A 56,105-nucleotide genomic window follows, 5' to 3' on the forward strand; every position below is an offset into this window, starting at 1 on the left:
CTCAGCCAGAGCCGCTCGCCGCGCCGTAGACGCAGCGTGTGCCCCGGTTGGAGCCAGTAGTCTTCGGTATCGTCGCTGCGGGTCGCCCACACTGCCCCGCCGCTCACCGCCAGCCGGGTGCTGCGCGCCACCTTCATCGGAACCGTTTCTCCCGCCTTGATTTCAAACGTGATACTAGAGGAAATTTCTCGCATGACACCCTCGCAAAAAGCTGTTTCGTGACTACAATCCTAGGTGCAACAAGGGTTTACGCAAAACGATCAAATTTCACCTCTATGTGAGAAAAATTGCGATGGACCTCCGACAACTCCCTGGACTCAACGCCATCAAGGCATTCGAGGCCGCCTCCCGGCACGAGAGCTTTTCGCGTGCGGCGGACGAACTGTTCGTCACGCACGGCGCGGTCAGCCATCAGATCCGGGCACTTGAAGCGGAACTGGGCGTGACCCTGTTCGCCCGCGACGGCAAACGCGTGCGCCTGACCGAGGTGGGCCGCCGCTACGCGGGGCAGGTGCGCAGTGCCTTGACGGCCCTGGCCGACGCCACGCGCGAGATCCGCGCCGGCGAGCGCGAGCGGCGTCTGGTGGTGTCGATGCTGTCGTCGTTCGCGGCGCGCTGGGTGACGCCGCGCATCGGCAGCTTTATCGAGGCGCATCCGCAGTGGGATCTCGAGTTGCTGTCCACCAATTCGCTGGCGGATTTCGCCCGCGACGACATCGATGCGGCAATTCGTTTTGGCTTTGGCAAGTACCCGGGCTTGCACGCCGAGCTTCTGCTGGAGGAGATTTTCTTTCCGGCCTGCGCACCGAATTTCAACGGCGGCAACCTGCCGAAGGTGCCGTCGGACCTCGCCAAAGTTCCGCTGCTGCGCTCCGACGACGAGTTGTGGCGACCCTGGTTCGACGCCGCCGGTCTCACCGACTGGCCCGAGCCGAAGCGCGGCGTGCTGTACCAGGATTCGTCGAACCTGTTGCAGGCGGCGATCGACGGCCAGGGCGTCGCGCTCACGCGTCGTTCGCTCGCGATGCACGAAATCGCCGCTGGGCGGCTGGTGCGGCTCTTCGATGTGGATGGTCCGAGCCCGTGGCAGTACTACTTCATCTGTCCGCCGCAGATGATGCAGGCGGAGCGGGTGCAGGCGTTTCGGGATTGGGTGTTCGAGGAGGTAGGACGGTTCAAGCTGCTCTTCGAGCGGGCTTGCGCGGCAGGGCCGCAGAACGGGGCGGGCGCGTTGCACGTCGCACCCTAGGCACAGGCGCCGCAGCAGGCGAGACGCGAAACGTCCCGCCGGCTCACTGACTCACAGCACCACTTTCACCATCGGATGCCCGGTGAGCGCGCGATAGATATCGTCGAGATGGGCGCGGCTGGTTGCCCGCACCGTCACCGTCAGGCCGGTGTAGTTGCCGCCGCTCGACGGGCGTGTCTCGACGCGCGACGCGTCGACCGCTTCGTCAAACTGCTTCACCACCGTCACGATCGCCTCGGCAAACTCGGGATGCGACTTGCCCATCACCTTGATCGGGAAATCGCAGGGAAACTCAAACAGCGAATCGTTATCGGCTTGCATCTTCTTTCACTCCTCGACGACGGCTCCGGCAGCCTCGCCGCCGGAGCCGTTACCACGCAACCGCACGCACGAGCGTGCGCCTGCGCTTACTTCTTCTTGTTGAACATCAGCATCAGCGAATCCCACACGCGGCCCACCACGCCGGCTTGCGGCACGGCCTGCAACGCCACGATCGGGAACTGCGAAATCACCTTGCCGTCCGACACCAGCTTCACCGTGCCGACCTGCTGGCCATCGGCGATCGGCGCGATCAGCGGGTCGATATGCTCGACCTGCGGCTTGGCCTTGTCGGCGAGACCCTTCGGCACCGTGATGTACTGGTCGGCCTTCACGCCGATCTTGACCGTGTCTTCCGCGCCCTTATAGACGCGCGGCGTCTCGATCACCTGGCCGGCCTTGTACAGGCGCACCGTATCGTACGCGCTATAGCCGTAGTTCAGCATCTTCATGCTGTCCTCGACGCGGTCGTGCTCTTTCACCTCACCCATCATCACCGACACCAGACGGCGCGATGCATCCGACGCGCCCGGCAGCGGACGCTTGGCGCTCGCGATCAGGCAATAGCCGGCCGCCTCGGTGTGACCGGTCTTCAGGCCGTCGACGGTCGGGTCGATCCACAGCAGACGGTTGCGGTTCGGCTGCTTGATCTTGTTGTAGGTGAATTCCTTGACCGAGAAAATGTTGTAGTAGTCAGGGTAGTCGCGAATCAGGCGTGCCGACAGGATCGCGAGGTCGCCCGCGCTCGTGTAGTGCTGCGGGTCGGGCATGCCGTTCACGTCGGCGAAATGCGTATGCGTCATGCCGAGGCGCTGCGCTTCGGTGTTCATCATGTTGACGAACTGCGACTCGCTGCCGCCGACCAGTTCGGCCAGCGCGATGGCCGCGTCGTTGCCCGACTGGATGATCATGCCGTAGACGAGGTCGTGCACGGAGACCGGCTTGTTCGCTTCGATGAACATGCGCGATTCGTCCGTTTTCACGCGGCGCACGGCTTCGCTCGGCGTGACGATCTGCTCCATCGAAATCTTCTTCGTCTGCAGCGCTTCGAAGACCAGATAGGCGGTCATCAGCTTGGTCAGCGACGCCGGCTCGACGCGCTCGTCGGCATTGCCGGAGGCGAGCACCTGGTTGCTGGTCGCGTCGACGAGCACCCACGAGCGCGCGTTCACCGCCGGCGGCGGAACTTGCGCGAAGGCCGCCGTGCTCGCCAGCAGCGAGGCCGGCAGCAACACGCCGAGCGTCACCGCACGGCTGATGGTATGGGGAACGAAAGACGAGAGTGACGAAAAACCGGAGGTGGAAAAACGCATAGGATCGATTCGGGCAGAAATATGCATCGCGCCCGGGGGCGCGCAGTTTGGAAGAGCCGGTCGGCGAGCGCTGGCCGCGAAAAAACGGCGCGGCGCCCGTTGGACTTCCGGCCACACGATCGGTTCGCGCAACGCGCCCCACCACCCGGCGCTGCAATCACGCAACGGCGCGCAACCATGCGCCTTCGCCGGATGGGCCGCGCTGCGCCCAAAAAAGAGCGCTCATTATACGCGCGCCGGGGAGGCAACTTTGCGCCTCGCGTGCCGATAAATTTTCATTTGGCGCGTACCTGTACCCCGGAAAACGCGCGCAGCCCCGCTGACTAGCGCCAGGCGTCGACGATGATGCGCTTCAGGATGTGCAGTTTGCGGTGCAGAAAATGCTCGGCGCCGGGAATCACGACCACCGGCAATTCCTGCGGCCGCGCCCAGTCGAACACCGATTGAATGGGGACCGTTTCGTCGGTTTCGCCGTGAATCACGAGTGTGTTTTCCGGCACGGGCGCAACATCCCAGCGGCTCGCCGCAGTGCCGACAAAGACGATCCGCTCGATCGCCTGCCCTTCTTCGACGAGCCGCGCCGCCACATGCGACAACACGACAGTGCCGAACGAAAAGCCCGCCAGCACGAGGGGCAGATCGGCCTGTCCCGGCCGCGCGCGCATGTGATCGAGTACCGCGCGCAGATCGTCACGCTCGCCGATGCCGGCGTCGTGCTCACCCTCGGTCTGGCCGACGCCGCGAAAGTTCGAGCGATAGGTCACGTAGTTCAGTTGCACCAGCGTGCGGGCCAGCGTCTGTGCGACCTTGTTGTCCATCGTGCCGGCGAACAGCGGATGCGGATGCGCGACGAGCGCAATGCCGCGCGGCGCGGCGCCGTTTTCGCGCGTCTCGTCGGGCAGATCGAGCGCGACCTCGATCTTGCCGACCGGACCATCGATCAGATACTTTTTCGTATTGACGTTCATGGCGCCGCTTACCGATCGATTTTCAGACGCTCGACGACCTTGCCGTTCGCAAGATGCGATTCGACGATCTCGTCGATGTCGCTCTCGTCGACATACGTGTACCACGTGCCTTCCGGATAGATCACGACGGCCGGCCCTTCCTCGCAACGGTCGAGACACCCCGCCTTGTTGATGCGCACCTGGCCCGGGCCCGCGAGACCCAGTTGCTTCACGCGTTTTTTTGCATGCTCCTGCATGGCCTGCGCATTGCAGTTCGCGCAGCTCGGGCGCTCTGCGCCAGGGTCGCGCTGGTTGAGACAGAAGAAGACGTGGTACTTGTAGAAAGAGTCCATGGTGTCCGGGGCGAGACTGAAAGTGGTGGAGGCTCGATGACCGCCGGCATGGGCAAGCCACGTGGCGCTCCTGTAGTGGGTCGATTATAGCGACGGGGGCAGGCAGGCGCTCGGGCGAGCCGCCGCTCAAGCCGCATGCCGGCGCCTGAGCCAGGCGCGCTCCGCCGACAACGCCAGCCAGCCCAGCGCCGCATACGGCCATGTCCATGCGAGCCAGTGCGCGAGGCCGTTGAAGTGCAGATAGCGTCCCTGGCGCCAGTCCGCGAGCGTCACATCGAAATAGGGATTGACCGGCAGCAGGTTGACGAGCAGCAACGCAATCACCAGCGTCCCCGCTGCGAACGCTGCCCGCCAGCGGCGCGGCACGCGCAGGGCCAGCAGCATCGCCAGGGTGCCGCCCGCGAGACCAGCAAGTGCGCCGGGCGTCGCCCAGTCGAACACCAGCCCCGCCTCCGATTGCAGAAAGGTCGCGCCGATCTTGATGCACACCGTCATCGCGACGAGCACCAGCAGCAGCCGTGCGCGCGGCGCCGGCGGGCGCATCGGCAGCGAAGCGAGTGCGCCGGCGGCAAACAGGGTGAGCGTCGCGATCAGCGCCTCCCAGCCGTCGTCCGGCAGGGCCGCGCCGAGGCGTCCAGGCCACGCCGCGACGTGCCAGCTGGCGGGCGCCCACGCGAGCAACGCGTCCTGCATGGTCGGATCGGCGCGCAGCCATAGCGCGCGCGGCCAGTCGCCGAGGCCGAACAGACGCGGCGAAGGAAACATCGTCGCAAACGGCCACAACGCGGCAAGGCAGACAAGCGCCGCGCTATCGCGCCTGAACCACAGGAGACGCAAGCGGCGCAACAGACCGCGATCGAGCAAGGCGCCGGTAGCCGGCGCAATCAACGCCGCGCCCAGCAGCGCGCCGAACGCATTGGCAGCCAGATCGAGATTGGACGCCACACGGGTGGGCAACCAGGTCTGCACCGCTTCCATCGTGCCCGACAGCACGACACCCAGCCCGAAGGCGAGCGCCACGGCCAGCGTGCCGCGCCGGCGCGGATAGAGCGCCAGCACCACCAGCGCGCCGAACGGCATGTAACCGAGGACGTTGGTGAGCACATCGAAGGCCGTCAGATACTGCGGCAGCGGGTCGGTCAGATAAGCGAACGGGCTGAGGCCGAGCGAGCGCCAGCCCGAGAATGGATACCAGGAGCCATACACGATCAGGGCGGTGTACAAACCCAGCACCTGCTTCGCCAGCGCCGATGGCCGGCGCTGCGGCGGCTTGCCGCTCACGCTACGCTCCGCCGCGTGCGTGGCGTAGCGGTCATTGAGCGGCGACGAGCGCCTGCACGCCAAGCCATGCGGAGATCTGCGCGACGAGGTCGTCGCTGGCCGCGGCAAGCGCCTGGGCGGCGCCGGCCGCATCCGCCGAACTGGCCGGCGCGCGCGCAATGAAGGTGCGCTGCGCGAGGACCTTGCCGCCCTGCGTCAAGGTGGCGCGCGCGGTGACGGCGCCGTGGCTTTGCGACTGACTGTCGAAGATCTGCTCGAACTCGTTCAGATCCACCTTCAGCACCGGCGCGTTCACGCCGTCCGCACCGGTCAGCACCGTGCCGCGCTGCGAGAGTGCCGCGCGCAGGCGCTGCGTCAACAGCGCCGACGGCGCCATGCTCCAGTGGCTGTTCGCATACGCCGCCGTCTGCTGCGCGTCGGCATAGCTCAGGCGGTAGATCAGCTTGTCGGAGGCGAGCGTCTCGGGCGCGGTGACGTCCAGCACCTTGACGGCCGGCATCGGTCCCGAGGTGGCCGCCTGCGGCGCCGGGCCGAGGTCGTAGCGGATGTCGGCGAGCGCCGCCGGGTTGCCGGCACAACCGGTCAGCACGCCGAACGCCAGCGCGACAGCAAACGCGGCGCCAGCCTGGTACCTATGCGGAAACAAGCGGTAAAGGGAGCGGTTAAGCGAGGGTGCCATGACAATCTTCCTTTCAGATCATTTTGCCGGGTGGGCCGCGGGCCACGTAAAGCCGGGCTCGCCGGGACCGGGCGCCGCCGGCGGCGCGCCGAACAGCACACTGCGCGGGCTCGTGCTGAACGTGTCGGCAGCGCGATCCACCGAACGCACAGCGGAGCGTACATCGTCAGCCAGCGAATTGACGCGCGGCAAGGTGTCGTAACCGACCCGTGCCGAGAGGTCCTGCAACGACACATTCATCGCCGTCAGCGCATCGCCGGCCTGCTGCGCCGCCGTGCCGACCTTGTTCAGGTTGGCCTCAAACGGACCGTCCGGCCGGTTCAGGCCGGTGATCAACTGATTGGTCGACGCGAGCGTGCGATCCAGCTGGTCGAGCGTCTGCGGCAGCTTGCCGGCGGCCGGCGCCATCTGCTTCGTCAGGTCCGTGACGCCGTCGGCGGCGTGCTGCAGGCTGGCGGCCGTGCCCAGCAACTGATCGCGCATTTGCGGCGACAGCACGTCGTTCACGTCGTCCGCGATGCGTTCCAGCTTGCGCAGCAAGATGTCGCCGCGCTGCTGCAACTGATCGAGCAGGCCCGGGCGCATCGGCAATTGCGCCACCGCTTTCTCCGACGACGACAGCGGCGTCATATCGCGCCCCGTATCGTCGAGCTGGATGAATGCAATCCCCGTCACGCCCTGAAATCCAAGGCTGCCGTAGGTGGAATGCGTGATCGGCGCGTGCGTGTCGACGAGGATCCGAATCAGGATCTGCCCCGGATGCTCGCGGTCGAACTTGATCGACTGCACCTTGCCCACGTCGAGGCCGCGATAGCGCACTGCGGCATCCGTATAGAGCCCGGTGACGTTGGTGCGCGCAATCAGATCGTACGGCACGCGCACCGAACGGTCGACGTTGAACAAAAAGGCCGCCGCCGCAATCGCCACCAGCAGCACCACTGTGAAGAGCCCAGCCCAGAAGGCATGTGATTTGTTTTCCATTGTCAGGTTCCCTGGTTCACAGCGGCAGTTCGGACGACGCGGGTTCGAGCGCCGCGGGCGGCAGCTTGACGCGGCGCTCCGGCGGCAATGCCTGAAGCGCGCGGCGGCCGCGCAGGCCGAGGAAGTATTCGCGGATAAACGGATGATCGACGCCCGCGGCTTCCTCGACCGGGGCCGCGACCAGCACCTTGCGGTCGGCCAGCACGGCGACGCGGGTGGACAGCGCGACCATCGTGTCGAGATCGTGCGTCACCATCACGACGGTCAGGCCGAGCGCGCGATGCAGCGTGCTGACCAGTTCGACGAACTCGTCCGACGCTTGCGGATCGAGCCCGGCCGTCGGCTCGTCGAGAAACAGCAGCTCCGGTTCGAGTGCGATGGCACGGGCGATGCCGACCCGCTTGATCATCCCGCCCGAGAGCGCCGACGGCATCTTCGACGCATGCTTGCACGGCAGGCCGACCATCTCGAGCTTCAGCATGACGATGTCGCGCAGCAGGTCTTCGGGGATCTTGCCGAGCTCGCGCAGCGGCTGCGCGATGTTGTCGAACACCGACAGCGACGAGAACAGCGCGCCGCGCTGAAACAGCATGCCGGAGCGGCTGCGCATCAGCAGCGCGGTGTCCGGCGAGATGGTCGAGATGTCCTCGCCGAACAGCTTGATGGTGCCCGACGACGGCCGTTCGAGCCCGAGGATCTGCCGCACCAGCGTGGTCTTGCCGGAGCCCGAGCCGCCGACGATCGAGACGATCTCGCCGCGCCGCACCTCGAAGTTCAGATGCTGGTGCACGATGTTGCGGCCGTAGCGCTTGGTCAGGTCGCGCACCTCGATGACCGGCTCGGCGATCGAGGGCAGCGGCTGGCCGCGCACGGATTGAGTGAGTGGCGCGCTCATCCGAGCCCCACGTTCTGGAACAGGATGGCGAACACCGCGTCGGCGAGAATCACGATGGTGATCGAGCTCACCACCGAAGTGGTCGTGCCCTCACCGAGGCTTTGCGAATTCGCCTTGATACGGAACCCGAAATGACAGCCGACGATGGCGATCAGCATGCCGAACGCCACGCCCTTGCCAAGGCCGATCCACAGGTTCGCGACCGGCACCACGCTCGGCAGGGCCCGCGCGAAATAGCCCATGTCGATGCCCAGCACCACTTTCGCCGCGAGCGCGCCGCCGGTCAGCGCGACGATGTTGGTCCACATCACAAGCAGCGGCATCGCCACGCCGAGTGCGAGCACACGCGGCAGGATCAACCGCAGGCCATGCGGAATGCCCATTACGCGCATGGCATCGAGTTCCTCGGTGACGCGCATCACGCCGATCTGCGCGGTGATCGCCGAGCCCGAGCGGCCGGCCACCAGAATCGCCGAGAGCACCGGTCCGAGTTCGCGTATCACCGACAGCCCGAGGATGTTGACGATGTACTGGTTCGCGCCGAATAGCCGCAGTTGCTGCGCGGACAGATAGCTCAGCACGATGCCGATCAGGAACGCTACCAGCGCGGTGATGGGCAGCGCCTTGGTGCCCGCGTTGTAGACGTTCGCGGAGATCTCGGTCCACGGCGTGATCTTCGGATTGCGCACGATCGCGAGCAGATCGAGCACCACGCGCCCGAACATCGCGATGCCGCCGTACAGATGCTCGAAGAAGGAGAACAGCGCGAGGCCGAGGCGGGTGAACGGGTCGTTCCGCACCACCAGTTCGGGCGTATCGCGCAGGGTGTCGAGCAAGGCGATGCGCTCGAAAATGTCGCGCTGGGTGTCGTTCAGTTCAGTCAGTTGGGACGGCAGCTTGTGGCCCCACACGCGCCAGAGCGCCTGGCCGCCAACGTGGTCCATACGCTCAATGCGCGACAGGTCCCAGTGCATCCCGTCGACGCCGATGAGCGAACGCAGACGGGGCACGACCTTGCCGGTGGCGCGGTCGCGCGCGAGTGCAAGCGCCGTCCACTGGCCGGAGAGCCGGACGATCTTGCCTTGGCTGCCTGCCGCGACTTCAAGGCCGGGCGGAGTGTCGTAGTTCAAGGATCGCTGGATTCTGGTTATCGGATCAGGGGCCATTGTAACGAACGCGGCGCGCAGGAACCGTGCTTGTGCGCTGCGAGTGGGTCTTCGTTGCCCCCAATCGCTACAATATGCGACATGAACGCTTCCAAGTCCTCCCCCCCCGCCGGCCCGAGCGGCGACTGGCGCATCGACCGCGAGCGCGCCATTGCGCTGTTCGGTCCGCACGCGCACGACTGGCCAATCGAAATCGTCGAGGAAACCGGCTCCACCAATGCCGACCTGATGGCGCGCGTCAAGGCGCTGCCGCGCCGCTCGAACGCGCTGCCGCGGCCGATCGTGCGGGTCGCCTATCTGCAGACCGCCGGGCGCGGCCGGCGCGGCCGCACGTGGTATGCGGAACCGGGCAACGCGCTGCTGTTCTCGGTGGCCTGCGTGTTGCCGCGGCCTCTCGAAGGACTCGCCGGGCTGAGTCTCGCGGTGGGCGTGGCGCTGGTCGACGGGCTGCGCTCGCTGCCGGTCGCAGGACCGGGGCAGATTGCGCTGAAGTGGCCGAACGACGTGCTGCTGGAAGGCGACAAGCTGGCCGGCATCCTGATCGAAACGGCATGGAGTACCGAGTACGCAAGTGCCGTGGTGATCGGTATCGGCACCAATGTAAAGGGGGCGGACGAACTGGCGGCCAAGGTCGGTGCATTGAACGCCGACGTGCCGCCGCAGGCGCGCGGCACGATGCCTACCGCGCTCTCGCGGGCGCTGCCCAACGCCAATCTGACCGATACGCTCGCGGCCGAACTGAACGCGCTCGAGCCTGCGCTCAAACGCTTCGGCGCCGACGGCTTCGAGCCTTTCCAGCCGCGCTGGAATGCCTGTCACGCCTACGCGGGCCGCGAAGTGGTGCTGCTCGAGCAAGGTGTGGAGATCACGCGCGGCGTGGCGGCGGGCGTCGATGAAAGCGGGCAGTTGCTGCTCGACACGGCATCGGGACGCCAGGCCATTGCCACGGGCGACGTCTCGCTGCGTCTGGCAGACGGCACTGCATGAGCGGCGCGCCTTTTCTGCTGATCGACGCGGGTAACAGCCGCGTCAAGTGGGCGCTGGTGCAGGCGGACGGGACGCAGACGCATGCGGGAGCGTTTGCGCATCGCGATGCGGGCGGTGCCGCTTCGACGGCCACCGCTCGCGCCGATGCCCCTGACTGGTCGCAACTGCCGCATCCCGCGAGCGCCTGGCTGTCCAACGTCGCCGGCGAAGCGGTCGCGCAGCGTCTCGCCGCCCTGCTCGACGCGCACTGGCCCGGCCTGCCGCGCACGACGATTCGCGCCTGCGAGCGGCAATGCGGCGTGAGCAACGGCTACACGACACCCTCGGCACTCGGCAGCGACCGCTGGGCCGGCCTGATCGGCGCGCACGCCGCGTTTCCAGGCGAGCCGCTCCTGATCGCGACATTCGGCACCGCCACCACGCTGGAAGCACTGCGAGCCGACGGCAGGTTCGTCGGTGGCCTGATCGCGCCCGGCTGGTCGCTGATGATGCGCTCGCTCGGCGAGCACACGGCGCAACTGCCCACGCTCGATGCCCACGCGGCACGCGGTCTGCTGACGCCCGGCGCCGGCACCGGCGTCGCCCAGGGCGGCGAGCCGCAAACCGGCTACGAGCGCCGCGGTCCGTTTTTCGCCACGGACACGCCGCGCTCGCTCTCAGCGGGTTGCGCGCTGGCACAGGCCGGCTTGATCGAACGGATGTGGAATGACCTGCAAGCCGAGTGGGGCGTGCCGGTGCGCCTCGTGGTGGGCGGGGGCGCCGCCGACGAAGTGACAGCCGCCCTCAAAGTACCGCATACTCGGCACGATTCGCTCGTGCTGTCCGGTCTCGCGCTGATCGCCGCCGCACAAGGCGCGTGAACCGGCGGCCACCGTTGAGCAACGCGCCTACCGCTCGCCGCACCCTTTAGACGGAGACTCCAACGATGCTGCGCTGGCTGATCGCTATTCTGTTTCTTGCCAACCTGCTCGCGTTCGCGACACTACGAGGCATCTTCGGCCCGCTACCCTACGCGGGTGCGCGCGAGCCGGGTCATCTGAATCGCCAGATTCATCCGGACACGCTGAGGGTGCAAGCGGTCTCCGAAGCGGCCGATCTCGCCGTGGTCGGCGGACCGGCTCCGGCGCCGGCGATCGCCGCGTCGGCGTTGAGTCAGTAGAGCCAATAAAGCCAGCCGACGCGCGGACGGCAACTCAACCCTGCGCGCGAACCTTCTTGAGCAGTGCGGTCGTCGAGCGGTCGTGCTCGAACGGAATTGCCAGGGCGCGGCCGCCCCAGCCGCGCACCAGCGCGGACTCGGGGAGCTTGTCCATGTCGTAGTCGCCGCCCTTGACCAGGATGTCGGGGTGCAGCGCTTCGATCAACGACACCGGCGTCTGCTCTTCGAAACACACCACCCAGTCGACGCTTTCCAACGCAGCCAGCAAGGCCATCCGGTCGGCTTCGTTGTTGATCGGCCGGTCGTCGCCCTTGCCGAGCCTGCGCACCGACGCGTCGCTGTTCACGCCCACAATCAGACTGGCGCCGAGGGCCTTCGCATCGGCCAGATAGGTGACGTGGCCGCGATGCAGGATGTCGAACACCCCGTTCGTGAACACCACGGGACCTGTGAGCGAAGGACGCAGTTGAGCCAGGGCGTCGCGGGTCGTGAGCTTGCGTTCGAAAGTGGCGGACATGAGAAATTCGAAGAAAAGAGAAGTCATGCAAACGGCCCGGCAGGCTTGCACCTGTCGGGCCGTTCTTTCACACGCTACGTGTCGTGTGTGTCACCTGGCGCCTCGCGCCAACGCATCACGCAGGGACCGTCAAGCCGGCTGCTCAGCCGACTTCTGATCGGCCTGCAGACGCGCCACGACTTCCTTGCGATAGCGGTTCAGTTCCTGCGCCGTATTGAAGGTGCGCTCGAACAGGATGGACAGGTTGTGCAGAATGCGTTCCACCACCTTCTTTTCCCAGCCGTCGTCGAAGCGGATCTGCTCGTCGAGCCAGCGCTCGAGCCATTCCGGATCGGGCAAGCGCGACTGGATCGTGTCGCGCGGGAACAGCGCCTGATTCACGTGCAGGTTGGTGGGGTGCAGCGGCTTTTCCGTGCGCCGCGCCGACGCCATCAGCACGCCGATCTTGGCAAACGCAGCACGCGCGACGTCGCCGCAATTCGTCATGGCCTTCTTCATGTAGCGCAGGTAAGCGCCGCCATGACGGGCTTCGTCACGCGAGATGGTCTCGTAGATGGCCTTGATGACCGGCTCCGTGTGCCATTCGGCCGCACGGCGGTACCAGTGGTTCAGGCGGATTTCGCCGCAGAAGTGCAGCATCAGCGTTTCGAGCGGCGGCGCCGGATCGAATTCGAAGCGCACGGCGTGCAGTTCTTCTTCGGTCGGACACATTTCCGGCTTGAAGCGGCGCAGATACTCCATCAGCACTAGCGAGTGCTTTTGTTCTTCGAAGAACCACACGCTCATGAACGCGGAGAAATCGCTGTCATGATGATTGTCGCGCAGGAACATTTCCGTTGCGGGCAACGCGGACCATTCGGTGATCGCGTTCATCTTGATTGTCTTGGCCTGTTCGTCAGTCAAGAGCGATGCATCGAACGTGTCCCAGGGAATGTCTTTCTCCATGTCCCATCGAACGGATTCGAGCGATTTATAAAGTTCCGGATAAAGCATGGTGTTCATAGTCCCACCCCTGTTCTGCGCATTGCGACGTCTGTTTGTGTCTTTTGCAACTCTTGCTAACGGCGAACGAAACACACGCGTTCGCGAGCCAAGCATTCAATTTTACGCGGGAATCAGCCACTCAGATGCACCGAGCGGTAAAGAAGTCCTGCGGCATGTGTGCGCCCGCTAACACCGCGGTCTCGGGCCACGCGGCCAACCGTGCGCGAACCTACCCAACGCAATCGGCAGCCTGCCAGATGGAAGCCGCTATCCAGCCCCGCGCCGGTCGAACCGGCGGCAAACGGGCGGCGGATTGGTTGTTTTCGGGGCGCGCCCAAGGGCCAAACAGGCTTACAGCATGATAGCACGCGGGCTTGGCCCCCTTCCCTTACATAGGGTCACAGGCACCCGGCCCTTGATCGGTCTCAATAAAATAGCGGACGTTCGTGTTGTGCCTGTGACGAAGATCGAGCGCAAGACGTGTGCCGCGTCGCGAGAATCGGCGATGTACCGGTCCGCCAACGCGGTCATTGCCGTTCACAGGTTCACACCACCGTTGCCACTCTTGCCTTCGTTGCCGCCCTCGCGTCCCTTGCCAGCGTTGCCGTTGCCCCCGCCCGCGTTGCCGTCGCCGGCCCGCTCGATCCAGGCCGCGATCTCGCCGCGCCGCGCAAACGCGTCGCGGCGGCCGAGTTCGATCAGCTCGCGCGTGAATTCGCTTTCGAACAGCAAATAGCTGGCAAACGACGCCCCGGACGCCCGGTTGCCGCCCACCGCGCCCAGCAGGCCACGTACCGTCCGCGGCAAATGCTTCAGGTAGCGCGCCGCAATCAGCTCAATGCGCTCGCTTGGCGCGATCGCCAGCACGTCGATATGGCGCCAGCCGCTTTCCGGTTCCACCGTATGCGGCAGGTGCAGCACCATCCGGTTGATGTGCTCGATGCGTTCGATGTCCGCGCCGAGCGCATCGAGAAACACGCTCGCCAGCACCTGCTGGCCGATTTGCGCCAGCGACGGATAAGCATCGTCGCGTCCCGCCGCCGGCACCTCCGGCCGCGGCGTCGCGGCGCCAATCACGAGAATGCGGTTCGCGCCGAAATGAATCGCAGGGCTAAGCGGTGCGATCTGGCGGATCGAGCCGTCGCCGAAGTACTCGTGGCGGCCATCCAGTTCCAGCGGCACGGCGGGAAACACGTAGGGAATCGCCGAAGACGCAAGCAGATGAGCCGGAGTCAGTTCGACCATCCGCGCGGTGCGTTGCGCACGCCGCCAGGCCTGGATCGGCTCGCTGGCCTGGTAAAAGGTCAAATGCCGTCCCGACGAATAGCTGAGCGCAGTAATGGACAGCGCATGCAGCGCGCGCGTGTCGAGCATCTGCTCGATACGGTGAAAACCGAGCGCGTCTCGTAGCAGCCGGGCGAGCGGCGAGTTGTCGAATAACGCGCGCGGCGAGCGGTGAGCGGCCCAACCGAAGCTCATTGCCGCCAGCCAGCGGGCGCCCGCCCCGACCATGCCCGGCCAGTCGGTGCGGTACACGTGATGCGCGTGCATGCTCGACCAGACATGCACGAGCCGCTCGGCGCCACGGTAAAAGTCGTCCGCATGGCTTGCAATCGAGGTGGCGTTGATCGCGCCTGCGGAAGTGCCGCAGATCACACTGAATGGCGACGCACGGGAGGCCGGCACCACCTCGCGCGCGATCTCGGCAAGCGCCAGCAGCGCGCCCGCCTGGTAAGCGGCGCGCGCGCCGCCGCCCATCAGAACTAGCGCGAGCCGCATGCTCGGGGCTCGTTCCTGATCACGTCGAGCCGAATCATTCGGGCTGCGAAGGGGTTTTCCTTGCCGCGCGCGGCCGGCTCGCCGTGCCGCTCGACGCCGGGCTGCTCGATCTGGCAGCCGGTGAGCGCTTCGCAGCGGACTCTTTCGCAGACGACGTTGCAGCACCCGACGCACCCGACGCTCCGGCGGCGCCGGCTTGCTCCGCAGCGGCGCCGGTAGCAGACGCGGCCGCAGTGGCGTCAGCCGCCGCGGCCGGCTGGGTCATCGCAAACTGCGCGATCTGGTTGAACTGCGATTGCAGCAGGTTCCACCAGACGGACGCATCGAAACCCGGCGCGTTCGCGCTCTCGCCCGCTTCCGCTTCGGCACTGCTCGCGGCTTCGGCACGCGGCGCAGCGGCCGGTTCGGGGCTTGGCTTGTCGGGCGCGGGGGTCGGGGTGGCCGCCGGTTGCGCCATCGACTGCTGCGCGAAGGCGCCGAACGCGCGCAGCGTCGCGAGCGTGGCGCGCTGCACTTCCAGCGCCTGAATCGCCGACTGCAGCATGTTCAGATTCAGCTTGAGCCACTGCTCGACCGCACGCATGTCGGTGATGCGCTTGTCGAGTTCTTCGACGTTGGTGAGCGGCGCCATCATGTCGGACATCATCGACAGCGACGGCCCGAGGCCCGGCGTCGCGCCTGCCGACGCACCCTGAAAGGCCGAGCCGAACGGACTCAAGCGCATCATGTCCCACATGCGGTCCAGCATCTCGCCGGGAGGAAAACCCGGAAAGCCGGGAAAGGGCGGCGTGGAGCCAGGTGTATCGGTCATGCTTTTCTCCTCGCAGCAGACAGAAATGGATCAGGCGCAGTCCGACGCGCGTTTCGTCCGATCATACCGCGCGTAACGGGCGGGTAAAGGGCTGATAAAGGACCGATCGATCAGCCGGAATGCTCGCCGGACGAATCGCCGGCCGGGTGACTACTCCCCGAATGACTGCCTCCCGAGGCGCCGCCGCGAAAATCCGGTGCGCGCCGCTCGCGCAGCGACGTCACCCCTTCGCGCACATCGGGGCCGGCGAAGCCCATGAACTCGAGCGCAAGCGACGCATCGAAGGTCGGCCCCGCCGAACGCAGCCAGTTGTTCAACGCGTATTTGGTCCAGCGGATCGCCGTTTGCGAGCCGTGCGCGAGTCTCTCGGCGACTTCGAATGCTTTGGGCAACAGATCGTTTTCGTCGACGGCCAGCGAGACGAGACCGATCCGCTCGGCCTCTTCACCGCTCACCGGCTCGCACAGCAACAGGTAGTACTTGGCTTTCGCCATACCGCACAGCAGAGGCCACACGATGGCCGCGTGATCGCCCGCGGCCACGCCGAGGCGCGTGTGACCGTCGATGATGCGCGCGCTCTTCGTCGCAATCGAAATATCGGCGAGGAGCCCTGCCACCAGCCCCGCGCCGACTGCCGGCCCGTGCATGGCGGAGACGATCGGCTTGCTGCAGTTGATCACGTTGTAGACGAGGTCGCGTGCCTCACGCCAGACGCGGGTGCGGACCTCGAAGTCGGTCGCCATCTGCTCGACGAGCTGCAGATCGCCGCCCGCCGAAAAGCCCTTGCCCTCGCCGCGAATCACCGCAACGCGGGTGTCGGGATCGCGGTCGATATCGCGCCAGATTTCGGCAAGTTCGCGATGCATGCGCGCATCCGCCGTGGCCAGTGCGCTCTTGTTGGCGCCCTCGCCGCTCATGATGACTTCGAGGATGCCGTGCGGATGCCGTCGCACACGCAGCGACTGGTAGTGCGCATAGAAGACAGGGTCGTTGATCGGTGCTTCGTGAGACATGGCGGTCAGTCCGGTAGATCGGAAACGCGATAGATCGAGACGTCAGTGTGAACGCAACGCGGCACAGGGTACGCGCCGCGGCAGCTTCAGTCCGGTTGATACACCCACTTGCCGTTGCTGATTTCCACCATCACGCGGGCGCGCTGGTCGAGCCCGAGGTGATCGGTCGGGCTCATGTTGACGACACCGTTAGTGTCCGCCAGACCGTGCGTCGCTTCCAGTGCATCGCGCAAGGCGTGACGAAATTCAGGCGTGCCAGGTTGCGCCGTTTTCAATGCGACCGGCACGGCATTCGACAGCAGCATGCCCGCGTCCCATGTGTACGAGCCGAAGGCCGATACGCTGCCGGCACCGTGCAGCGCTTCGAAGCGCGCCGTGTAGTCGAGCGCGAGGCGCTTCGCCGGATGGTCGGCCGGCAGTTGCGCCGCGACCAGCACCGGGCTGGCGGGCAGGAAGGTGCCGTTGCAGTCCGCCCCGCAGACGCGCAGGAAATCGTTATTGCCGACCCCATGGTTGTGATAGATCAAGCCCTTGTAGCCACGCTCCTTGAGCGTTCGCGGCGGCAACGCGGCGGGCGTTCCCGCCGCGCCGACCACAACCGCATCCGGATGGGTGGCGAGGATCTTCAGCACCTGGCCGGTGACGCTTGGGTCGGCACGGTTAAAGCGCTCGCTCGCCACGAGCTTGATGTGATGGAGCTCGGCGAATTTCGCCACTTCGGCATAGAACGTCTCGCCGAGCGCATCGGCCTGGCCGATGTAGGCGATCGTCTTGACGCCGTGCGAGCTGGCGTGCGCGGTAATCGCGGAGGCCATCATCGCATCGGTTTGCGGGGTCTTGAACATCCAGTGACGCTTGGCGTCGACGGGTTCGATGATCTTCGCCGACGACGCCAGCGAGATCGTGGGCGTCTCGCCTTCCGCGATCACGTCGATCATCGCCAGCGTGTTAGGCGTGATCGACGAGCCGATGATGGCGTCGACATGGTCTTCGGAGATCAGCTTCTTCGTATCCTGCACTGCCTGGGTGGTGTCCGAGGCATCGTCGAGCACGATGTACTCGACCTTCTGGCCGCCCATTGTCTTCGGCAGCATGGCGGCCGTGTCGCGGGCCGGAATCCCGAGCGAGGCGGCCGGACCGGTCAGCGACAGCACCAGCCCGATCTTCACCTGGGCCAGCGCGAGAGCTGGAAATGCAGCCGCAAATACAAACGCAAACTTAAGCGCAAGCGCAAACGGGCGGAACCGCATGCCTGTCTCCTCACCGTGGTTTTGTCGTTATGTGCCACTTCGCCCTGGTCGTGGCGGGCAGCGGCGGTTAGCCGCGCCCTCGCCACCAGGCGTCTGTCAGTGTAGCGGCGCCCGGGTGCACGGGTATCGGGCGAAACCCTTTCGCCTGACTTAAAGGCCGGCCAGCGGGACGCCCCGCGCTTCAGCGAGCCGCATCAAGCGGTGCAATGCCCTGCTCGATCGAGCCGAAGATCGATTTGCCCGCTTCGTCGAACATCTCGATCTTCACCGTATCGCCGTATTTCATGAACTCCGTCTGCGGCGAACCGTGCTCGATGGTCTCGAGACAGCGCTTCTCGGCGATACAGCAATAGCCGCGCTTCGCATCCTTGTTCGAGACCGTCCCCGAGCCGACGATCGACCCCGCGCGCAAATTGCGCGTCTTCGCCGCATGCGCGATCAACTGGCCGAAGTGGAACACCATGTCCGTCCCGGCGTCCGGCTGACCGACCTTCTTGCCGTTCCAGTGGACGATCATCGGCCGGTGCACGCGGCCCTCGCGCCAGTGCTCGCCGAGTTCGTCAGGCGTGACGGCAACCGGTGCGAACGAGGTGGCCGGCTTGCTCTGAAAGAACCCGAAGCCCTTCGCCAGTTCTGCCGGAATCAGGTTGCGCAGCGAAACGTCGTTGACCAGCGCGATCAGCCGCACGCCCTTGAGCGCCTGATCGGGGGTGGCGCCCATCGGCACGTCGGTGGTGATTACCGCGACTTCCGCTTCGAAATCGATGCCGAAATCCTCCGATGCGCATACCACGTCGTCTTTCGGGCCGATGAAGTCGTCGCTGCCGCCCTGGTACATCAGCGGATCGGTCCAGAATTCCGGCGGCATCTCCGCGCCGCGCGCGCGGCGCACCAGTTCGACGTGGTTCACGTACGACGAGCCGTCGGCCCACTGGAACGCGCGCGGCAGCGGCGCCATGCATTCCTTCGCGTCGAACGCAAAGGCGTTGCGCGCGCGGCCCTGGTTGAGCGCGTCGTACAGATCCTGCAGTTGCGGCGCGTAGAAGGTCCAGTCGTCGAGCACGCGCTGCAGCGTCGGCGCGATCGCATCGGCGATGGCCGCGGAGTGCAGGTCGCGGGACACGACGATCAATTGGCCGTCGCGCGTGCCGTCCTTCAGCGTGGCAAGTTTCATAGGGGAATGAGCCGTGTTAGTGACGATAGAGGGAATCTATTCTACGATGGTGAATCGCCCTGGCCCAAACGGCCGGTTCAAACGGCACGCTTTGACGTCGCGCCGGCGCCGTCCCATCCGACTCACCGTTCGCGCCTCGTGCGCCTTGCTTATGCCTTCACTTGCCCGCCCCGGCGCGATCGCTCCCGACGCCGACCCGCTCGACTCCGCGGACGACGACGCCGCCGAGGCCGGCGAGGAGAAGCTGCGCTCGGGCATCCAGTCGATCGAGGTGGGTTTTCGCCTGCTCGACGTCCTGACCCACGAGCCGCGCGCGATGATGCTGCGCGATCTCGCGCAACGCGCCAGCATGAGCCCCGCCAAGGCGCACCGGTATCTGGTGAGTTTCCTGCGCCTGGGCGTCGTCGCACAAGACCCGCTGTCCGGGCGCTACGAGCTCGGCGGCTTTGCCTTGCAACTGGGCCTGGCGCGGCTCGCGCGGGTCGATGGCGTGAAGCTCGCGCGGATCGCGCTGGCGGAGCTGCGCGACCGGCTCGACCTCACTGTGGGCATCGCCGTATGGGGCAACCAGGGGCCGACCGTCGTCCACTGGATGGAATCGAGTCATCCGGCGAAGGCCTCGCTCAAGCTCGGCGATGTGATGCCGCTGCTCGGCTCGGCCACCGGCTTGCTGTTCGCGGCCTATCTGCCGTCCAGCAAGACCGCTGCGATGATCGAGCGCGAACTGGCCGACTCGCGCCGTTCGTCGCACACCGATGGCCCACGCACGCCCGAAGAGGTCGAGCGCGTCCTCGCCGAGGTGCGCGCGCATGAAGCCGCACGCGTCGAAGGCATGCTGCTGCCGACGATCCACGCGTTCTGCATGCCGGTCTTCGACTCGACCGGCGATCTCGCACTCGGGCTGATTGCGCTCGGCCACGAGGGCGCTTTCGATATCCGCTGGGACGGCGAGATCGACACGGCGCTGCGCGAGTGTGCGCGCAAATTGTCGTACGAACTGGGGTACAGTCCGGCGCCGCGTTAGGATGTCGGGGCGCGCAGCGACGCCGCTGCGGAACATCGCCCGCGGCCTGACGGTCGAACCCGTTCGCTGCGTGAGTCCCGCGCAGGCCTTCGCCCGAAGCGGCGCGTCACATTTGATCTGCCAGAATCGCTCGCCCGATGCCGTTCACGTCCGCCGTCAGCCGTTCCGATCGCATGTTGCCTCACGCGGCGCGCCGCCCGCGTGCGTGGCGCTGGTTCGCCGTGCTTGCGGTCGTGCTTTGCGTGCATTGGATCGCGGCGCAGTGGGTCGAACGCAATCGCGAGACGTTCACGTCCGGGAACACGGCTCACGTGCCGGTGCAGATCGCGCTGCTGACGCCCGAGCGCATCGAGCGCAGTCCGGCTGAGACAGCGCCGCACCCGGCACCGCCGCCCGAGCACAAAGCCAGGGCAGCCGCCAGCAAGCCGCGCGAACATGTATTGACCGCGCTGCGCTCCGGGCCCGCGCCTGTTACCGCTGCGTCTGCCCCTGCGGCTGAGGCCGCCTCTTCAGCAGCCAGTGCGGCCGCAGCGTCCACTGCGGCCAGCGCCGCTACAGCGGCAAGCGCGCCAGCCGGCGGCCACGCCCCCGCCTCGCAAGCCGCGCCAGGCGTGAAGTTCTCGGTGCCGCCGTCGGGCGATCTGCAATACGACACGTTCTATAACGGCGTGCGCAATCAGCCAGGCACCATCCACTGGTCGAGCGACGGCAAGACCTACGATATGGTGGTGTCGATGCCGGTGCCGTTCATCGGCACCTTCAGCTACTCGAGCCACGGGCACGTCGATGCGTTCGGCCTCGCGCCGGACCAGTACATCGAAAAGCGCGGCCATCGGGCTGAGGACGTGGCGATCTTCAATCGCACCACGAAGCAGATCGCGTTCACCAAAACGCCCGCGTCTTTGCCCCTCAGCGATGGCGCACAAGACCGCTTCAGCATGGTGATGCAACTGGCGAGCCTCGTGCGCGGCGATCCGGATGCCTACAAGCCGGGCGTGACCCGCCAGTTTTTCGTAGTCGACAACGATAGCGGCGAAATCTGGCCAATTGAAACAATCGGCGACGAAACGATCCGCACACAACAAGGCTATGTCAGTGCGCGTCATTTCATGCGCCTGCCGCGTCACGCCGGCGATCAGCGGCGCATCGACGTGTGGCTCGCGCCGTCGCTCGGCTGGTTGCCCGCGCGGATCCTGCAGACCGAACCGAACGGCACCGAAATCCAGTTGGTCTGGAGCGGGCCGCTGAGTCCGCCGGGCGGCAACGGCAATGCGACTTCAACGGGCAATGGCGGCAGCGCGACCGCTTCCGGCAATCCTGCATCCACGGCGCCCTCAGCGCCCGACTCACCGATGGCTCCGGACACCGCCCCAGCCCCTGTGCCGGACAAACCCTGAAGTCGAACAGATATTCGGCAATTTGCCGAAACTTCCGCCAGCGGCATGACTCGCAGGACAAGCGGCGCCGTTCCAGCCGTTTCACCGCATCCCCTTTGAAGGAGCCTGCATGCAAGTGAACATCAACGGTATCGACACGCGCTATGTTCTGAGCAACGAAGGCGGCGGCCCCTGGCTGACGTTCATCCATCAACTCGGTGGCGACCTGTCCGTGTGGGACCAGCTCGCCGGCTACTTCCGCGACGACTTCACCGTGCTGCGTTACGACGTACGCGGTCACGGCGCCACCGGTGTACCGGACAAGCCCTTCAGCGTCGCCGACCTGTCCCGCGACCTCGCCACCCTGCTCGATGCACTGGGCGCCCCGCATACGCATCTGGTGGGGATGTCGATGGGCGGCATGGTCGCGCAGCAGTTCGCCCTCGATCATCCATCACGCATCGATACGCTGACGCTCGCCGACACGAGCGCGGGCACCGCGCCAGAGAATCGCGCCGTCTGGGATCAACGCGCGGCTACCGCACGCCGCGAAGGCATGGCTTCGCTTGTGCCTGCGACCTTAAGCCGCTGGTTGACGCCCGATTTCCAGGCGGCGCATCCGGAAGCGGTCGAGCAGATCCGCGAGGTGCTGCAGCACACCTCGCCCGCGGGCTACGCGCTCGCCTGCGAGGCTTTGCGCGACTTCAACGTGCAGGAGCGGTTGAACGAGATTCGTCTGCCTACGCTCACGGTCGCGGGACGCCATGACACAGGCACGCCACCTGCTGCAACAGAATTCATCGCGAAGTCGATTGAAGGCGCACAATACGAACTGCTGGATGCTGCCCATCTGGCGCCGATCGAACAGTCTCACCGTTTTGCTGCGTTGCTTGAAACGTTTCTCGAAACACGGGTCTAACCTGAAGGTCCGGGATTTTTACCAGCGTTACTCCGGACCCACCCCTTGAATTCCACACCATACGCTCCACTTATGGCGCAGGAACGGCCAGGAGCCAACGGAAATAAGGAGTGTCGCCATGCAAATGATCTACAACAGCCCCAACTATTGTGTTGTCGAGTTCCCGCCCCAGGACGGTCCCCTCGCCATGAAGTCAGGTGGTTATGAGATCGTGGACAAGAACATGCAACGCGAAATCTACATTGACGGCGCAATGGCGGCGCGCTTTCGCGAGCACGTCACCAAGCTGATCGAAGAAGAACCGTCGCTTGACGAAGTTGACGAATTCCTCGGCCAGTTCGACAGCCTGATGCATCAACCGGTGATCCTCCACTAACACGCACGCCTCGGCGACACGTACTCAAACCCCCGTCCGGCTTGCCGGGCGGGGGTTTTTGTTTTAACCACGGGGCACGCTACTGATTTCGTCAGCGGATTCGCGCGGCCGGCGGCATAATCGATACGAGACGGCATCTTTTACCGCCTTTACCGCCTGAGGCATGAACCGCTCGTCTTCCCGGCTAACATAAGCCCTATCACCGCGCGTCTGCGGCCGGCGAGGCCGTTGCGCAGCGGATACAATGACAGGTTTCCTGAAAAAACTGGCGCAAGCCCACTTCTGCCATGAACCAGCCCGCCCCCACCGTCAGTCCAGCCCGCCCCGCCGCAACCTATACGCGCGGCGCCGCGTTGCCCGCGCTTCTGCAATCGCGCATCCTGATTCTGGACGGGGCGATGGGCACGATGATCCAGCGTTACAAGCTCGACGAAGCCCGTTATCGCGGCGAGCGCTTCAAGGACTATGGCCGCGACATCAAGGGCAACAACGAGCTGCTGTCGATCACGCAGCCGCAGATCATCAGCGAGATCCACGAGCAGTATCTGGCGGCGGGCGCCGACATCATCGAAACCAATACGTTCGGCGCGACCACGGTCGCCCAGGCCGACTACGGGATGGAAGATCTCGCGATCGAGATGAACCTCGAATCGGCGAAGCTCGCGCGGGCGGCTTGCGACAAGTACTCGACGCCGGACAAGCCGCGCTTCGTCGCGGGCGCGATCGGACCGACGCCGAAGACGGCCAGCATCTCGCCGGACGTGAACGATCCGGGCGCCCGCAACGTGACCTTCGACGAACTGCGCGCGGCCTACTACGAGCAGGCCAAGGCGCTGCTCGACGGCGGCTCGGACCTGTTCCTCGTCGAAACGATTTTCGACACGCTCAACGCGAAGGCTGCGCTGTTCGCTCTCGACGAGCTGTTTGAAGACACGGGCGAACGTCTGCCGATCATGATCTCCGGCACCGTCACCGACGCATCGGGCCGCATCCTCTCGGGGCAGACGGTCGAGGCGTTCTGGAATTCGCTGCGTCATGCGAAGCCGCTTACCTTCGGCTTGAACTGCGCCCTGGGTGCGGCGTTGATGCGGCCGTATATCGCGGAGCTGGCGAAGCTGTGCGATACGTATGTGTCGTGCTATCCGAACGCGGGCTTGCCCAATCCGATGAGCGATACGGGCTTCGACGAATTGCCGGCGGATACGTCGGGGCTGTTGAAGGAGTTTGCGCAGGCCGGGCTGGTGAATATCGCGGGCGGGTGCTGCGGCACGACGCCTGAGCATATTGCGGCGATTGCGAAGGCGCTGACTGGCGTCAGGCCGCGGGTGTGGGCAAACTATCGGGAAACCGATACTGAAGCAGTCTGATCGCGGCACGTACCTCAACGGGAATCGATCGATGGCTGGCGTCACCAAACTGACGATTGCAGGGTTCAAATCCATACGCGAGTTGCGCGACTTCGAGTTGCGCAACCTGAACGTGTTGATTGGCGCCAATGGTGCCGGGAAGTCGAACTTTATCGGGCTGTTTCGGATGCTGGCGGAGATGTATGAGGAACGGCTGCAGTTGTATGTGCAGCAGCAAGGCGGGCCGGATGCGTTGATGCATTTTTCGCGGAAGACGACGGATGCGATTCAGGCGGAATTTCGATTCGGCGATCAAGACTGGTATGCATTCGAGCTTGTGCCAACGAACGATAACCGGCTAATACTTTCGGATGAACAGTTCCTGTTCCGAGATGACGACCAAAGTGCTGGTGGCACGCTGGGCGGCACGCCCGAGTCGAGACTCAAGCTAATTGCGGAACAGCATGATCACCCCTACGTCGCCGCTGTTATCGAAGGCACTCGCGTCTACCATTTCCACGACACCGGCGAAAAAGCCCGAGTCAAGCAGCCGCACGCGATCAACGACACGCTACGCCTCAAGGTGGACGGTGCGAACCTGGCTGCCTACCTGAGCATGCTTAAGACCGAGCACACGGACAGCTACCGGCAGATTGTCGACACCGTCCGCCTCGTAGCGCCGTTCTTCGACGACTTTGTCTTCCGCACCGATCCCGTCTCGAAGATCCAACTGGAATGGACCGAACGCGGCGACCCGGACACGCCATTCACAGCCCATGCGCTTTCCGACGGCACGCTGCGTTTCATTTGCCTTAGCACACTGCTGCTGCAGCCATGGGACCTGATGCCGGCGACCATCCTGATCGACGAGCCGGAACTAGGGCTGCACCCTTACGCGGTCAACCTGCTCGCCGACCTGCTCAAACGCGCGTCCGAACAAAAACAGTTGATCGTCTCGACCCAATCCGTCGAACTGCTGAACCGGATGGAACCCGGCGACGTGATCGTCGTCGACCGCAAAGACAACGCATCGACCTTCCACCGCCTCGACGCGACGCAGTTGCAAGACTGGCTCGACGACTACTCGCTTGGCGATCTCTGGAAGCAGAACGTGTTAGGCGGGAGGCCGGCGTAATGGTCGATCTGATCGTGGTCGGCGAAGGCCAGACCGAAGAAACGTTCGTGCGCGACGTCCTTGCTCCCGCGCTCAGCGCGAACTGCATTTACGCAAGCCCCCGGCTGATCAACACCTCGCGTGAGCAGCGCGGCGGCGCGCTGAATCTCGAGCGTGTCCGCAAGTTCATCGGCAACACCCTGCGCGAGCGCAACGATACTTACGTCACCACCTTGATCGACCTGTACGGTCTCGATACGACTTTCCGCGGCGTGACCAACAGCAAGGGCCACGCACCGGCCGCCCGGGCCGCACGCATCGAGCAACTGCTGCACGAAGACGTCATCGCCTTCGCGCGCTGCCGCCCGGAACGCTTCATCCCGCACATCCAGCCTCACGAGTTCGAATCGCTGCTGTTCTCGGACATCGCCACCTTGTGCGACGTCGAATCCGGCTGGCAAGAACAAAGCGCCCCGTTGATCGCCGCGCGGAACGCAGTCGACGATCCCGAATGGATCAACGATTCGCCGCAAACCGCGCCGTCGAAGCGGCTCGAACAACTGCGTCCGCGCTATCGCAAGGTCCGCCACGGCCCGGTGGCCGCCGCCCGCATCGGCCTCGACCGGATCCGCGAGCACTGCCCGCACTTCCGTCAGTGGTACGACCGCCTTGTGACGCTGCCCGCACTGCAAGTGCGGCACTCCAACATCGAATATACGACCTAACGCCATGACCGATCACACCATGCGCCTTTCCGGCCTCGAGCCGTTCAACGTCACGCCCGGGACGCTTTTCATCAACGTCGGTGAGCGTACCAACGTGACCGGCTCGAAGGCGTTCGCACGAATGATCCTGAACGACCAGTTCGACGACGCGATCGCCGTCGCGCGACAGCAGGTCGAAAACGGCGCGCAGGTCATCGACGTCAACATGGACGAGGCCATGCTCGATTCGAAAGCGGCCATGGTCCGCTTCATGAATCTGATCGCCTCGGAACCTGACATCGCGCGCGTGCCGATCATGATCGACTCGTCGAAGTGGGAAGTGATCGAAGCGGGTCTGAAGTGCGTGCAAGGCAAGGCGATCGTCAATTCGATCTCGCTGAAAGAAGGCGAGGAAGCGTTCCGTCATCACGCCAACCTGATTCGCCGTTACGGCGCGGCGGCCGTCGTGATGGCCTTCGACGAAAAAGGCCAGGCCGACACCTACCAGCGCAAGACTGAGATCTGCAAGCGCTCGTATGACTTTCTCGTCAATGAAGTGGGCTTCCCGCCCGAAGACATCATCTTCGACCCGAACATCTTCGCCGTCGCCACCGGCATCGAAGAGCACAACAACTACGCCGTCGACTTCATCAACGCCACGCGCTGGATCAAGGAAAACCTGCCGTACGCGAAGGTGAGCGGCGGCGTGTCGAACGTGTCGTTCTCGTTCCGCGGCAACGACCCGGTGCGCGAAGCGATCCACACCGTGTTCCTCTACTACGCCATCCAGGCGGGGATGGACATGGGCATCGTCAACGCCGGCCAGCTCGGCGTCTATGCCGACCTCGACCCCGAGTTGCGCGAGCGCGTCGAAGACGTGGTCCTCAACCGCCGCGACGACGGCACCGACCGCCTGTTAGAGATCGCCGACAAGTTCAAGACCGGCGCCGCGAAGAAGGAAGAAAACCTCGAGTGGCGCAACCAGCCGGTCGAGAAGCGTCTCTCGCATGCGCTGGTGCACGGCATCACCAACTTCATCGTCGAAGACACCGAGGAAGTGCGCGCCAGGATCGCCGCAGCCGGCGGCCGGCCGATCAATGTGATCGAAGGTCCGTTGATGGACGGCATGAACATCGTCGGCGACCTGTTCGGCCAGGGCAAGATGTTCCTGCCGCAGGTGGTGAAGTCGGCGCGCGTGATGAAGCAGGCAGTCGCGCATCTGATCCCGTACATCGAAGAAGAAAAGAAGCTGCTCGCCGAAGCCGGCGCCGACGTGCGCGCGAAGGGCAAGATCGTCATCGCCACCGTCAAGGGCGACGTGCACGACATCGGCAAGAACATCGTCTCAGTGGTGCTTCAGTGCAATAACTTCGAAGTGGTCAACATGGGCGTGATGGTCTCGTGCAACGACATTCTCGCCAGGGCGAAGGTCGAAGGCGCGGACATCATCGGGCTGTCCGGCCTGATCACGCCGAGCCTCGAAGAAATGGCCTATGTCGCCTCGGAAATGCAGCGCGACGACTACTTCCGCATCAAGAAGATTCCGCTGCTGATCGGCGGAGCGACCACCTCGCGCGTGCACACCGCCGTGAAGATTGCGCCGCACTACGAAGGGCCGGTGGTGTATGTGCCGGATGCGTCGCGTTCGGTATCGGTGGCGTCGAGCCTGCTCTCCGACGAAGGCGCCGCGAAATACCTCGACGAGCTGAAGTCCGACTACGACCGCATCCGCGAACAGCACGCCAACAAGAAAGCGCAGCCCATGGTGACGCTCGCCGAAGCGCGCGCCAACAAGACGAAGATCGACTGGGCCGGCTACCAGCCGGTCAAGCCGAAGTTCATCGGCCGCCGCGTCTTCAAGAACTACGATCTCAACGAACTGGCGAACTATATCGACTGGGCGCCGTTCTTCCAGACCTGGGATCTGGCCGGCCCCTACCCCGCGATTCTCAATGACGAGATCGTGGGCGAGTCGGCGCGGCGTGTGTTCTCCGACGGCAAGTCGATGCTCGCGCGCCTGATCCAGGGCCGCTGGCTGCAGGCCAACGGCGTGATCGCGATGTTGCCGGCCAACACCGTCAACGACGACGACATCGAAATCTACACGGACGAATCGCGCTCGGAAGTCGCGCTCACCTGGCGCAACCTGCGCCAGCAAAGCGTGCGGCCGGTGGTGGACGGCGTGATGCGGCCGAACCGGTCGCTGGCCGACTTCATCGCGCCGAAGGATTCGGGCGTGGCCGACTACATCGGCCTGTTCGCCGTCACGGCGGGCCTCGGCGTCGACGTCAAGGAAAAGCAGTTCGAAAAGGATCACGACGACTACAGCGCAATCATGCTGAAGGCGCTGGCCGACCGCTTCGCGGAAGCCTTCGCCGAAGCGTTGCATGCCCGCGTGCGGCGCGACCTGTGGGGCTACGCCAGCAACGAAACGCTCTCCAACGACGACCTGATCGGCGAGAAGTATCGCGGCATCCGTCCCGCGCCCGGTTACCCGGCCTGCCCGGACCACCTCGTGAAGCGCGATATGTTTGAGGTGCTCCATGCGGAGGAGATCGGCATGAGCGTGACGGAATCGCTCGCCATGCTGCCGGCGGCCAGCGTCTCCGGCTTCTACCTGGCGCATCCGGACTGCACCTATTTCTCGGTGGGCAAGATCGGCCAGGACCAGCTGGAAGACTACGCACAGCGCATGGCGCTCTCGAAGCAGGACGCCGAACGGGCGCTGGCGCCGCTGCTGTAAACCGGCCCCACTATATCGAAAACGGAAGGCTGAATATTTCAAGCAAGCGGGTTTTCGGCTTTGTAGACTGCAAGCGCTTTACCTGCCAGACGCGGCCAGAAAACGCGTCGGCTCAACTACTTGCAACCGTCACGGAGAATCTCGCATGAAAAAGCTGACGTTCGTTTTGGCTGGTCTTTCGCTCGCAGTCGGTACTTCGGTCGCCTTCGCCCAGACGGCCGCTCCGGCTGCCGGCAGCGCAGTCAGTTCGTACTCGCCGCCGACCCAGAAGCACGTCAAGAAGCCCAAGAAGGCGAAGGTGAAGAAGGGTGCTTCGGCGCCCGCCGCACCGGCCGCCGCCAGCCAGTAAGCCACGCCGGCTCGACGATTCCGGCGGCCGGCCACCAGCAGTCAGGCGCGTGCCGCCGGCCTCGTGATTCCCGCTGGAGCCGGGCCGCAACCCGGCTTATGCAGCCGCATAAAAGACAAGAGCCCGCTTCGAGCGGGCTCTTGTCTTTTAGCATCGTGATGCGCGTGGGGACGTTCCGGCGCGCCTCGTGACCTGGCGCCGCGCCAGCACGCAGCGCCCGTCAGACACAGCGTCGCAGGCGCTTATGCCGGTTCAGACGCCCCACATGATGTCTGCGTCTTCCTTTTGCGCTGCGCGCAGCATGTCGAGGAACGGAAACGCGCGTTGCGCGAGGCCGATCGGAATCTCGTGGTGCTCGTGGCCGTCTTCGCCTTCGTGGAAATGCCCATCGTGTTCGGCACGCTCCTGCTTGTCCGAACTGATGGCCGACTCCAGTTTGGTGATCGCCTCGGGCAGTTCATCGTGCATGATGACCCCACGTTCGCCGAGCCGTTTGCCGACGATGCCGACCAGATACTGCGCCAGATTTTCCAGCATCACCACATCCGGAGCGGCGCGGCATTTGAAAGTAATCAGCATGACTGTTCCCTTTTTGTCTTGTTGGATTTACGCGCCGATGGCCGTGGGACGACCGTCTGCGCGGGTTTCGTTGGCACGCCGGCAGAGAGCGGCGGCCACGGCCCTTGGTGGGCATCTCATTGGACATATTAGCACCTGCTAAAATCCGTCCTGACGGAAAAGCGCGCCGCGCAATGCTGGACAATGGCTCGCACGGCCGGTCGGCGCGGGTTTGCCCCGCCTCGCGGCCCAGCCGGCACTGACGTTGGCCGGGCCGCTGCCGCGCTGCCGCCAGCGCCGCCCACATGGCCAGACGCACGCTTTCCAAGCCTTTGACGGACCGGTTGCACGCCTCACGCAGCCGCTCCCGTTTCACCGCACTGCCTCACTGGACTCGCAACAAGCATGCTGCCCGCACATAAACACACACTCGAATCACTGCTCGCCGACACCGTGAAGCAGGTCGCCGAAGCAACCCAAGGTGCAAGCGAAGCCGCCTTCGTCGCCCCCACCATCACGCTGGAACGCCCGAAAGTCGCCGCACACGGCGACGTAGCCTGCAACGTCGCCATGCAGCTGGCCAAGCCGCTGCGCGCCAATCCGCGCCAGCTCGCCCAGCAGATCGTCGATGCAGTGCTCGCGCATCCGCAAGCCCAGGGCCTCGTGCAGGGCGCCGAAGTGGCCGGCCCCGGCTTCATCAACCTGCGCCTCGCGCCCGCTGCCAAGCAGGCGGTGATCGGCGCCGTGTTCGCGGAAAAGGAAGCCTTCGGCCGCTCGCAGCGCGACGCCGGCAAGCACGTGCTGGTCGAATTCGTGTCGGCCAACCCGACCGGTCCGCTCCACGTCGGCCATGGCCGTCAGGCGGCGCTGGGCGATGCGCTGTCGAACGTGCTGGCTTCGCAGGGCTACGACGTGCATCGCGAGTTCTACTACAACGATGCGGGTGTGCAGATCCATACGCTCGCCGTCTCCACCCAGGCGCGCGCCCGCGGACTGAAACCGGGCGACGCCGGCTGGCCCGAATCGGCCTACAACGGCGACTACATTGCGGACATCGCACGCGACTACATGAACGGCGAAACCGTCGCCGCGAAAGACGTCGATGCGGTCAAGGGCGAAGGCGACGTCGAGAATCTCGACGCCATCCGCCGCTTCGCGGTCGCGTATCTGCGCCACGAGCAGGACATGGACTTGCAGGCCTTCGGCGTGAAGTTCGACCAGTACTACCTCGAATCCTCGCTGTACTCGGAAGGCCGCGTCGAGAAGACGGTGGCGGCGCTGATCGCCGCCGGCAAGACCTACGAGCAGGAAGGCGCGCTGTGGCTGCGCACCACGGACGACGGCGACGACAAAGACCGCGTCATGCGCAAGACCGACGGCACCTACACGTACTTCGTGCCGGACGTCGCGTACCACGTCGCCAAGTGGGAACGTGGCTTCACCAAGGTCATCAACGTGCAGGGCTCGGACCACCACGGCACCATCGCGCGGGTGCGCGCCGGCCTGCAGGGTCTCGGCATCGGCATTCCGAAGGGCTATCCCGACTACATCCTGCACAAGATGGTCACGGTGATGCGCGACGGCGAGGAAGTGAAGATCTCGAAGCGCGCGGGCAGCTATGTGACGGTGCGCGACCTGATCGAATGGTCGGGCGGCGCGACGCCGGGCTCGGAAACCTCGCCGGACCTGCTCGACGAAGCAACGATCCGCCGCGGCCGCGACGCCGTGCGGTTTTTCCTGATCTCGCGCAAGGCCGATACGGAATTCGTCTTCGACATCGACCTCGCGCTCAAGCAGAACGACGAGAATCCGGTGCACTACGTGCAGTACGCCCACGCCCGGATCTGCTCGGTCATCAGCGAAGCGAAGACGCGCTACAACACCGACGAGGCAATTCTGCCGACCGTGGACGTGTCCCTGCTCACCAGCGAACGTGCGATGGCGTTGCTGCAGAAACTGGCGGAATTCCCCGACATGCTGCAACACGCCGCCGACGAACTCGCGCCGCACGCGGTCGCGTTCTATCTGCGCGACCTCGCGGGCGAATTCCACTCGTTCTACAATGACAAGGCCGAACGCGTCCTGGTCGACGATGAAGCGCAGCGCAACGCGCGCGTCGCGCTGCTCGCCGCCACGCGCCAGGTGCTGGCAAACGGCCTTGCGACGATCGGCGTCTCTGCTCCCGAAAAGATGTAAGTCCTCCGGCACGACATGCACGCGGCCGTCGTTATAATCGACGGCCGTTCCAGGATTCTTTTTGCAGGTGATTTATACGATGGCAAAACCACGCCGCACAACGAAGCAGTCGAAGCAAACCGGGGGCACTTTTCTCGGCATCGTACTGGGCCTGATTGTCGGCCTGGCAATCGCGGTAGTGGTGGCGCTGTATATTACCCGGGCGCCTACGCCGTTTGTCGCCAAGGTGGCGCCGCCCGCGGCGTCCGACACCAGCGCAAGCGAAGCGCAATACGATCCGAACCGTCCGCTGCAAGGCAAGACGCCGGGCCAGGCGGTGCCGCAAGCCGCCCAGCCGGCGCCGCAAAACACGGCGCCGCAGGGCCAGGCGCCGGGCATGCTGCAGGAACCGGAGATCGTCGAAGTGCCGCCGGCCAGTTCGGCCAATGCAAACGGCGTCGCCGTGGCACCGCAGCCCGCTCAGGATAACGGCCAGCCCGCTCCGGCGAAGAAGCCGCAGCAGGCCACCAGCGCGCCGACCAGCACCGCCGCGGCCCCCGCGTCGAATGCGGCCAAGCCGGGCTCGGGCGCAGCGCCTTCCGCGGCGGACGCGAACAGCGGCTATTTCCTCCAGGTGGGCGCCTACAAGACGTCGGCGGATGCCGAGCAGCAGCGTGCACGCCTCGCCTTCCAGGGTTTCGAATCGAAGGTGACGCAGCGCGATGCCGGCGGCGTGACGTACTATCGCGTGCGCATTGGGCCGTTCTCGAAGTTCGACGACATGAATTCGGCCCGCCAGCGTCTGTCCGACGCAGGGGTCGAGACCGCCGTGATCCGCTTCACCAAGCAGTAATGCTCCGTCATGCGCCGCCGCTGAACCTCAGCGCGCGGCGCGAGTCTCAAGCACGGCAGAGGCCTGCCGCCACACTCTCATAACGGTGACAGCCATGCGTTTTACCGCCGCACCGCGCCACCGTTATTCCGCCTAATTGGGTCAACAAGACATGAAAAAACTGCTGAGCATTCTCTTCCTTTCACTCGGCCTCGTCAGCGCGGCCGTAGAGGCATCGCCGGCTGCGCCCGTCGCGGGCAAGGACTACACCGTCCTGCCGACGGCACAACCGGTCGACGTGCCCGCCGGCAAGATCGAAGTCACCGAATTCTTCTGGTACGGCTGCCCGCACTGCAACGAATTCAACCCGTACCTCGAAGCGTGGGTCAAGAAGCAGGGCCCGGACGTCGTGTTCAAGCGCGTGCCGGTCGCCTTCCGCGACGACTTCATCCCGCATTCGAAGATGTACCATGCGCTCGACGCGCTGGGTCTCGCGCAGAAGCTGACGCCGGTCGTCTTCAACGAAATCCACGTCAACAAGGACTACCTGCTGACGCCGGAAGACCAGGCCAAGTTCCTCGCCAAGAACGGCGTCGATCCGAAGAAGTACATGGACGCGTACAACTCATTCTCGACGCAGAGCGAGATCCAGCGCGACAAGAAGATGCTGGATGACTACAAGATCGACGGCGTGCCGACCCTTGCCGTGCAAGGCAAGTATGAAACCGGCCCGGCTGCGACGAACAGCCTGCCGGGCACGCTGCAGGTGCTCGACTACCTCGTCGCCCAGATCCGCGCGAAGAAGATGTAAGACCCACGGCGCCGGTATGAGTACACCTCTGAAGGTTTTCATCACCGGCGCATCGAGTGGCATCGGCCTCGCGCTCGCCGCCGAATATGCGCGGCGCGGCGCGATTCTCGGCCTCGTTGCCCGTCGCGGCGACGCCCTCGCCAGCTTCCAGCAGTCCCATCCCCAGCATTCCATCTCGATCTACCCCGTCGACGTACGCGACGCCGATGCGCTCGCCGCCGCCGCCGCGCAGTTCATCGAGTTATACGGCTGCCCCGACATCGTGATCGCCAATGCCGGCATCAGCCGTGGCGCCGTCACCGGACATGGCGATCTGCGGGCCTTCCGCGAGGTCATGGACGTCAACTACTTCGGCATGGTCGCCACCTTCGAGCCGTTCGCGGCTGCCATGATGACGGCCGGCAAAGGCGCGTTAGTGGGTCTGGCGAGCGTGGCCGGCGTGCGCGGCTTGCCGGGCTCGGGTGCATACAGCGCGTCGAAGGCCGCAGCGTTCAAGTATCTCGAGGCGCTGCGCGTCGAGATGCGGCCCAAGGGGGTCAACGTGGTGACCATCGCCCCCGGCTATGTCCGCACGCCCATGACGGCGCACAACCCGTATCGCATGCCGTTCCTGATGGACGCCGATCGCTTTGCCGCGAAGGTGGCCGACGCGGTCGAACGCAGTACGTCGTTTGCGATCTATCCGTGGCAGATGCGCGTCGTGGCGGCGCTGTTGCACGTGCTGCCGCGCTGGCTCTACGACCGTGCCTTCGAAAGAGCGCCGCGCAAGCCGCGCACCGTGGACTAACTCACCAACGCACGATCACACGAAGCGCACATCCGCCCGGCCTCGGCTATTTGGCGCGGTATGCTTCCATGGCTTCCGGGCGTTGAGCGCATCGAAAGAGCCACGGCGCGTCCATATGGATATGCCGATTACTTTGTTGTCGGCGCAACCACCCTTCGATAAGCTTTCGCCCTGGCGGGATCGCGCAGGCACGCCCTGCGCCGGCCCCGAAAACGTATCACAATAAACTCGGTGGTCCGCGCGGGCCGTTTGCATGGCCGCGCTTGTTATGGGAGATCCTATGCGCATTAAACTGCCCGTCGCCGTCATTGCCGCTTTACTCGCCGCAGCGCCTGCGCTCGCATTGGCCAAACCGCTGACGGTCTGTACCGAATCGAGCCCCGATGGCTTCGATATCGTCCAGTTCAACTCGCTCGTCACGACCAATGCGTCGGCGGATGTGATTTTCAACTCGCTGGTCTCGTACGACGAGGCGGAGAAGAAGGTCGTACCCGCACTCGCCCAGAGCTGGGACGTGAGCCCCGACGGTCTCACCTATACGTTCCATCTGCGCCCCAACGTGCAGTTCCAGACCACCGACTACTTCAAGCCCACCCACGCGCTGAACGCCGACGACGTCGTCTTCACCTTCAGCCGGATGCTCGACGACAGCAACCCGTGGCACAAGGTGACGGGTGCGAGCGGTTTCCCGCACGCGCAATCGATGGGTCTGCCGAAGCTGATCAAGTCGGTCTCGAAGGTCGACGACAACACGGTCAAGTTCGAACTGAACCAGCCGGATGCGACCTTCATCTCGATCCTGACGATGGGCTTCGCCTCGATCTATTCCGCCGAATACGCCGACCAGTTGCTGAAGGCGGGCAAGCAGGTCGACCTGAACGCCAAGCCGATCGGCACCGGCCCGTTCGTGCTGAAGAGCTACACGAAGGACGCCGTGATTCGCTATGACGTGAATCCGTCGTACTGGGGTCCCAAGCCGAAAATCGACCGTCTGATCTACGCGATCACACCGGACGCCACGGTGCGGGCGCAGAAGGTCAAGACGGGCGAATGCCAGATCGCGCTGTCGCCGAAGCCGCAGGATGTGGCGGACGCCAAGACCGACAAGTCGCTCGCGGTGGTGCAGACGCCCGCGTTCATGACCGCGTTCGTCGCGCTGAACACGGACAAGAAGCCGCTCGACAACCAGAAGGTGCGTGCCGCGCTGAACATGGCGTTCGACCGCACGACGTATCTGAAAACCGTGTTCGACAACACGGCGACGGCGGCGGTGAATCCGTATCCGCCGAACACGTGGAGCTACAACAAGTCGGTCAAGCCGTGGCCGTACGATCCGGCGAAGGCCAAGGCCCTGCTCGCCGAAGCGGGTTTCCCGAACGGCTTTTCGACGACCATCTGGGTGCGTCCGACGGGTAGCGTGCTCAACCCGAATCCGAAAGCCGGCGCCGAGCTGCTGCAGGCCGACTTTGCGAAGATCGGCGTGAAGGCGGACGTGAAGGTGATCGAATGGGGCGAGCTGATCAAGGAGGCCAAACAAGGCCAGCACGACTCGCTGTTCATGGGCTGGGCGGGCGACAACGGCGATCCGGACAATTATCTGACGCCGCTCTTTAGCTGCAACGCGGTGAAGTCGGGCATCAACTTCGCGCGCTTTTGCGACGCGGATCTCGACAAGCTGATTGCCGACGGCAAGGCCACCACGGATCAAGCCAAGCGCGCGAAGGCGTATGAAGCGGCGCAGCAGATCATCCACGATCAGGCGCTGTGGATTCCGCTCGGCTATCCGACTGCGGCGGCTATCACGCGTACGGACGTGAGCGGCTATCACGTGAGTCCGTTCGGACGGCAGAACTTTACGACGGTGGCGGTGCAGTAATAGCGCAGCACCGTTCCAAGAAGGGGAAAACCAACAGGCCCGGTTGCACTGCACCGGGCCTGTTTTATTTCCTGCGAGTTTGAGGAGGGCAACGCGTCAGTCGCGTTGGTCCTGAAGGCACCACCCTCCTCGCGTGACGTAACGCAAACGTCTCAGGCCGCAAACCGGATCACCCCATCCGCATCCTGCGTGCGCTTCAACTCCCCCGCGAGCCACAGCAAGTGCAAGTGCGCGAGCGCCTCGCCCATGGCAAACGTCAACTGATGGACATCGAGCTGCCGCTTGAACATCAGCGGCACGATATCCGCGGCACTCTGCGGCTTCTGCGCACAGGCTTCGCGCACTTCGGCGAGCCGCGCATCATGATGCTCGCGCAACTGCGTAATGCGGGTCCGCACGCCGCGAAACGGCTTGCCGTGCGACGGCAGCACCAGCGTGTCTTCAGCCATCGTCTCGTAGCGGCCGAGCGACTCCAGATACAGCGCGAGCGGGCTGCCCTCCGGCTCCATGTCGAACACCGAGACGTTGGTGGAAATGCGCGGCAACACCATATCGCCCGAAATCAGCACACCGTCGGCCTCGTTATGCAACGCGCAGTGTTCCGGCGAGTGACCGTAACCGGTCACGACCCGCCAGGTCTTGCCGCCAATCACCATGCCCTGACCTTCGCGCATGCGCCGATACTGGCCCGGCACCGCCGGCACCAGATTCGAGTAGTAGCTGGTACGGTTGCGCAGCTTCTCCAGCGACGCCTCGTCGCTCAAGCCATGCCGCGCGAAGTGACGCGCGGCGCCCGCACCGCCGGCATTCGAGCCGTCGCCCGCCGCCAACACGCGAGCCTGCATGTATTCTCCGAGCGTCATCCACAGACGCACATCCCAGCGCTGCTTGTCGCCACCCGTGCAGATCCAGTGCGCCAGACCGATGTGATCCGGATGGCAATGCGTGACGATCACGCGCAGCACCGGCAGGCCGTCCAGCACCGTGTCGAATACCTGCTCCCAGTTCGCCTTGATGGTGTCCGAGGTGATCCCGCAATCGACCACCGTCCAGCCTTGCTGACCGTCGATCTCATCGCGCAGCAGCCACAGGTTGATGTGGTCGAGCGCGAACGGCAACGGCATGCGCAGCCAGAACACACCGGGCGTGACTTCGAACGCATGACCGGGTTCCGGCAGGGTGTCCTTGAACGGGTAGTCGAGTTGATGTTCGAGAGCATTCATTGTGGGGGCTTCCTCCGCCGGTCGCGCAGCAACGGTGGTCACTTCGCCGCGGCGCGCCATGGTTGCGCTTTATTCAAGTTGACGATAACGTAAACGTCGATTCTATCGTCCAATCCGATTTTCTGCCCGGCCACGGGACGTCCCAATGAACACGCAATACACCATCACCGAGCTCGCGCGTGAATTCGACGTCACTCCCCGCGCAATCCGCTTCTATGAAGACCAGGGTTTACTCTCGCCGAGCCGGGAAGGGTCGAGCGGCTTGCGGCGCGTCTATTCGGGCCGCGACCGCACGCGCCTCAAGCTGACATTGCGCGGCAAACGGCTGGGTTTCACGCTGTCGGAAATCCGCGACCTGCTCGACCTGTACGACTCGCCCACCGATACCGTGCCGCAGTTGCATGCCTTCCTCGCCACGGTGAAGCGGCATCGCGAAGTGCTGGAGCGTCAACTGGAAGACCTGAACGCCACGCTCGAAGACCTCGCGCAATACGAAGTCGAGGCGCGCACGTTGCTCGAAAGCGGCGCACGTGGGGCGGATGCGTTGGTGTCGGATGCACGGTCGACATGAATCACTTTCCCAAACTGCTATCGTCGCAAATCGGCTTCGACGTCGCGCAAACGATGCTCGAAGGCTTTGACCGTCACTATCGAATCTTCCGCGACGCGGCGATCGGCGCGAAGGCGCTCTTCGAAGCCGGCGACTGGCATGGCCTGCAACGTCTGGCGCGGGAGCGCATTACTTCGTATGACGAACGGGTCGAGGAATGCGTCGAGCTGCTCGAAGACGAATACGACGCCGAAAATATCGACGACGAGGTCTGGCAGCAGATCAAGCTGCATTACATCGGCCTCCTGACCACGCACCGGCAGCCCGAGTGTTCGGAGACGTTCTTCAATTCGGTGTGTTGCAAGATCCTGCACCGCTCGTATTTCAACAACGACTTCATCTTCGTGCGGCCCGCCATCTCGACCGAATACATCGAGAACGACGAGCCCGCTGCCAAGCCGACTTACCGCGCGTATTACCCCGGCAAGGAAGGACTCGCCGCGACGCTCGAGCGCATCGTGACGAACTTCCAGCTCGAGCCGCCGTTCGAAGACCTGCAGCGAGATGTCGGTTGCGTGATGCAAGCCATCGAAGACGCGTTCGGCACGTTCACTGAAGCCGCCAACTTCCAGATTCACGTGCTGTCGTCGCTGTTCTACCGGAACAAGTCGGCGTATATCGTCGGCCGCATCATCAACGGCGATTCGCTGCTGCCGTTTGCGGTGCCGCTGCGTCATGTGAAGCCCGGGCTGCTCGCGCTCGACACCGTGCTGCTCAAGCGCGACCAGTTGCTGATCATCTTCAGCTTCTCGCACTCGTATTTTCTGGTGGACATGGAAGTGCCGTCCGCCTACGTCGAATTTCTCGGCACCATCATGCCGGGCAAGCCGAAGGCGGAAATCTATACCTCGGTGGGCTTGCAGAAGCAGGGCAAGAATCTGTTCTATCGCGACCTGCTGCACCACCTGTCGCATTCGAGCGATCCGTTCATCATCGCGCCCGGCATCAAGGGGCTGGTGATGCTGGTGTTCACGCTGCCGTCGTTCCCTTACGTATTCAAGCTGATCAAGGACAACTTCCCGCCGCCGAAAGAAACCACGCGCGCGCTGATCCAGAGCAAGTATCAGCTCGTCAAACGGCACGACCGCCTGGGGCGCATGGCCGACACGCTGGAATATTCGAGCGTAGCGTTGCCGCTGGCGCGGCTCGACGAAGCGCTGCTGCGCGAACTCGAAAAGGAAGTGCCGTCGATGATCGAATACGAGGGCGATAACCTCGTGATCCGCCATCTGTACATCGAACGCCGCATGGTGCCGCTCAACCTCTACCTGCAAAACGGCAGCGACGAGGACGTCGAGCACGGCATCAAGGAATACGGCGAAGCGGTGAAGGAACTGATGCAGGCGAACATCTTCCCCGGCGACATGCTGTACAAGAACTTCGGCGTAACGCGTCATGGCCGTGTCGTGTTCTACGACTACGATGAGATCGAGTACCTGACCGATTGCAACGTGCGCGCCGTGCCGCCGCCGCGCAACGAGGAAGACGAGTTGTCCGGCGAGCCGTGGTATTCGGTCGGCCCGCACGACATCTTCCCGGAGACTTACGGCACCTTTCTGCTCGGCGACCCGCGTGTGCGCCGCGCCTTCATGCAGCACCACGCAGACTTCTTCGATCCCGCGCTGTGGCAACGGCATAAGGATCACTTACTGAAAGGCGAACTGCCCGACTTCTTTCCCTACGACAGCAGCGTGCGCTTTTGCACCCGCTACCCGGGGCGCTTCGCGCCCGTGGCCGATGCGGATGCCACCGGCAATGCCAACGACACAACGGCAGCGCGCCAACCTGCTGCACGCGCGGCGTGAACGAGCATGACTTCCGTTCACCGTCCGCCCCTCCTGTAACGACACCGACCAGTCCAACGGTCCAGCAACCGACCCGACGCACCATGACCTCAAACGCCTCTGCTCTACCCAATCCGCTTGCGCATCTGTTCGACAACAACGACAAGTGGGTGACGCGCAAACTGTCCGAGGATCCGGAGTATTTCTCGCGCCTCGCCGACCAGCAGACGCCCGAATACCTGTGGATCGGCTGCTCGGATTCGCGCGTGCCGGCCAACCAGATCATCGGCCTGCCGCCGGGCGAAGTGTTCGTACACCGGAACATCGCGAACGTCGTGGTGCACACCGATCTGAACTGCCTGTCGGTGATCCAGTTCGCGGTCGACCTGCTGAAGGTCAAGCACATCATGGTGGTCGGCCACTATGGCTGTTCCGGCGTCGCCGCGGCGCTGCACGGCCGCCGTGTGGGCCTCGCGGATAACTGGCTGCATCACGTGCAGGACGTGCGCACCAAGCATGCGGCGCTGCTCGAGGAGTGGCCGATGGGCGAGGCGCGTCACCGCCGCCTGGTCGAACTGAACACGATCGAACAGGTCGTCAACGTCTGCCGTACCACCATCGTCAACGACGCGTGGGCGCGCGGCCAGGAACTGATGGTGCACGGCTGGGCCTACGGCGTGCACGACGGCAAGGTGCGCAATCTGGGCATGATGATCGGCGCGCCGGGCGAGCTCGATGAAACGTATACGCGGTGCGTGGCAGCCGTCTCGGCGGGCGGCGCGCACAAGACAGACAACGACGTGGTCGCCGCCGATGCGGCCAGGCTCGGCGATGTGCCGGCTGTCGTCGCAGGTGTGATCAAGGAGCTAAAACATGAGTGAGACAAAGCGTGACAAGCTGGCCGATCCGATCGTGATCGTTTCGGTCGCCCGTACCCCGATGGCCGCGTTTCAAGGCGATTTCGCCACGCTGACCGCGCCGCAACTCGGCGCCATCGCGATCGAAGCCGCCGTGCAGCGCGCGGGCCTGACGCCCGCTCAGATCGACGAGGTCGTGATGGGCTGCGTGCTGCCGGCCGGTCTCGGCCAGGCGCCGGCTCGCCAGGCGGCGCTCGGCGCCGGCCTGCCGCTCGCCACAGGCAGCACGACCGTGAACAAGATGTGCGGCTCCGGCATGCGCGCGGCGATGTTCGCGCACGACATGCTGGCCGCGGGTTCGGTGGACGTGATCGTCGCCGGCGGCATGGAAAGCATGACCAATGCGCCGTACCTGCTGCCCAAGGCGCGTGGCGGCATGCGCATGGGCCACGGCCAGGTGATCGACCATATGTTCTACGACGGTCTCGAAGACGCCTACGAAAAGGGCCGTCTGATGGGCACCTTCGCCGAAGAATGCGCGGCGTCGTTCGACTTCACCCGTGAGGCGCAGGACGCCTTCGCGGTGGAATCGCTCAAGCGCGCCAAGCGCGCCAACGAAGACGGCGCGTTCGCGTGGGAGATCGCGCCGGTCAAGGTGGAGAGCCGCAAGGGCGACGTGACGATCGAGCGCGATGAACAGCCGTTCAAGGCGAACCTCGACAAGATCGCCACGCTCAAGCCTGCCTTCAGCAAAACCGGCACGGTGACGGCCGCGAACTCGTCGTCGATTTCGGACGGCGCGGCCGCGCTCGTGATGATGCGCGAATCGACCGCGAAGGAGTTGGGCGTCGAACCACTTGCCCGCGTGGTCGGTCATTCGACCTTCGCTCAGGAGCCGGCGAAATTCACCACCGCGCCGGTCGGTGCGATCCGCAAGCTGTTCGAGAAGAATGGCTGGCGCGCGGACGAAGTCGATCTGTATGAGGTGAACGAAGCGTTTGCCGTGGTCACGATGGCCGCGATGAAGGAGCACCGTCTGCCGCACGAGAAGGTCAACGTGAATGGCGGCGCGTGTGCGCTGGGTCATCCTATTGGCGCTTCGGGCGCACGCATTCTGGTGACGTTGATCGGCGCGCTGAAGCATCGCGGACTGAAGCGCGGCGTGGCGACGCTGTGCATCGGCGGCGGCGAAGCCACCGCGATGGGGATTGAACTGGTGTAAAGCGTGACGTGTGCGCCCCGCTCGTCGTGCGCGGCACGAACGGGCACGGCGCATGCGGTGCACGCATGCATGGAATCATGAGGTGATCGAATGAAAACAGTGTTGATCGTAGGGGCGTCGCGTGGCATCGGCCGCGAGTTTGCGCGCCAGTACAAACACGCCGGCTGGCGCGTGCTCGCCACGGCGCGCGACGAGGCGGCGCTCGAAGCACTGGAGGCGCTCGGTGCCGAGACGTTCTCGCTCGACGTCACCTCACAGACGGAAATTGCCGCGCTCGGCTGGAAGCTCGACGGCGAGCGGCTGGATGCGGCGATTGTCGTCTCGGGTGTCTACGGTCCACGCACGGACGGCATCGAAACCGTCAGCGCCGAAGACTTCGACGAGGTCATGGTGACCAACGTCCGCGGCCCGATGCAACTGCTGCCAATCCTGCTGCCGCTCGTCGAAGACGCCAACGGCGTGCTCGCGGTGCTATCGAGCAAGATGGGCAGCATCACCGAGGCGACCGGCACCACCGGCTGGCTGTATCGCGTGAGCAAGGCGGCGCTGAACGACGCGCTGAAGATCGCCTCGTTGCAGACGCGGCGTGCTGCCTGCGTCGCGCTGCATCCGGGCTGGGTCCGCACCGACATGGGCGGCGCCGAGGCGGCGATCGATCCCGAGCGCAGCGTGAGCGGCATGCGCCAGGTGCTGGCCCAGGCGGCGGCCGCGCGCGAATCGTTCAACGGCAGCTTCTATCAATACGACGGCACCGCGCTCGACTGGTAAGGATCAATGTCCCCCTCTTCGTTGACGACGCAACGACCGTCCGAGTGCCCCTGTGGCGGCGCTGCGGCGAACCTTCGCAGCGGTGCGAAGCCGCCCCGCTTCGCGCTTTGCTGTGGCCGTTATATCGACGGCGGCGAAGCCGCGCCCACGGCGCTCGAACTGATGCGCTCGCGCTATAGCGCGTATGTGCTCGGCGCGAGCGACTATCTGCGCGCAACGTGGGCGCCGCAGACGTGCCCGGCCGATCTCGACGCCAACCCCGACGCGCCCGATGCACCACGCTGGCTAGGTCTGCAGATCAAACGCTTCGCCGCGCAAGACGAGACCCACGCCGAGGTCGAATTCGTCGCACGATATAAAGTCGGCGGCCGCGCTCACCGGTTGCAGGAACTGAGCCGCTTCGTTCGCGGCGACGATGGCCGCTGGCGCTACGTCGACGGCGACGTCAGCGAGACCTAGAGGTATCGCCATCGACGACACGCGGTAAGGGTTTGAAAGGCTTCCGCGCTGTTGTCACACGATTAATCGCGCGTTCACATATGCCCCTCAAAATGGCGCTGGGACGTGTGTTGGCTGTCTGCCACATTGGCCGTATCGGTCATTTCTCCCGCCCTCCCCGCGCTGCACGATGCACGCGGGGATTCGGCGCGTCCGTCACGTGTCGAGCACTGCGAATTTTTTGTCGCGGGTTCTCCTTAATTGCACAAACACAAATTGTCGTGCCAGGATCGGCCTGTAGGTTTTGTAGCGACACGTTGTGAGGGTGCGGTCCAAACCGTCCCCACAAAGATGAGCAAAAGCAGCGCCGGCTCCTGATACCTCGCGTTTCGACGGCTGCTTCCTGTGCATCGTGTGCCGCTCATCATCGGCGCGTGGGGTCGCGTCGGCCAGCTGGTGGGTTATCCCGTGCGATCTCGATCGGCGTGTGTGCGCTCAGCGCGCAACGCACGCGAGTGTCTTTTTGTGCCGCAAATCTTGCCGAAAGGCAGTTGTCAGCGAAACGCAAAAGACAGCAGACGATGCAGGTTTTAAGGACGTACTTCAAGGTAGGTGCTGCGAATGGGTTGCAGAAAGTTTCTGACGGTGGGTGCGATGGTGTGCGCGTGGGCGGGATGTGCCGCATCGTTTGCGCACGCCGATCCGCTGGCCGATTCGCAAGCAGGCCCACTGACGCGCGCCGAAGTGCCGCGCATCGCACTGGACGACGACACTTACCTTCCCCGCGCCGGTCTCAACGAGCAGGTCATTCGCGTACCGGTGGACGCCGCCGGCACGGTCACGCTTGAAACCACGGTTTACAAGCCCGACGGTCCGGGACCGTTCCCGATGATCGTCTTCAACCACGGCAAGATGCCGGGCGACCCACGCATGCAGGCACGCAGCGATCCGCTGCCGTTCGCGCGCGAGTTCGTGCGGCGCGGCTACGTGGTGGTGGCGCCGAACCGTCAGGGTTTCGCGCAATCGGGTGGCGCCTACGAGCAGGACGGTTGCGATGTCCAGCGTAATGGCCTGGGTCAGGCGGGCGACGTGGCTGCGACGGTTGAGTTCATGTCCAAGCAGCCTTATGTCGACGCGCAACACATCGTCGTAGCGGGCACGTCGCATGGCGGTCTGGCGACGATGGCTTACGGTGTCGAGGCAGCGCCGGGCGTGCGGGCGCTCATCAATTTCTCCGGCGGCTTACGGCAGGACGCTTGTACCGACTGGCAGGGCAATCTCACGCATGCGTTTGGCGCGTATGGCGAGAAGACGAGTGTGCCGTCGCTGTGGCTGTATGGCGATAACGATTCGATCTGGTCGCAGCCTCTGGTCGCGAGCATGTATGCCGCGTATTCGGCGCATGGGGCGAGTGCGAAGATGGTGGACTTCGGCACTTACAAGAACGATGCGCACCGGTTGGTTGGCGATCGCGATGGCGTGCGGGTGTGGTGGCCGGCTGTCGAGGCGTTCCTTGCACGGGTCGGGATGCCGACGGGTGTGCAGTATCGGGTCGAGGATCCGGCGCCGCCTAAGGCTAGTGGCTATGCGGCTTTGGATGCTGTTACCGCTGTGCCTTTTGTCGATGAGGCCGGGCGGAATGGGTATCGCAACTTCCTGCATCAGTATCCTAGTCGGGCTTTTGCTGTTTCCGATTCGGGGGCGTGGTCGTGGGCTGAGGGCGGGGATGACCCTATGTCTGTCGCTGTGGCTAATTGCCAGAAGCAGAGTTCCGATCCCTGCCGGTTGTATGCAGTCAATGATGCTGTTGTCTGGAAGGATTCTTCTTCGCAGACGGCTAGTGCCAGTTCTGGTGATTCGGTTGGCTCCGCCGGTGGGAAGGGGGCGGAGGATAAGCGGGCTTTGGCTAGTCGGGAGTGATGGGTTTTTTGCCTACGGCGGTGGCTGTGGTCCTGCGGTGTTGGCCTTTCCTTGATTTCTTAGTGGTCTATTAGGTTCGCCCCTGTGCGGGGCAGCACTTACTTTCTTTGCCGCCGCAAAGAAAGTAAGCAAAGAAAGCGGGCTGCAACCGCTAGCCCGTAGTGAGCCATCTCTTGTGTGACCCCGGAGCGGTCCGAGACGAGAGCATCCCTCGCACTACCCTCGTTCGTGGCAAAGCACTCATCCGCTCCAGCGTCGCGCTGCGCGCCCCGCCGTCGAGTAAATCTCTCCCCGCAAATTCCGCAGTAGTCCAAATGTTATTTGCGCTGCACACCCTTTCCTTGCGTGTCCCGCCAAGATAGATTCTTCAAACCTTCCTGCACGCCCCGCCTTCCCCAGCAGACCGGTCCGCGACGCACGTAGTGCGGAGTGGGATGGATGAGCCCTGTGTCACAGACGAGTGCGGTGCGAGAAAGGGTCTTGTCTTGGGCCGTTCCCCGTAGCAGCCCTAGATGGCTCACTACGAGCTAGCGGTGTGAGCCCGCTTTCTTTGCTTACTTTCTTTGCGGCGGCAAAGAAAGTAAGTGCCGCCCCGCACAGGGGCGACACTAATAGACCGATAAGAATACAAGGAAAGGCCAACACCACAGGAACGACAACCAAAAAGAGGCCGCCGCAGGCCAAAACCCACCCCCAGCCCAAAGATTTTCCCCAACACCCCCCATGACTTTGCCGTCGTCATCTCCGCCGATTTGAACCCTTCTGACCAGAACGGATATCACCTGCAGAGAACACCCGCAAACCCCATACAGAGCGGGAAGAAACCGCCATTCAGGGGGTAGTGCATCAACCGAAAGAACGCGCTAATCTCGACCCCGCCGCAGCCAGCCTGCCACGCATTACCCCTATGGGGGACAGAAACACCCACCCCACACGCAAGCAAAAAATGGCACACCGCCGCGCGAAACAAAAACCCGCGCAGCACCGTACCGGAGTCGTTTTGGACACACTAGCAACAGCAGGAACCACCGCCGAGACCGACGACTGGGTCGCCCGCAGCCTTCGTGCCGTATGGCACCCGTGCACCCAGATGAAACACCACGAGCGCCTGCCGCTCATCCCCATCGCCCGCGGCTCAGGCCCCTGGCTCTATGACCGCGCCGGTCATCGCTACCTCGATGCCATCAGCTCCTGGTGGGTCAACCTGTTCGGCCACGCCAACCCGCGCATCAACGCCGCACTGAAAGACCAGCTCGACACGCTCGAACACGCCATGCTCGCCGGCTGCACGCACGAACCCGCCGTCGAACTCGCCGAACGCCTCGCCGCCCTCACGCAGCACACGCTCGGTCACGCGTTCTTCGCCTCCGATGGCGCATCCGCCGTCGAGATCGCGCTCAAGATGAGCTTCCATTCGTGGCGCAATCGCGGCTACGGCGACAAGCAGGAATTCGTCTGCATTGCGAACAGTTATCACGGCGAGACCATCGGCGCGCTCGGCGTCACCGATGTCGCCCTCTTCAAAGACGCCTACGATCCGCTGATCCGCCATGCGCACGTCGTCGCATCGCCCGACGCGCGACGCGCGGAACCCGGCGAAAGCGCGGCCGATGTCGCGCGCCGCGCGCTCGACGCCGTACGCGCCCTGTTCGAAGCCCGCAGCCACAAAATCGCCGCGCTCATCGTCGAGCCGCTCGTGCAATGCGCGGCCGGCATGGCCATGCACGATCCGTCGTATATCGCGGGTCTGCGTGTGCTGTGCGACCAGTTCGGCGTGCATCTGATCGCCGATGAAATCGCCGTCGGTTGCGGCCGCACCGGTACCTTCTTCGCCTGCGAGCAGGCGGGTATTTGGCCCGACTTCCTGTGCCTGTCGAAAGGTATCAGCGGCGGGTATCTGCCGCTGTCCATCGTGCTGTCGCGCGATGAAATCTTCGCCGCGTTCTACGACGACGACACCACACGCGGTTTCCTGCACTCGCATTCGTACACCGGCAATCCGCTCGCTTGCCGTGCCGCGCTCGCCACGCTCGATCTGTTCGCGAGCGACAACGTGCTGGCCGCCAACGCGCAAAAGTCGGCCACACTGCGCGCGGCGCTCGCGCCGCTTGCCGGGCACCAGCAAGTGCGCAATCTGCGTCAGTGCGGCACGATTTTCGCGTTCGATGCCGTCATCGCCGATCCGCAACAGGCCAAGACGTTCTCGCGCCGCTTCTTCACCCACGCCTTGCAGCGCGAATTGCTGCTGCGGCCGATTTCGACCACGGTGTATCTGATGCCGCCGTACATCCTCGATGACGCGGAGCTCGCCCTGCTGGCGGCCCGCACGCATGAGACCTTCGAAGCCACGCTCGCGGAGGCCGCATGATGCCGTTGCTCGCCACCCTCGAACAAGGCCTCGCGGATATCGATGCGCAAGGTCTGCGCCGCCGTCGCCGCACCGCCGACACACCGTGCGCTGCGCACATGATGGTCGACGGTCGTGAAATGATCGGCTTCGCCAGCAACGATTACCTCGGTCTCGCTGCGCATCCGCTGCTGGTCGCCGCGCTCGCCGAAGGCGCGCGGCGCTACGGCGCGGGCAGCGGTGGCTCGCATCTTTTGGGCGGCCACTCGCGCGCGCATGCGCAACTCGAAGACGATCTCGCGGGCTTTGCCGGCGGCTTCGTCGATGCGCCGCGCGCCCTGTACTTCAGCACCGGCTACATGGCGAACCTCGCGACGCTCACCGCGCTTGCCGGCCGCGGCGCCACGCTCTTCTCGGATGCGCTCAATCATGCGTCGCTGATCGACGGTGCGCGGCTCTCGCGTGCCGACGTGCAGGTCTATCCGCACGCCGACACCGAAGCCTTGAGCACCATGCTCGAAGCATCGGATGCGGCCGTGAAGCTGATCGTCTCCGATACCGTGTTCAGCATGGATGGCGATGTCGCGCCCCTGCCCCGCCTGCTCGAACTCGCCGAGCGGCACGGCGCGTGGCTCATCCTCGACGATGCCCACGGCTTTGGCGTGCTCGGCCCGCAAGGCCGCGGCGCCATCGCTCATGAAGCGTTGCGCTCGCCGCATCTGATTTCGATCGGCACGCTCGGCAAAGCGGCCGGCGTGTCGGGCGCATTCGTCGTGGCCCATGAAACCGTGATCGAATGGCTCGTGCAGCGCGCCCGTCCGTACATCTTCACGACGGCGTCGGTGCCCGCTGCAGCGCATGCGGTATCGGCGAGCCTGCGCATCATTGCCGGCGACGAAGGCGATGCGCGGCGTGCCCATCTGCAGCAACTGATCGAACGCACGCGCGCGATGCTCAAGGCCACGCCGTGGTTGCCAGTCGATTCGCACACTGCCGTCCAGCCGCTCATCATCGGGGCGAACGACGCAACGCTGCAGATTGCCGCCACGCTCGATCGCGCCGGCCTATGGGTGCCCGCCATCCGTCCGCCGACCGTGCCGGCAGACACCTCGCGGCTGCGCATCTCGCTGTCGGCGGCGCACTCGCACGCGGATATCGATTACCTCGAAGCGGGCTTGCTGCAACTCAGCGAAGGCACGGTATGAGTACGGCGCTCTCGCTCTTCGTCACCGGCACCGACACCGAAATCGGCAAGACCCTGGTTTCGGCAGCCCTGCTGCGCGGCTTCGTGCGCGAAGGGTTGCGCGCCGCCGCCATGAAGCCGATCGCCGCCGGCGCGTTCGAAGTGAACGGCGTATGGCACAACGAAGACGCGGACCAGCTCGACGCCGCGTCCAGCGTGCTGCTGCCGCCGACGCTTCGCACACCGTATCTGCTGAAGGCGCCCGCCGCGCCGCATATCGTTGCGGCGCTGGAAAACGTCACGCTCGATATCGGCCACATCGTCGCTTGCCATGCGCAGGCGCTCGAGCTCGCCGACGTAGTCGTCGTCGAAGGCGTCGGCGGTTTTCGCGTGCCGCTCACCGATACGCATGACACCGCGGATCTCGCCCTCGCCCTGAACCTGCCGGTCGTACTCGTGGTCGGCATGCGGCTCGGTTGCATCAGCCACGCCTTGCTGAGCGCCGAGGCCATCGCTGCGCGCGGCTTGCATCTGGCTGGCTGGGTCGCGAACCGCATCGATCCGGACATGGGCTTCGCGGATGAAAACATCGCCGCCATCCGCAGTCGGCTCATGCGCCAGTACGACGCGCCGTTGCTCGGCATCGTGCCGCATCTGAACCCTTTGTCTGCGGACGCGGCGGCGGATTGCCTCGATATCACCCCATTGTTGCAGACGCTGCGCACTGCGCAGCGCTGACTCACTTCATCTCCATCCACGAGGATTGACGATATGACCCAGCTTCACCTTGATCGCCCCCAAACGGACTCGACCGTTGCCAACGCAACCAATGCGGCCAACGCAGCGGCGCCAGGCACCGCGCGCTGGCGCGTCGTCGACGTGGTCGCGCTATACGAATTGCCGCTCAACGACCTGATGTTCCGTGCGCAGCAAGTGCATCGCGAACACTTCGACGCCAACACCGTGCAACTCTCGACGCTGCTGTCCATCAAGACCGGCGGCTGCGAGGAAGACTGCGCGTATTGTCCGCAGTCGGTCCATCACGACACGGGCCTGCAGGCCGACAAGCTGATGCCGGTCGACGAAGTGCTCGCCGCCGCCAAGGTCGCCAAAGACAACGGCGCGACGCGTTTCTGCATGGGCGCGGCATGGCGCAATCCAAAGGATCGTCACCTTGAGCCGATCAAGGACATGATCCGCGGCGTGAAAGCGATGGGCCTCGAAACCTGCGTGACGCTCGGCATGCTGGAGACGCATCAGGCGCAAGGGCTGCGCGACGCCGGCCTCGATTACTACAACCATAACCTCGATACGTCGCCGGAGTTCTACGGTCAGATCATCTCGACGCGTACCTACCAGGACCGCCTCGATACGCTGGAACGCGTGCGCGACGCAGGCATCAATGTGTGCTGCGGCGGCATTGTGGGTCTCGGCGAATCGCGCCGTGAGCGCGCGGGGCTGATCGCACAGCTCGCGAACATGGATCCGTATCCGGAGTCGGTGCCGATCAACAATCTGGTGCAGGTCGAAGGCACGCCGCTCACCGGCACCGAAGCGCTCGATCCGTTCGAATTCGTGCGTACGATCGCGATTGCGCGCATCACGATGCCGCGCGCCATGGTGCGTCTGTCAGCCGGACGTGAGCAGATGAATGAGGCGCTGCAGGCCATGTGCTTCCTCGCCGGTGCGAATTCGATTTTCTACGGCGACCAGTTGCTGACCACCAGCAATCCGCAGGCCGAAGCGGACCGCAAGTTGCTCGAGCGTCTGGGTATTCGTGCAGAAGCCGCGCAGCAGATGCCGCTCGACAAGAGCGGTTGCGAGCGTGGTTGCGATGGACACGCGGCGGCGAACTAGGCGCGCCGGATTTGCTCACACCACCGCATGCCCCGCCAGCTCCAGCGCCTCCTCCTCGCGGAACCGCAGCGGCGCGGCGCAATGCACCAGCGTATCGATGAAGTACTTGGCCCGCGGCCAGGGCCCAAACCCTGCCGCGGTATTGATATGTCCTGCGTCGCCGAGATTCACGAACGCGCTGCCGAAGCGTTGCGCCAATTCGCGCGCGCCGGCTAGCGGCATCCACGGATCGGTCTCGCTGCCGATCAGGATCGAGGGCACGCCCAGACGCCGCGCCTCGAACGGACCCGCGAAGGTAAATTTTGCGGGGCTGGCCGGCGCCACGAACAACACGCCCACGACCTCTCCCACATACGAAGCCTGCTGCAACGCATGCGCCGTCGCGAGGCAACCGAAGCTGTGCGCCGCCAGCACGAACGGCCCACGCTCGCGCGCCAGCAGTTCCCGCACCGAGCGCGCCCAGCCCGCCAGATCCGGTGCGTCCCAATCGGCCTGCTCGACGCGCAACGAGCGGGCGAACTGCCGTTCGAGCCACGTCTGCCAATGCGCGCCTTCGCTACCGTGCAGGCCCGGGACAGTCACGAGCCGCGGCGGCCATGTGGATTTGCTGCATGATTGCATGATTGTCCTCGCTGCCGGAATCCGGAAACCTATTGTGAAATGCGGGCCTGCGGGCGCGAACCAACTTTTTCTCATTTGCTTATTGGACAGCCGTCCCGCCGCCGGACCAGTCCTCCCCCGCGCGTCGCAGCGCCTCGCCGCGCGTCCCTGCACCCCGCCGCATCCCGCCCAACCGCACGCCCGTGCCAAACTGCGCGCGATTGCCGTCGAAAAAGTAGAATGAAGCCTATTCGTAAAACGGAGGAGGCCCCATGTCGCAAGCGTCGTCTGCCCAGCCACGCGCGTTGCAGCCGTTTCATCTGGCATTTCCTGTCACCAGCCTGGACAACGCGCGCGCCTTCTATGGCGACCTGCTGGGCTGCCCCGAGGGCCGCAGCTCGCCGGAATGGGTCGATTTCGACTTCTTCGGCCACCAGTTGGTCGCGCACCTCGCGCCCGACGAAACCGGCCGGGCCAGCGTCAATGCCGTGGACGGCGACAACGTACCGGTGCGCCATTTCGGCGTCGTGCTGACCATGGACGACTGGAATGCCCTCGCCGCCAGGCTGAAGACGGCCGGCACCGCGTTCATCATCGAACCGCATATCCGCTTCAAAGGCGAAGTGGGCGAGCAGGCCACCATGTTCTTCCTCGACCCATGCGGCAACGCGCTCGAGTTCAAGGCCTTCAAGGACATCAGCCGGCTCTTCGCCAAGTAACGTCTGCCCCGAGCCGATCGCATGAAAATTCTCTTCTACACACCCCAGAACGACGCCGCCACCTGGCTGCACGATTTCACCCGCGCGCTGCCGGAAGCCGAGCTGCGCGAGTGGCAAGCGGGCGATACCGCCCCAGCCGAGTTCGCCATCGTCTGGCGGCCGCCGCGCGAGATGCTCGCGGAACGCGCCGGGCTGCGCGCCATCTTCAATCTCGGCGCAGGCGTCGATGCCATTCTTGCGCTCGAACGCGCCCATCCCGGCACCCTGCCGCGCAGCGCGCAACTCGTGCGTCTCGAAGACTCCGGCATGGCGCCGCAGATGGCCGAATACGTGACGCACGCCGTGCTGCGCTATCTGCGCCGCTTCGACGAATACGAAAGCCTGCAAGCGCAACGCCGCTGGAAAGTGCTCGACCCGCATCCGCGCGACACCTTCACGGTCGGTGTGCTGGGCCTCGGCGTGCTCGGCACGCATGTGGCGCGCGCACTTGTGCCGTTCGGCATGCCGGTGCGCGGCTATAGCCGCAGCGCACGGCAGATCGACGGCGTGACCACCTTCGCCGGCGAAGCGCAATTCGAAGCGTTTCTCAGCGGCGTCAAGGTGCTGGTCAACCTGCTGCCGCACACACCGGATACGCACGACGTACTGAACCGCCGCACGTTCTCGAAGCTCGCACGCGGGGCGTATCTGATCAACGTCGCGCGCGGCGCGCATCTGGTCGAGCAGGATCTGCTCGAAGCGCTCGCCGACGGTCAGATTGCCGCTGCCACGCTCGACGTGTTTCGCGAAGAACCGTTGCCGGTCGATCATCTGTTCTGGCAGGAACCTCGCATCACGATTACCCCGCATAGCTCGGCGCAGACCTTGCGCGAAGAGAGCGTCGCCCAGGTCGCACAGAAAATCGCCGCGCTGATGCGTGGCGAAGCGGTGAGCGGCGTGGTCGATATTGCTCGCGGATATTGAACACCTGAGACAGCACCGCCTCGCGCGGGCTCATTGCATGGGACCGGAGTAACGCGCTAAAGCGCGAACTCCGGTCAACAGAGGAGACTCATCATGGCCTTGCCCCAAGCCGTCAAGATCGTCGAAGTTGGTCCACGCGACGGTCTGCAGAACGAAAAAGACTTCGTGCCGACCGCCGTCAAGATCGAACTGATCAATCGCCTGTCCGCGGCGGGCTTTCGCAATGTCGAATCCGCCTCGTTCGTCTCGCCGAAGTGGGTACCGCAGATGGCCGACGGCGCCGAGGTGATGGCCGGCATCGAGCGCCGACCCGGCACGCTCTACTCGGTACTGACGCCGAATCTGCGCGGCTTCGAAGGCGCAATCGCCGCGCGAGCCGACGAGATTGTGATCTTCGGCGCCGCCAGCGAAGCCTTCTCGCAGAAGAACATCAACTGCAGCATCGCTGAAAGCATTGCGCGCTTCGAACCAGTGACGCAGGCCGCCAAGGAGCATGGCCTGCGGATTCGCGGCAGCGTTTCCTGTGCGCTTGGCTGTCCTTATCAGGGTGACGTGCCGGTGGCGTCGGTGGTCGACGTGGTCGAGCGTTTTGCGGCGCTAGGCTGCGACGAGATCGATATCGCCGATACGATCGGCGTGGGTACGCCCAAGCGCACCCGCGAAGTGTTCGCCGCCGTCACCCAGGTGTTTCCGCGCGAGCAACTCTCGGGACACTTCCACGACACCTACGGCCAGGCCCTCGCCAACATCTATGCCGCACTGCAGGAAGGCATCGAGATTTTTCATGCGTCAGTCGCGGGACTCGGCGGCTGCCCGTATGCCAAGGGTGCCACCGGCAACGTCGCGACCGAAGACGTGCTGTATCTGCTGAACGGCCTCGGCATCGAGACCGGCATCGATCTCGCGCAGGTCGTCGCGATCGGCGATTTCATTTCGAGTTCGATCGGCAAGCCCAATGTCTCGCGAGCCGGCAAGGCTCTCCTCGCGAAAGCACGCAGCGAACAAGGCTCGTGCGTCTAACCCATATCCACTGGAACGCGCTTTATGACGGACAACGCTTCTTCCCAACCTGCCGGCGATCTCAGCACGCTGCCGGATTCGGCACGACGCGTCGCGTTACTGCTGCGCGAGCGCGGCCACGCCGGGCAGATCGTGATGCTGCCGGAGACCGGCAAGACTTCCGCTGAGGCAGCAGCAGGCCTCGGCTGCGAGGTCGCGCAAATCGCCAAATCGATCCTGTTTCGCCGGCGCGAAGACGACGCGCCGGTGCTGGTGGTCGCAAGCGGTGCGAATCGCGTCGACGAAAAGAAGGTCGCGGCGCAGGTCGGCGAAATCGCGCGTGCGGACGCCAAATTCGTGCGCGAGAAAACCGGCTACGCGATCGGCGGTGTGTGCCCGATCGGTCATGCCACGCCGCCCGTCACGCTGATCGACGCGGATCTGCTCGCGCTCGATAGCCTGTGGGCTGCAGCCGGGCATCCGCATGCGGTCTTCAATCTGTCGCCGCAGGAACTGGTTGCGCTGACCGGCGCGCCGGTCGCCGACGTCGCGCTGCGAGAAACCGTATGACCGCGGCGACCACGACGGTGGAAGCACAAGACGCGGTCGCGCCGGTGCCGTCGCCGTGTATCAACGTGTGCCGGATGGACAAGGCGAGCGGTTGGTGTGAGGGGTGTCTGCGCACCATCGACGAAATTCGCGGCTGGTCGTCCTACGACGATACTCAGAAGCGCGCCGTCTGGGACACGCTCGACGCCCGCCACGCGCAGTGGATGGCGCACAACCGGCAGACGGCGAGATGAAGGTGGCGCCGCGCGTCGTGACGATTGGGGAAAGCTTCGGCAGCACGCTCACGCTGTCCGTGGACTCCGTCAAAGCGTTCGCGACGCTGGTCAACGATCTCAACCCGCTGCATCACGACGACGCTTATGCCGCGCAAAGCCGCTTCGGCGGCTTGATCGCCTCGGGGACGCAGCCTACCGCGCATTTCATGGCGCTATTGGCGACGCACTTTTCGCAGTACGCCCAGCCGCTCGGTCTCGAGTTCGATATCAAGCTGAAGAAGGCGGTCCACGCGCAAGACACGCTGACCATGACGTGGCGCGTGCGCGATGCATGGTGGAAGCCGAGCCTGAACGGCGATCTGACGCAGCTCGACGGTTCGGTCGTCAACCAGCACGGTGAGACGGTGCTGCTCGGCGCTTCGACGATCCTCGTGATGCCGAAGCCCACGCAGGAGTCTGCTCAGGAGTCCTGTGAGGATTCCGCACGCGCATCAGCGACGGAGCCGAAGCCATCATGAGCCTGCCCGAGTCCATCCAGGTCTTCGAACGCGGCTGGTTGTCGTCGAACAATGTGCTGCTGGTCGACGACGCGTGCGCCACGATAGTCGACACCGGCTACGCGAGCCACGCGCCGCAAACCCTCGCCCTGTTGCAGGCGGCGCTCGGCGAGCGGCCGCTCGATCTGATCGTCAACACCCATCTGCACTCGGACCACTGCGGCGGCAATGCGCTGCTTCAGGCGGCATGGCCTTGCCGTACCGCGATTCCCGCATCAGAGGCCGCAGCGATACGTAACTGGGACGAGGCGCACTTGAGCTATCGCGGCACCGGCCAGACCTGCGAGCGTTTTACGTTTACCGAGACGCTTGCCCCAGGCGACCACCTCACGCTCGGCGCGCTCGACTGGCAAGTGCTTGGCGCACCAGGCCACGACCCGCACTCGCTGATGCTCTATTGCGCGGAAGAGCGCGTGCTGATCAGCGCGGACGCGCTGTGGGAAAACGGCTTCGGTGTGATCTTTCCGGAACTCGAAGGCGAAAGCGGTTTCGCGGAAGAACAGGCCGTGCTGGAAGCGATTGCGAAGCTCGACGTGCGTACCGTCATCCCCGGTCATGGCGCGCCGTTCACGAACGTTTCGCTGGCGCTTGAGCGGGCCTTTTCGCGCGTGGCCTGGTTGCGCGCCGATCCGGCGCGCAACGCGAAGAATGCGCTGAAAGTGCTGATTGTGTTCAAGCTGCTCGAAGTGCGCACCATGAGCTTCGACGCGCTGCTGCGCATGCTCGACGCCGCCGCCGTCATGCGCGCCGCCGCGGCGATGCTCAAGCCGCGCGATGCCTGGCCGGCGCTGTTGCGGGGGTTGATCGAAGAGCTGGCGTCGAACGGCGGACCGTTGACGGTGGACGGCGAGCGTATCGACGCCCGGCGTATCGACGCGCGGTGAATCGGCGCCCACTAAAATCCTGGCGCAAAAAAAAACCGCTCGCCATGAATGGCGAGCGGCGGAATTCGGTCGACGTGATCATCGTCTGAGGAAATCATACCCGGGCGGCATTTTTGATCGCATCGGTGATTTCCCTACAAAAGCTTGACACTCTGACGTGGCGCGAATTCACACGCATGTCACGTAGACGAATATCGGCGCTGCGGCACCACCCGCCAACCGAGATTGACGCCCGCAGCGGCAAGCAGGATCAGCACCGCGCCGAGCACCTGCACCCAGGCGAGTTTCTGCCCAAACGCCACCCGGTCGACGATGATCGCGACAACCGGATAGATGAACGACAACGCGCCGGTCATCGCGGTAGGCAGCTTCTGGATCGCGCCGTAGAGCAGCACATACATGATGCCGGTATTGACCACCCCGAGCGTGACGAGCTCGAGCCAATGCGCGCCGGTGGTGGGCAATGCGTCGAAGCGCACAAACGGCGCGAGCATCAGCACGCCGAGGCCGACCTGGATCAGCGCGATCAGATGCGGCGGCGTG

Annotated in this window: 57 protein-coding genes (2 of these 57 running past the window's edge); 36 read left to right on the forward strand and 21 right to left on the reverse strand. The window is 64.6% G+C overall.

The genetic code is table 11. The features are described 5' to 3' along the window. Window positions 1-194, reverse strand: the 5' portion of a protein-coding gene (locus tag P3T42_RS24765; protein WP_429307496.1) for a DUF2917 domain-containing protein. The gene continues 133 nt to the left of window position 1, outside the view; the window shows 194 of its 327 coding nt (coding positions 1-194); its start codon is at window positions 192-194; its stop codon lies beyond the left edge, outside the window. Window positions 195-292: 98 nt separating this feature from the next. On the opposite strand from P3T42_RS24765, the gene P3T42_RS24770 reads away from it, so the two are divergent. After that, window positions 293-1,249 (forward strand): transcriptional regulator GcvA, encoded by a 957-nt coding sequence (locus tag P3T42_RS24770; protein ID WP_429307497.1) that lies wholly within the window; start codon window positions 293-295, stop codon window positions 1,247-1,249. A 51-nt stretch (window positions 1,250-1,300) separates the two neighbouring features. On the opposite strand, the gene P3T42_RS24775 is transcribed toward P3T42_RS24770, so the two are convergent. From P3T42_RS24775 to P3T42_RS24815, 9 genes are all read right to left on the reverse strand, one after another. Further along, a complete protein-coding gene (locus P3T42_RS24775) occupies window positions 1,301-1,570 on the reverse strand; it encodes a DUF493 family protein (protein WP_429307498.1) in 270 nt (89 codons plus the stop codon). Window positions 1,571-1,656: 86 nt separating this feature from the next. Continuing rightward, a complete protein-coding gene (locus tag P3T42_RS24780) occupies window positions 1,657-2,880 on the reverse strand; it encodes a D-alanyl-D-alanine carboxypeptidase family protein (protein WP_074300941.1) in 1,224 nt (407 codons plus the stop codon). A gap of 323 nt (window positions 2,881-3,203) precedes the next feature. Next, entirely contained in the window at window positions 3,204-3,848 is a 645-nt protein-coding gene (locus P3T42_RS24785) for an alpha/beta hydrolase (protein ID WP_429307499.1), read from the reverse strand. Window positions 3,849-3,856: 8 nt separating this feature from the next. After that, entirely contained in the window at window positions 3,857-4,180 is a 324-nt protein-coding gene (locus tag P3T42_RS24790) for a (2Fe-2S) ferredoxin domain-containing protein (protein WP_074300943.1), read from the reverse strand. A 126-nt stretch (window positions 4,181-4,306) separates the two neighbouring features. After that, window positions 4,307-5,461, reverse strand: coding sequence for a VanZ family protein (locus tag P3T42_RS24795; protein WP_429307500.1), 1,155 nt, complete (start codon window positions 5,459-5,461; stop codon window positions 4,307-4,309). Window positions 5,462-5,492: 31 nt separating this feature from the next. Beyond that, window positions 5,493-6,140: an ABC-type transport auxiliary lipoprotein family protein gene (locus P3T42_RS24800; protein WP_074300944.1), complete on the reverse strand. Its 648-nt coding sequence runs from the start codon at window positions 6,138-6,140 to the stop codon at window positions 5,493-5,495. 18 nt (window positions 6,141-6,158) lie between these two features. Further along, a complete protein-coding gene (locus tag P3T42_RS24805) occupies window positions 6,159-7,121 on the reverse strand; it encodes an MlaD family protein (protein WP_429307501.1) in 963 nt (320 codons plus the stop codon). A gap of 16 nt (window positions 7,122-7,137) precedes the next feature. After that, window positions 7,138-8,016: an ABC transporter ATP-binding protein gene (locus P3T42_RS24810; RefSeq protein WP_429307502.1), complete on the reverse strand. Its 879-nt coding sequence runs from the start codon at window positions 8,014-8,016 to the stop codon at window positions 7,138-7,140. Then, a complete protein-coding gene (locus P3T42_RS24815) occupies window positions 8,013-9,146 on the reverse strand; it encodes an MlaE family ABC transporter permease (protein WP_074300947.1) in 1,134 nt (377 codons plus the stop codon). The genes P3T42_RS24810 and P3T42_RS24815 overlap by 4 nt, the downstream gene beginning before the upstream one ends. A gap of 117 nt (window positions 9,147-9,263) precedes the next feature. On the opposite strand from P3T42_RS24815, the gene P3T42_RS24820 reads away from it, so the two are divergent. From P3T42_RS24820 to P3T42_RS24830, 3 genes are all read left to right on the forward strand, one after another. Continuing rightward, complete coding sequence (locus tag P3T42_RS24820) at window positions 9,264-10,169, forward strand: biotin--[acetyl-CoA-carboxylase] ligase (RefSeq protein WP_429307503.1); 906 nt, start codon at window positions 9,264-9,266, stop codon at window positions 10,167-10,169. Next, window positions 10,166-11,029 carry a type III pantothenate kinase gene (locus P3T42_RS24825; RefSeq protein WP_074300949.1) on the forward strand — a complete coding sequence of 288 codons (864 nt, stop codon included), beginning with the start codon at window positions 10,166-10,168 and terminating at the stop codon, window positions 11,027-11,029. Before P3T42_RS24820 ends, P3T42_RS24825 begins: the two co-directional genes overlap by 4 nt. A gap of 65 nt (window positions 11,030-11,094) precedes the next feature. Then, window positions 11,095-11,328 (forward strand): hypothetical protein, encoded by a 234-nt coding sequence (locus P3T42_RS24830; RefSeq protein ID WP_074300950.1) that lies wholly within the window; start codon window positions 11,095-11,097, stop codon window positions 11,326-11,328. 34 nt (window positions 11,329-11,362) lie between these two features. On the opposite strand, the gene rfaE2 is transcribed toward P3T42_RS24830, so the two are convergent. The 7 genes from rfaE2 to P3T42_RS24865 all read right to left on the reverse strand — a co-directional run bounded on the left by rfaE2 (window position 11,363) and on the right by P3T42_RS24865 (window position 18,856). Next, window positions 11,363-11,845, reverse strand: coding sequence for a D-glycero-beta-D-manno-heptose 1-phosphate adenylyltransferase (gene rfaE2, locus P3T42_RS24835; RefSeq protein ID WP_074300951.1), 483 nt, complete (start codon window positions 11,843-11,845; stop codon window positions 11,363-11,365). 129 nt (window positions 11,846-11,974) lie between these two features. Continuing rightward, entirely contained in the window at window positions 11,975-12,847 is an 873-nt protein-coding gene (locus P3T42_RS24840; protein WP_074300952.1) for a ferritin, read from the reverse strand. A 519-nt stretch (window positions 12,848-13,366) separates the two neighbouring features. Next, window positions 13,367-14,608: a patatin-like phospholipase family protein gene (locus tag P3T42_RS24845; protein WP_429307504.1), complete on the reverse strand. Its 1,242-nt coding sequence runs from the start codon at window positions 14,606-14,608 to the stop codon at window positions 13,367-13,369. A gap of 34 nt (window positions 14,609-14,642) precedes the next feature. After that, entirely contained in the window at window positions 14,643-15,419 is a 777-nt protein-coding gene (locus P3T42_RS24850) for a PhaM family polyhydroxyalkanoate granule multifunctional regulatory protein (protein WP_429307505.1), read from the reverse strand. A gap of 110 nt (window positions 15,420-15,529) precedes the next feature. Next, window positions 15,530-16,432, reverse strand: coding sequence for an enoyl-CoA hydratase/isomerase family protein (locus P3T42_RS24855; protein ID WP_074300955.1), 903 nt, complete (start codon window positions 16,430-16,432; stop codon window positions 15,530-15,532). Window positions 16,433-16,518: 86 nt separating this feature from the next. Then, window positions 16,519-17,682: an ABC transporter substrate-binding protein gene (locus P3T42_RS24860; protein WP_074300956.1), complete on the reverse strand. Its 1,164-nt coding sequence runs from the start codon at window positions 17,680-17,682 to the stop codon at window positions 16,519-16,521. A 181-nt stretch (window positions 17,683-17,863) separates the two neighbouring features. Further along, entirely contained in the window at window positions 17,864-18,856 is a 993-nt protein-coding gene (locus tag P3T42_RS24865) for a fumarylacetoacetate hydrolase family protein (RefSeq protein ID WP_074300957.1), read from the reverse strand. A 151-nt stretch (window positions 18,857-19,007) separates the two neighbouring features. On the opposite strand from P3T42_RS24865, the gene P3T42_RS24870 reads away from it, so the two are divergent. The 9 genes from P3T42_RS24870 to P3T42_RS24910 all read left to right on the forward strand — a co-directional run bounded on the left by P3T42_RS24870 (window position 19,008) and on the right by P3T42_RS24910 (window position 28,807). Beyond that, window positions 19,008-19,880 (forward strand): IclR family transcriptional regulator, encoded by an 873-nt coding sequence (locus P3T42_RS24870; protein ID WP_429307506.1) that lies wholly within the window; start codon window positions 19,008-19,010, stop codon window positions 19,878-19,880. 137 nt (window positions 19,881-20,017) lie between these two features. Then, window positions 20,018-21,277: a DUF3108 domain-containing protein gene (locus P3T42_RS24875; RefSeq protein WP_429307507.1), complete on the forward strand. Its 1,260-nt coding sequence runs from the start codon at window positions 20,018-20,020 to the stop codon at window positions 21,275-21,277. Window positions 21,278-21,386: 109 nt separating this feature from the next. Next, entirely contained in the window at window positions 21,387-22,175 is a 789-nt protein-coding gene (gene pcaD, locus P3T42_RS24880) for a 3-oxoadipate enol-lactonase (RefSeq protein ID WP_074300960.1), read from the forward strand. Window positions 22,176-22,293: 118 nt separating this feature from the next. Next, window positions 22,294-22,551 (forward strand): BTH_I0359 family protein, encoded by a 258-nt coding sequence (locus P3T42_RS24885; protein ID WP_074263200.1) that lies wholly within the window; start codon window positions 22,294-22,296, stop codon window positions 22,549-22,551. Window positions 22,552-22,838: 287 nt separating this feature from the next. Next, on the forward strand, window positions 22,839-23,918 hold the full coding sequence (locus P3T42_RS24890; RefSeq protein WP_074300961.1) for a homocysteine S-methyltransferase family protein: 1,080 nt from the start codon (window positions 22,839-22,841) through the stop codon (window positions 23,916-23,918). Between the two features lie 31 nt (window positions 23,919-23,949). Then, the gene (locus P3T42_RS24895; protein ID WP_429307508.1) at window positions 23,950-25,032 is read left to right on the forward strand and encodes an AAA family ATPase; all 1,083 of its coding nucleotides are present in this window, start codon (window positions 23,950-23,952) and stop codon (window positions 25,030-25,032) included. Continuing rightward, complete coding sequence (locus P3T42_RS24900; RefSeq protein ID WP_429307509.1) at window positions 25,032-25,736, forward strand: DUF4276 family protein; 705 nt, start codon at window positions 25,032-25,034, stop codon at window positions 25,734-25,736. Before P3T42_RS24895 ends, P3T42_RS24900 begins: the two co-directional genes overlap by 1 nt. A gap of 4 nt (window positions 25,737-25,740) precedes the next feature. Further along, window positions 25,741-28,458 carry a methionine synthase gene (gene metH, locus P3T42_RS24905; RefSeq protein ID WP_429307510.1) on the forward strand — a complete coding sequence of 906 codons (2,718 nt, stop codon included), beginning with the start codon at window positions 25,741-25,743 and terminating at the stop codon, window positions 28,456-28,458. A gap of 145 nt (window positions 28,459-28,603) precedes the next feature. Then, entirely contained in the window at window positions 28,604-28,807 is a 204-nt protein-coding gene (locus P3T42_RS24910; RefSeq protein WP_074300965.1) for an acid-shock protein, read from the forward strand. Window positions 28,808-29,059: 252 nt separating this feature from the next. Here P3T42_RS24910 and P3T42_RS24915 read toward each other — a convergent pair whose 3' ends face one another. Beyond that, complete coding sequence (locus tag P3T42_RS24915) at window positions 29,060-29,386, reverse strand: DUF1840 domain-containing protein (protein ID WP_074300966.1); 327 nt, start codon at window positions 29,384-29,386, stop codon at window positions 29,060-29,062. Between the two features lie 384 nt (window positions 29,387-29,770). Here P3T42_RS24915 and argS point away from each other — a divergent pair, with 384 nt between their 5' ends. The 5 genes from argS to P3T42_RS24940 all read left to right on the forward strand — a co-directional run bounded on the left by argS (window position 29,771) and on the right by P3T42_RS24940 (window position 35,846). Continuing rightward, window positions 29,771-31,561, forward strand: a complete 1,791-nt coding sequence (argS, locus tag P3T42_RS24920) for an arginine--tRNA ligase (RefSeq protein ID WP_074300967.1) — start codon at window positions 29,771-29,773, stop codon at window positions 31,559-31,561. A gap of 79 nt (window positions 31,562-31,640) precedes the next feature. Then, the gene (locus P3T42_RS24925) at window positions 31,641-32,393 is read left to right on the forward strand and encodes an SPOR domain-containing protein (protein ID WP_253190231.1); all 753 of its coding nucleotides are present in this window, start codon (window positions 31,641-31,643) and stop codon (window positions 32,391-32,393) included. A gap of 151 nt (window positions 32,394-32,544) precedes the next feature. Then, window positions 32,545-33,183 carry a thiol:disulfide interchange protein DsbA/DsbL gene (locus tag P3T42_RS24930; RefSeq protein WP_074300969.1) on the forward strand — a complete coding sequence of 213 codons (639 nt, stop codon included), beginning with the start codon at window positions 32,545-32,547 and terminating at the stop codon, window positions 33,181-33,183. Between the two features lie 16 nt (window positions 33,184-33,199). Beyond that, window positions 33,200-33,970 (forward strand): SDR family oxidoreductase, encoded by a 771-nt coding sequence (locus P3T42_RS24935; RefSeq protein WP_074300970.1) that lies wholly within the window; start codon window positions 33,200-33,202, stop codon window positions 33,968-33,970. A 280-nt stretch (window positions 33,971-34,250) separates the two neighbouring features. Further along, on the forward strand, window positions 34,251-35,846 hold the full coding sequence (locus P3T42_RS24940) for an ABC transporter substrate-binding protein (protein WP_429307511.1): 1,596 nt from the start codon (window positions 34,251-34,253) through the stop codon (window positions 35,844-35,846). A 152-nt stretch (window positions 35,847-35,998) separates the two neighbouring features. Here P3T42_RS24940 and P3T42_RS24945 read toward each other — a convergent pair whose 3' ends face one another. Then, the gene (locus P3T42_RS24945) at window positions 35,999-37,069 is read right to left on the reverse strand and encodes an MBL fold metallo-hydrolase (protein WP_429307512.1); all 1,071 of its coding nucleotides are present in this window, start codon (window positions 37,067-37,069) and stop codon (window positions 35,999-36,001) included. 145 nt (window positions 37,070-37,214) lie between these two features. On the opposite strand from P3T42_RS24945, the gene P3T42_RS24950 reads away from it, so the two are divergent. The 11 genes from P3T42_RS24950 (at window position 37,215) to bioB (ending at window position 50,055) form a co-directional block, all read left to right on the forward strand. Beyond that, window positions 37,215-37,640 (forward strand): MerR family transcriptional regulator, encoded by a 426-nt coding sequence (locus tag P3T42_RS24950; protein ID WP_074300973.1) that lies wholly within the window; start codon window positions 37,215-37,217, stop codon window positions 37,638-37,640. Continuing rightward, the gene (gene aceK, locus P3T42_RS24955; RefSeq protein WP_429307513.1) at window positions 37,637-39,484 is read left to right on the forward strand and encodes a bifunctional isocitrate dehydrogenase kinase/phosphatase; all 1,848 of its coding nucleotides are present in this window, start codon (window positions 37,637-37,639) and stop codon (window positions 39,482-39,484) included. The genes P3T42_RS24950 and aceK overlap by 4 nt, the downstream gene beginning before the upstream one ends. Before the next feature lie 83 nt (window positions 39,485-39,567). Next, the gene (gene can, locus P3T42_RS24960; RefSeq protein ID WP_429307514.1) at window positions 39,568-40,344 is read left to right on the forward strand and encodes a carbonate dehydratase; all 777 of its coding nucleotides are present in this window, start codon (window positions 39,568-39,570) and stop codon (window positions 40,342-40,344) included. Further along, entirely contained in the window at window positions 40,337-41,542 is a 1,206-nt protein-coding gene (locus tag P3T42_RS24965; RefSeq protein ID WP_429307515.1) for an acetyl-CoA C-acetyltransferase, read from the forward strand. The genes can and P3T42_RS24965 overlap by 8 nt, the downstream gene beginning before the upstream one ends. Before the next feature lie 90 nt (window positions 41,543-41,632). Next, entirely contained in the window at window positions 41,633-42,310 is a 678-nt protein-coding gene (locus tag P3T42_RS24970) for an SDR family oxidoreductase (RefSeq protein ID WP_074300977.1), read from the forward strand. A 6-nt stretch (window positions 42,311-42,316) separates the two neighbouring features. Continuing rightward, window positions 42,317-42,769, forward strand: coding sequence for a YchJ family protein (locus P3T42_RS24975; RefSeq protein ID WP_429307516.1), 453 nt, complete (start codon window positions 42,317-42,319; stop codon window positions 42,767-42,769). 600 nt (window positions 42,770-43,369) lie between these two features. Then, complete coding sequence (locus P3T42_RS24980) at window positions 43,370-44,668, forward strand: dienelactone hydrolase family protein (protein WP_429307517.1); 1,299 nt, start codon at window positions 43,370-43,372, stop codon at window positions 44,666-44,668. 1,090 nt (window positions 44,669-45,758) lie between these two features. After that, window positions 45,759-47,036 carry an adenosylmethionine--8-amino-7-oxononanoate transaminase gene (gene bioA, locus P3T42_RS24985; protein WP_429307518.1) on the forward strand — a complete coding sequence of 426 codons (1,278 nt, stop codon included), beginning with the start codon at window positions 45,759-45,761 and terminating at the stop codon, window positions 47,034-47,036. Continuing rightward, window positions 47,036-48,220 carry an 8-amino-7-oxononanoate synthase gene (bioF, locus tag P3T42_RS24990; RefSeq protein WP_429307535.1) on the forward strand — a complete coding sequence of 395 codons (1,185 nt, stop codon included), beginning with the start codon at window positions 47,036-47,038 and terminating at the stop codon, window positions 48,218-48,220. The genes bioA and bioF overlap by 1 nt, the downstream gene beginning before the upstream one ends. Beyond that, window positions 48,217-48,936 (forward strand): dethiobiotin synthase, encoded by a 720-nt coding sequence (gene bioD, locus P3T42_RS24995; RefSeq protein ID WP_429307519.1) that lies wholly within the window; start codon window positions 48,217-48,219, stop codon window positions 48,934-48,936. The genes bioF and bioD overlap by 4 nt, the downstream gene beginning before the upstream one ends. A 33-nt stretch (window positions 48,937-48,969) precedes the next feature. Next, window positions 48,970-50,055: a biotin synthase BioB gene (gene bioB, locus P3T42_RS25000; protein WP_074300982.1), complete on the forward strand. Its 1,086-nt coding sequence runs from the start codon at window positions 48,970-48,972 to the stop codon at window positions 50,053-50,055. Between the two features lie 15 nt (window positions 50,056-50,070). On the opposite strand, the gene P3T42_RS25005 is transcribed toward bioB, so the two are convergent. Next, the gene (locus P3T42_RS25005; protein ID WP_074300983.1) at window positions 50,071-50,676 is read right to left on the reverse strand and encodes an RBBP9/YdeN family alpha/beta hydrolase; all 606 of its coding nucleotides are present in this window, start codon (window positions 50,674-50,676) and stop codon (window positions 50,071-50,073) included. A gap of 251 nt (window positions 50,677-50,927) precedes the next feature. Between P3T42_RS25005 and P3T42_RS25010 the strand changes: the two genes are divergently transcribed. The 7 genes from P3T42_RS25010 (at window position 50,928) to P3T42_RS25040 (ending at window position 55,562) form a co-directional block, all read left to right on the forward strand. After that, the gene (locus tag P3T42_RS25010) at window positions 50,928-51,374 is read left to right on the forward strand and encodes a VOC family protein (protein WP_429307520.1); all 447 of its coding nucleotides are present in this window, start codon (window positions 50,928-50,930) and stop codon (window positions 51,372-51,374) included. Between the two features lie 21 nt (window positions 51,375-51,395). Beyond that, complete coding sequence (locus P3T42_RS25015; RefSeq protein WP_429307521.1) at window positions 51,396-52,337, forward strand: 2-hydroxyacid dehydrogenase; 942 nt, start codon at window positions 51,396-51,398, stop codon at window positions 52,335-52,337. Between the two features lie 93 nt (window positions 52,338-52,430). Further along, complete coding sequence (locus P3T42_RS25020; protein ID WP_074300986.1) at window positions 52,431-53,357, forward strand: hydroxymethylglutaryl-CoA lyase; 927 nt, start codon at window positions 52,431-52,433, stop codon at window positions 53,355-53,357. A 24-nt stretch (window positions 53,358-53,381) separates the two neighbouring features. Continuing rightward, window positions 53,382-53,906: a YbaK/EbsC family protein gene (locus P3T42_RS25025; protein WP_429307522.1), complete on the forward strand. Its 525-nt coding sequence runs from the start codon at window positions 53,382-53,384 to the stop codon at window positions 53,904-53,906. Next, window positions 53,903-54,139, forward strand: a complete 237-nt coding sequence (locus P3T42_RS25030; protein ID WP_074300988.1) for a DUF1289 domain-containing protein — start codon at window positions 53,903-53,905, stop codon at window positions 54,137-54,139. Before P3T42_RS25025 ends, P3T42_RS25030 begins: the two co-directional genes overlap by 4 nt. Continuing rightward, on the forward strand, window positions 54,136-54,639 hold the full coding sequence (locus P3T42_RS25035; protein WP_074300989.1) for a MaoC family dehydratase: 504 nt from the start codon (window positions 54,136-54,138) through the stop codon (window positions 54,637-54,639). Before P3T42_RS25030 ends, P3T42_RS25035 begins: the two co-directional genes overlap by 4 nt. Continuing rightward, window positions 54,633-55,562 (forward strand): MBL fold metallo-hydrolase, encoded by a 930-nt coding sequence (locus P3T42_RS25040; RefSeq protein ID WP_429307536.1) that lies wholly within the window; start codon window positions 54,633-54,635, stop codon window positions 55,560-55,562. Before P3T42_RS25035 ends, P3T42_RS25040 begins: the two co-directional genes overlap by 7 nt. A gap of 179 nt (window positions 55,563-55,741) precedes the next feature. Here the strand turns inward: P3T42_RS25040 and P3T42_RS25045 are convergent, their stop codons facing one another. Beyond that, window positions 55,742-56,105: the 3' end of a DMT family transporter gene (locus P3T42_RS25045; protein WP_074300991.1), read on the reverse strand. The gene runs 536 nt beyond the window's last position; 364 of the gene's 900 nt are visible here — the last part of the coding sequence; its start codon lies off the right edge, out of view — the gene reads right to left on this strand; its stop codon occupies window positions 55,742-55,744.

Origin of the sequence: Paraburkholderia sp. GAS38 (assembly GCF_050434965.1) — a bacterium.
Lineage (GTDB): Bacteria > Pseudomonadota > Gammaproteobacteria > Burkholderiales > Burkholderiaceae > Paraburkholderia > Paraburkholderia phenazinium_A.

Bases quoted from the DNA above. Each gene is read 5' to 3' on its own strand.
- P3T42_RS24770 (WP_429307497.1), top strand. From the start codon at position 293: ATGGACCTCCGACAACTCCCTGGACTCAACGCCATCAAGGCATTCGAG.
- P3T42_RS24775 (WP_429307498.1), bottom strand. From the start codon at position 1,570: ATGCAAGCCGATAACGATTCGCTGTTTGAGTTTCCCTGCGATTTCCCG.
- P3T42_RS24780 (WP_074300941.1), bottom strand. From the start codon at position 2,880: ATGCGTTTTTCCACCTCCGGTTTTTCGTCACTCTCGTCTTTCGTTCCC.
- P3T42_RS24785 (WP_429307499.1), bottom strand. From the start codon at position 3,848: ATGAACGTCAATACGAAAAAGTATCTGATCGATGGTCCGGTCGGCAAG.
- P3T42_RS24790 (WP_074300943.1), bottom strand. From the start codon at position 4,180: ATGGACTCTTTCTACAAGTACCACGTCTTCTTCTGTCTCAACCAGCGC.
- P3T42_RS24800 (WP_074300944.1), bottom strand. From the start codon at position 6,140: ATGGCACCCTCGCTTAACCGCTCCCTTTACCGCTTGTTTCCGCATAGG.
- P3T42_RS24805 (WP_429307501.1), bottom strand. From the start codon at position 7,121: ATGGAAAACAAATCACATGCCTTCTGGGCTGGGCTCTTCACAGTGGTG.
- P3T42_RS24810 (WP_429307502.1), bottom strand. From the start codon at position 8,016: ATGAGCGCGCCACTCACTCAATCCGTGCGCGGCCAGCCGCTGCCCTCG.
- P3T42_RS24820 (WP_429307503.1), top strand. From the start codon at position 9,264: ATGAACGCTTCCAAGTCCTCCCCCCCCGCCGGCCCGAGCGGCGACTGG.
- P3T42_RS24825 (WP_074300949.1), top strand. From the start codon at position 10,166: ATGAGCGGCGCGCCTTTTCTGCTGATCGACGCGGGTAACAGCCGCGTC.
- P3T42_RS24830 (WP_074300950.1), top strand. From the start codon at position 11,095: ATGCTGCGCTGGCTGATCGCTATTCTGTTTCTTGCCAACCTGCTCGCG.
- rfaE2 (WP_074300951.1), bottom strand. From the start codon at position 11,845: ATGTCCGCCACTTTCGAACGCAAGCTCACGACCCGCGACGCCCTGGCT.
- P3T42_RS24840 (WP_074300952.1), bottom strand. From the start codon at position 12,847: ATGAACACCATGCTTTATCCGGAACTTTATAAATCGCTCGAATCCGTT.
- P3T42_RS24845 (WP_429307504.1), bottom strand. From the start codon at position 14,608: ATGCGGCTCGCGCTAGTTCTGATGGGCGGCGGCGCGCGCGCCGCTTAC.
- P3T42_RS24850 (WP_429307505.1), bottom strand. From the start codon at position 15,419: ATGACCGATACACCTGGCTCCACGCCGCCCTTTCCCGGCTTTCCGGGT.
- P3T42_RS24855 (WP_074300955.1), bottom strand. From the start codon at position 16,432: ATGTCTCACGAAGCACCGATCAACGACCCTGTCTTCTATGCGCACTAC.
- P3T42_RS24860 (WP_074300956.1), bottom strand. From the start codon at position 17,682: ATGCGGTTCCGCCCGTTTGCGCTTGCGCTTAAGTTTGCGTTTGTATTT.
- P3T42_RS24865 (WP_074300957.1), bottom strand. From the start codon at position 18,856: ATGAAACTTGCCACGCTGAAGGACGGCACGCGCGACGGCCAATTGATC.
- P3T42_RS24870 (WP_429307506.1), top strand. From the start codon at position 19,008: ATGCCTTCACTTGCCCGCCCCGGCGCGATCGCTCCCGACGCCGACCCG.
- P3T42_RS24875 (WP_429307507.1), top strand. From the start codon at position 20,018: ATGCCGTTCACGTCCGCCGTCAGCCGTTCCGATCGCATGTTGCCTCAC.
- pcaD (WP_074300960.1), top strand. From the start codon at position 21,387: ATGCAAGTGAACATCAACGGTATCGACACGCGCTATGTTCTGAGCAAC.
- P3T42_RS24885 (WP_074263200.1), top strand. From the start codon at position 22,294: ATGCAAATGATCTACAACAGCCCCAACTATTGTGTTGTCGAGTTCCCG.
- P3T42_RS24890 (WP_074300961.1), top strand. From the start codon at position 22,839: ATGAACCAGCCCGCCCCCACCGTCAGTCCAGCCCGCCCCGCCGCAACC.
- P3T42_RS24895 (WP_429307508.1), top strand. From the start codon at position 23,950: ATGGCTGGCGTCACCAAACTGACGATTGCAGGGTTCAAATCCATACGC.
- P3T42_RS24900 (WP_429307509.1), top strand. From the start codon at position 25,032: ATGGTCGATCTGATCGTGGTCGGCGAAGGCCAGACCGAAGAAACGTTC.
- metH (WP_429307510.1), top strand. From the start codon at position 25,741: ATGACCGATCACACCATGCGCCTTTCCGGCCTCGAGCCGTTCAACGTC.
- P3T42_RS24910 (WP_074300965.1), top strand. From the start codon at position 28,604: ATGAAAAAGCTGACGTTCGTTTTGGCTGGTCTTTCGCTCGCAGTCGGT.
- P3T42_RS24915 (WP_074300966.1), bottom strand. From the start codon at position 29,386: ATGCTGATTACTTTCAAATGCCGCGCCGCTCCGGATGTGGTGATGCTG.
- argS (WP_074300967.1), top strand. From the start codon at position 29,771: ATGCTGCCCGCACATAAACACACACTCGAATCACTGCTCGCCGACACC.
- P3T42_RS24925 (WP_253190231.1), top strand. From the start codon at position 31,641: ATGGCAAAACCACGCCGCACAACGAAGCAGTCGAAGCAAACCGGGGGC.
- P3T42_RS24930 (WP_074300969.1), top strand. From the start codon at position 32,545: ATGAAAAAACTGCTGAGCATTCTCTTCCTTTCACTCGGCCTCGTCAGC.
- P3T42_RS24935 (WP_074300970.1), top strand. From the start codon at position 33,200: ATGAGTACACCTCTGAAGGTTTTCATCACCGGCGCATCGAGTGGCATC.
- P3T42_RS24940 (WP_429307511.1), top strand. From the start codon at position 34,251: ATGCGCATTAAACTGCCCGTCGCCGTCATTGCCGCTTTACTCGCCGCA.
- P3T42_RS24945 (WP_429307512.1), bottom strand. From the start codon at position 37,069: ATGAATGCTCTCGAACATCAACTCGACTACCCGTTCAAGGACACCCTG.
- P3T42_RS24950 (WP_074300973.1), top strand. From the start codon at position 37,215: ATGAACACGCAATACACCATCACCGAGCTCGCGCGTGAATTCGACGTC.
- aceK (WP_429307513.1), top strand. From the start codon at position 37,637: ATGAATCACTTTCCCAAACTGCTATCGTCGCAAATCGGCTTCGACGTC.
- can (WP_429307514.1), top strand. From the start codon at position 39,568: ATGACCTCAAACGCCTCTGCTCTACCCAATCCGCTTGCGCATCTGTTC.
- P3T42_RS24965 (WP_429307515.1), top strand. From the start codon at position 40,337: ATGAGTGAGACAAAGCGTGACAAGCTGGCCGATCCGATCGTGATCGTT.
- P3T42_RS24970 (WP_074300977.1), top strand. From the start codon at position 41,633: ATGAAAACAGTGTTGATCGTAGGGGCGTCGCGTGGCATCGGCCGCGAG.
- P3T42_RS24975 (WP_429307516.1), top strand. From the start codon at position 42,317: ATGTCCCCCTCTTCGTTGACGACGCAACGACCGTCCGAGTGCCCCTGT.
- P3T42_RS24980 (WP_429307517.1), top strand. From the start codon at position 43,370: ATGGGTTGCAGAAAGTTTCTGACGGTGGGTGCGATGGTGTGCGCGTGG.
- bioA (WP_429307518.1), top strand. From the start codon at position 45,759: ATGAAACACCACGAGCGCCTGCCGCTCATCCCCATCGCCCGCGGCTCA.
- bioF (WP_429307535.1), top strand. From the start codon at position 47,036: ATGCCGTTGCTCGCCACCCTCGAACAAGGCCTCGCGGATATCGATGCG.
- bioD (WP_429307519.1), top strand. From the start codon at position 48,217: ATGAGTACGGCGCTCTCGCTCTTCGTCACCGGCACCGACACCGAAATC.
- bioB (WP_074300982.1), top strand. From the start codon at position 48,970: ATGACCCAGCTTCACCTTGATCGCCCCCAAACGGACTCGACCGTTGCC.
- P3T42_RS25005 (WP_074300983.1), bottom strand. From the start codon at position 50,676: ATGCAATCATGCAGCAAATCCACATGGCCGCCGCGGCTCGTGACTGTC.
- P3T42_RS25010 (WP_429307520.1), top strand. From the start codon at position 50,928: ATGTCGCAAGCGTCGTCTGCCCAGCCACGCGCGTTGCAGCCGTTTCAT.
- P3T42_RS25015 (WP_429307521.1), top strand. From the start codon at position 51,396: ATGAAAATTCTCTTCTACACACCCCAGAACGACGCCGCCACCTGGCTG.
- P3T42_RS25020 (WP_074300986.1), top strand. From the start codon at position 52,431: ATGGCCTTGCCCCAAGCCGTCAAGATCGTCGAAGTTGGTCCACGCGAC.
- P3T42_RS25025 (WP_429307522.1), top strand. From the start codon at position 53,382: ATGACGGACAACGCTTCTTCCCAACCTGCCGGCGATCTCAGCACGCTG.
- P3T42_RS25030 (WP_074300988.1), top strand. From the start codon at position 53,903: ATGACCGCGGCGACCACGACGGTGGAAGCACAAGACGCGGTCGCGCCG.
- P3T42_RS25035 (WP_074300989.1), top strand. From the start codon at position 54,136: ATGAAGGTGGCGCCGCGCGTCGTGACGATTGGGGAAAGCTTCGGCAGC.